The sequence below is a fragment of the Streptomyces sp. SCUT-3 genome (genome assembly GCF_014083985.1).
GTDB classification, from domain to species: Bacteria; Actinomycetota; Actinomycetes; order Streptomycetales; family Streptomycetaceae; genus Streptomyces_H; species Streptomyces_H thermolineatus.
Map to the genome: position 1 here is coordinate 956,790 of NZ_CP046907.1, position 56,786 is coordinate 1,013,575.

Sequence of the window (56,786 nt, forward strand, 5' to 3'; positions counted from 1 at the left end):
AACGACGTCTCCGCACGCCCCGGTGGCACGGACCGACCGCGGCCACCCGGCACAGGCCGGTCCACCCGCCGGACCGGAGTTCCCCACGGGCTCCGGTGACCTGGGTCAGTCGAAGAGGGCAACGAGGCCGTTCACCCAGACCGCGAGGAACGCAAGGACCGCCACCAGGCAGCCGGCCCCCGCCAGCACACCGCCGACCGTCCACGGTTCGGCGGGCGCCTCGTACTCCTTCCCCGGACCCTCCCGGTAGGAGGCGGGGTCGTCCCAGTCGACGGGGTGCCCCAACTCCTCGGTGCAGGCGGTCCGCACCGCGACCAGCTGCCCCTCCGCAAAAGCAGTGGCAGCCCTCATCTCGGGGCCGCGCCAGGCGAGGGCCCTCATCCGCCGCCCGGGGGACCCGTACCGCGCCTCGAAGGCGGCGGTCTCGTCGGCGTCCCGGTCCTCTTCGAGGTACATCCAGCGGCCGGCCTCGGCGGCATCGCCGTAGAGCCGGTACACCTCGGCCAGACGGCGGCGGAGCGTCAGGTCGTGCGGGAAGGACGAGACGAGGCCGCGCAGGCGCTGGCGCGCGACGGGGACCCGGCCGGCGGCCAGGTCTGCGTCGACTCGGGCAAGGGTTTCTCCCAGGGGCATGAACGCATGATCGAGTACCGCACCGACCTGCGTCGACCTGGTTTCGCCGCCCAGCACTCGCCCTCTCCCGACGGCACCGGCCGACGACGCACCGGGACGGGACGACGCCGGTCGCGGGACGGCCCTCAGCGCGACGCGCCCCGGCGGACCCGCCGTCGAGGTCCGCCCCGCAGCACCGCCTCCCGTTCCCGCGGCGCCCGCGGGCCGCGCACGACGCGGCGCCCCGCCGCCGGCCGGATGCCGGTGGCGGGGCGCCGTCGTCCGTCGCTCAGCCGGTGAGCGGCCGGGCGGCCGCGAAGCCGACGAAGGCGGCCCACGCCTCGGGCGTGAAGGCGAGCGAGCCGCCGTCCCGGTCCTTCGAGTCGCGCACGTGCACCGCTCCGGAACCGGCCGCGACCTCCACGCAGTTGCCGCCCTGATTGCCGCTGTAGCTGCTCTTGAACCAGGCCAGACCGGCGGCGTCGTCCATGATCTGCTCGGTGCTCATAGCTCTCCCGCAACCTGCTCGATGAGGTTCGCCGACTCTCCAGGACTGAGAGCCTGTGCGCGGAGTGTTCCATACCGCAGCGCGAGCGCGCCGACGTTATTCGGATCGGAGACGAGGAAACTACCGTTCTGTCCCTCCACGTAGGCCAGGGTGCGGCGCTCCGGCGTCTCCAGGAGAACCATCGGACCGTCCAGCCCCGTGTGCACTTCCTGCATCGTCGGCATGATCTGCACAGAGACATGGCGCATGTTCGCGCACTCGTGCAGCCTTCGAAGCTGTTCCCGCAGTACCGCCCGGCCGCCGAGGGGACGGCGCAGGACCACTTCCTCGATCACGAACCCGAGTACGGGGAGCGGCCTGCGTTCCAGGAGGCGCTGGCGGTCGAGCCGGGCGCTCACCTGCTGTTCGATCTCCTCCTCCTCCAGCGGCGGGCAGGCGGCCGAGATCACCGCTCTCGCGTACTCCTCGGTCTGCAGCAGCCCCGGCATCACATGGGCCTCGTACGAGCACAGGCTCACCGCGTCCGCCTCCAGCAGGGCGAATTCGTGGAACCAGGTCGGGTAGCGGCAGCGGACCAGGTACGGTCCGCCCGCCTTCAGCACCCCTCCCGCGTCCAGTGCCTCGTCCGCCCGGTCGATCAGCTCCTGTTGCGGAAAACGCCGGCCCTGCTCGATCGCGGCGACCATCGCCTCCGAGTAGCCGACCTGTGCGCCCAGTTGTTCGCGCGTCAGGCCGGCCCGCTGCCGGAACAGCTTCAGTTGGCTGCCGAAGTACTTGAGCGTCGCCGAGCCCAAGTCGCTGTTCTGCACCACCTGCTACCTCCCCGTTCGTAACCGTCTGCCCCGTCAACCGCTCACCGCCCGGCCGGTCACGTTCCACGGCACGTACACGCCGCCTTGTACGCGTGTCCGCGCGCCGTCCGCGCGCGGCGCGACGGCAGCGCCGGGGCCCGGCCGCTTCGCGTGGCCGGGCCCCGGCACGGGTGGGGTGGTGCGGTTGTTCAGTACTGGGCCGGGGGCTGCTGGCCGCCGGTGTAGCCCCGTCCGCCGCCGGTGTAGTCCTGCGGGTTGCCGGGCTGGGGGGTGGTGCCGGGGCTGTAGGCGCCTCCCGGCCGGCCGCCGGGCTGCTGGGCGGGGGCGGCGGCACCGATGTGCTGGGCGGGGGCGTGCTGGGTCCGGGTGGCGTCGAGGGCGTCCTGGCGGCCGCGCCGGTAGGCCTCCATCTGGCCGCGAGCCGTGCCGGTCTGCTGCTCGGCGCTGGTCAGCCAGCGGTCCCAGCGCTGCTGCATCGGCTTGACCATGCCGCCGCCGACGCCGACGACGAGGATGCCGCCGACGGTGGCCAGCACGGTGATCAGGACCGGCATGGTCACGCTCACGGCGATGCCGATCTGGTTCAGCGCGGCGATCACACCGAGGGCGACGATGAACACCGAGGCGATCGTGGCGAGCAGGTTGCCGTAGGACAGGCCGCCCAGCGCACCGCGGATCAGGTCCCTGACCCCGGCGGCGATCGCCGTGGCGACGACCACGATCACGATGGCCACCGCGACCTGCGGCAGCCAGGCCACCACGCCCCGGAGGAGGTCGCTGATCGGGTTGGGCCCGAACACGGAGAACGCGACCTGAAGGGTGATCAGCAGGACCGCGTAGTAGATCAGCTTGGCGATGATGTCCGAGGCGTCGTACTTGGTGCGCTCCATCGCTTTCGCGACGCCGCCGCGCTCGACCGCCTTGTCGAACCCGACCCGTTCGAGGATCGCGTTGACGGCCTTGGCCAGCAGCTTGGCGACCATCCAGCCGACGAGCAGGACGACCAGGAAGGCGGCGAACCTGGGCACGAACGTCGCCACCGACCGCCAGGCGTCCGACACTCCGCTGCCGAAGTCCACAGCGGCCAGTGACACCGATGATGTTGCCATTGCTTGATCTTCCGTTCCGTGAGGCCTTCAGTTGCACCCGCCCTCGTTCCGGGCGGTCTCTCGTCCCCTTGGGATCCGTTTGACCGCGATCGCACTGAACATGCCAACCAATTCGGTGTTTGGGGGCCGCCTCCCCGCACCGTGCCCCTCGGACGGTGCACAGCCGACCGTCGCCCTCCCCGGCGGAGGCGCCGAGGGGGCGGGACGGACGGGACGGGCTCAGGAGATGCGGGCGCAGAGGTCGTCGACGGTTCCGCGGACCATGGTGACGGTCTTGTGGCCGGTGGGGTCGATGTCCAGGGTGTACGCGCCGTCGACGACGTGCAGGCCGCGCGGCAGGTTGCCGCCGTTCTCGCCGACGCCGACGAGCACGGGACCGAGGACCGACCAGTGCTGGGATCCGTCGGTGCCGTACTCGACGACGGCCGACCCGCTCACGTCCGCGTCGTGGGAGGCGCCGGTGACGGTGTTCGTGACCCGTACGACCAGGTCCCCCGTGTAGGCGACCCGCTTCACCGACCCGTCCGGACGGGTCTCCAGCACCCGCCGCACCACCTCGTCGACGACGGGCTCGCCGTGCACGGGGAAGTCGCACCGGGCACCGGCCGCGGTGTCCCAGGGGGCGGAGGGGGCCGGCTCCCAGCCGCCTTCTCCGCCCCCTGCCTGCGCGTTCGAGGTTCCGGAAGCCGCCGGTGCGGCCGGGGGCACCGGAGCGGCCGAGGCGGTCCCGGCGGGCACGGCACCGATCAGCACGGCGGCAAGTACGGGCAGGGCAAGGTGGTTTCGTCGCACGTCCGTCTCTCCTTGCGAGGATGGTCACGAAGATGGTTCGTGCCGCCATGCTGTCCCGCTCCCCTGACCACGTTCTCACCGCCCGCGCCCGGGTGTCATCGCCGCCGACTACCCTGCCGCGTTCATGGAGTTCAAGCTGCTCGGTACGTTCGAGGCGCGCCGCGGGGGGCAGCGGGTCGCGGTGGGCAGCCGACGCCAGGAGCGGTGCCTGCTGTCGGTCCTGCTGCTGCACCCGGGCCGCACCGTGACGACCTCGCGCCTGGTCGACCTGCTGTGGGACGGCGCCGCCCCCGCCTCGGCCCGCGGCACCGTCCACACCTACGTCGGGAGGTTGCGGGCCGGCCTCAGGCCGTACGGGCTGCGCATCGAAACCCGGCACGACGGGTACGCCGTCGACCCCGGGGCCGCGGGGGTGTCGGTCGACGCGCAGGAGTTCGTCCGCCTCGCCCGCCGGGCGGAGGCCCGCGACGACCCCGCGGAACGGGTGGACCTGTACGACCGGGCACTCGGACTGTGGCGGGGCCCGCTGCTCGCCGACGTCGCCGGCGACCGGCTCCGCGACCGGCTCGGCGTCGAACTCGCCGACCTGCGCCTGTCCTGCCTGGAGCAGCGGGCCGAGGACCGGCTCGCCATGGGGCTGCACGGCAGGGTCGTGGAGGACCTGGCACGACCGGCCGGGGAGCACCCGGAGCGCGAGCGGCTCGTCGGCTGCCTGATGACCGCGCTGTACCGCGGCGGCCGCAAGGCGGACGCCCTCGGTCTGTACCGCAGCACCCGCAGGGCCCTGATCAAGGAGTTCGGCATCGAGCCCGGCGCAGGGCTGAGCGCGCTGCACGACCGCGTCCTGCGGGACGATCCCCGGCTGGAGCGGCCGGGCCGACCGGGCCGACCGGGCCGGCGGGAGGGACCGGACGGGCCGGACGGGCCGGGCGCGCCGGTCCAGGCGGTTCGGGTGCGCGGCGAGTGGCTGCCGTGGAACACGAGCGGCCACCCCGCCCTGGAGCTCTGCAACACCTACGCGGGCTGGGGCGGCCCGCGGCGGCCCGGGTCGGAGTGGCTGCGCGGCTACAACACGCTCGCCGTGTGGGCAGGCCACACGGACCTGCTGGAGGAGCACGACGTCACCCGGCTGATGGAGCTTGCGCGGCGGCGGCCGGGCGAGGCGGCCGCCGCACTGGAGGAGGCCCGGGCGTTCCGCGCGGACCTGTACGCCTGCCTGACCCGCCCGGACGACGTGTCCGCCTTCGAGGCGGTGGCCGCGGCCGCCGCGGAGGCGGCCGGGGCGTCGGTGTTCGTCCGGGGCGAGGACGGCCTGGGACGCTGGCGGCTCTCCCCCGCCGCCGGGCTGCGGCTGCCCGCCCTCGCGGTCGCCCGCAGCGCCGCGGAACTGCTCGCCGACCCGAGGCGCTTCACGGTCCGGCGTTGTCCCGGCGAGGACTGCGGGTGGCTGTTCCTCGACCGGATCGGGCAAGCAAGGTTTCGAAGCGTCAGGAGCCCATGAATCACGGTTGATTGACACCGGGTGGCCGGCATGGAAACCGAGGATCGGATCACGGGGGCTCCCGGGGGCGGGGCGGGCGGCACCGGCGGGAGGGCGGCGCGGTGAGCGGATCCGAGATCACGCCGCCCGCCCTGCGGAACGCGGCCGGGCACGGCACCGAGGCCCGGAACGGCACCCAGACGGCGACGAACCGCTTGGACCACAGCCACGAGCGCGTCAAGGAGGAGACGGACGGCTTCGGCTTCGGTGCCCACCAGGTCGAGCACGACCGCGAGTGGACCGCCGAGGACATGCAGAACGCCAAGCCCGCCCCCATGCCCGCTCCCGCGCCCAGCGCCCCCCTTCGGACGATGCCCCGTGGTCACGATGAGGCAGTTGGAGAAACCGAAGTTCGGCGCCCTGGGGGAGGCCGTGGAGAGCTGGCGGGAGTCCTCAGCCCGGCTCGACTACCACCGGGAGGAGGTCGACCGGTCCATGCGCGCCCCGCTGAAGGAGCAGCTGAGGCCCTGCCGAGGCCTGCGCCGGCGGAGCCGGAGGCGGCGGCCGGGGAGCCCGTCACGGGGCGCCCCGGCCGCCGGGGGCGGCGGTTCAGCCGCCCTCCCCCTTCTGCTTCTCGTCGTCGACGATCTCGGCGTCGACGACGTCCTGCTCCCCCGCCGCGCCGTGCGTGCCTTCGCCCGCCCCCGGCGCGGCCCCCGCGCCCGCGGTGCCGGCCGCGGCCCCCTCCGCGCGGGCCCGGTCGTACATGGCCGTGCCGATCTTCTGGGCGGCGACGGCCGCCCTGTCGACCGCGGCGCGCAGCCCCGCGGTGTCCTCGCCCTTGAGCTTCTCCTTGACCTCGGCGAGGGCGGCCTCGGTCTCGGCCTTCGCGTCGGCCGGGACCTTGTCCCCGTTGTCCCTGATCAGCTTCTCGGTCGAGTAGACGAGCTGCTCGGCCTGGTTGCGGGTCTCGGCGGCCTCGCGGCGCTTGTGGTCCTCCTCCGCGTGCTGCTCCGCCTCGCGCATCATGCGGTCGATGTCGTCCTTGGGGAGCGCGGAGCCGCCGGTGACGGTCATCCTCTGCTCCTTGCCGGTGCCGAGGTCCTTCGCGGACACGTGCATGATGCCGTTGGCGTCGATGTCGAAGGTGACCTCGATCTGCGGCACGCCGCGCGGGGCCGGCGGCAGGCCGGTCAGCTCGAACATGCCGAGCTTCTTGTTGTACGCCGCGATCTCGCGCTCGCCCTGGTAGACCTGGATCTGCACCGACGGCTGGTTGTCCTCGGCCGTGGTGAAGGTCTCCGAGCGCCTGGTGGGGATCGTGGTGTTGCGCTCGATCAGCTTGGTCATGATGCCGCCCTTGGTCTCGATGCCCAGGGACAGCGGGGTGACGTCGAGCAGCAGGACGTCCTTGACCTCGCCGCGCAGCACGCCGGCCTGCAGGGCGGCGCCGACGGCGACGACCTCGTCCGGGTTGACGCCCTTGTGCGGGTCCTTCCCGGTCAGCTCCCTGACCAGGTCGGTCACGGCGGGCATGCGGGTCGAGCCGCCGACCATGACGACGTGGTCGATGTCGGAGACCTTGATCCCCGCGTCCTTGACCGCCTGGTGGAAGGGCTCCTTGCAGCGTTCGAGCAGGTCGGCGGTGAGCTGCTGGAACTGCGCCCGGGTGAGCTTCTCGTCCAGGTGCAGCGGGCCCTCGGCGGAGGCCGTGATGTAGGGCAGGTTGATCGTGGTCTCGGTCGCGGCGGACAGTTCGATCTTGGCCCGTTCCGCGGCCTCGCGCAGGCGCTGCGTGGCCATCTTGTCCTTGGACAGGTCCACGCCGTAGTTGTTCTTGAACTGCTTGACCAGGTGGTCGACGACGCGCTGGTCCCAGTCGTCGCCGCCGAGGTGCGTGTCGCCGTTGGTGGACTTGACCTCCACCACGCCCTCGCCGATGTCCAGCAGGGAGACGTCGAAGGTGCCGCCGCCGAGGTCGAAGACGAGGATCGTCTGGTCGTTCTCCCGGTCCAGTCCGTAGGCGAGGGCGGCCGCGGTGGGCTCGTTGACGATGCGCAGGACGTTCAGGCCCGCGATCTCGCCGGCCTCCTTGGTGGCGGTGCGCTGCGCGTCGTTGAAGTAGGCGGGCACGGTGATGACGGCGTCCGAGACGTCCTCGCCGAGGTACGCCTCCGCGTCGTGCTTGAGCTTCTGCAGGACCCGTGCGGAGATCTCCTGCGCGGTGTACCGCTTGCCGTCGATGCTGCCGCTCTCCGGGAAGCGCCAGTTCGCGTCGCCCATGTGGCGCTTGACCGAGCGGGCGGTGCGTTCGATGTTGGTCACCGCCTGCCGCTTGGCCACCTCGCCCACCAGCACGTCGCCGTTCTTGGCGAAGCCGACCACGGACGGCGTGGTCCTGGCGCCCTCGGTGTTGGTGATGACGGTGGGCTCGCCGCCCTCCAGGACGCTGACGACCGAGTTGGTCGTGCCGAGGTCGATGCCGACCGAGCGTGCCATGTCACTCCTCCTTGACTCCGCCCCTCCCGATTCCTGCGCCGGTCCGCCCGTCGCGGCCCGCACCGGACACGTACCCCCTTCCTGCCCGGTCGGCCGGAGGACGGGCGAAGAATTTCCACAAACTCCGCAATAAAACTTGAGCCTCCTCTTGTCAAGGCGGCGCCGGAGGAATATATGTATGAGTATCGGGAGGTTTGGGAAGCCACCCCGGTGGAGTCGGACAGAAGTGGAGAACCCGTCGTCGAAGAGGGGAGTGACCACAGATGCTGATGCGCACCGATCCCTTCCGCGAGCTGGACCGCCTCACCCAGCAGTTCCTGGGGACGGTGGCCCGTCCGGCGACCATGCCGATCGACGCCTACGAGCACGAGGGCGCCTTCCTGGTGCACTTCGACCTGCCCGGGGTCGACCCTGACTCGATCGACCTCAACGTCGAGAAGAACGTCCTGACGGTCAGGGCCGAGCGCCGCGCCCCCGACACGGCGGGCGCCGAGCTGCTCGTCGCCGAACGGCCCTACGGGGTCTTCAGCAGGCAGCTGTTCCTCGGCGAGACCCTCGACCTCGAGCGGATCGAGGCCGGGTACGACGCGGGCGTCCTCACCGTGAGGATCCCCGTCGCCGAGCAGGCGAAGCCGCGCAGGATCGAGATACACCACGGCAACGGCGGCGCCAAGCGGATCGCCGGCTGAACCCGCCCGGCCCCCGCGGCCGCCGTGCCCGCCCGCAGGCGGTGCCCTCCTCCGGATTCCGCACAGGTACCGGAAGGAGGACACCGCCGCACCCGCACGCCGCACCCGCACGCCGCGACACCCTCCCCGACGGCCCCGCGACCCCGACAGGAGGCACTCGCCCGATGATCACCGAACTGGCCGTGGAACGCGTCGAGTTCACCTGCGGTCACTGCTGGACCCGCTGGAGCGCCGACTACGACGTGCAGCACTACCAGGACGACCGCGGCGCCGACTGGGAGTACTTCTCCCGCGACGGCGTTCCCGTCGCGTCCCCGTACACGCCCGAAGGGGCGCCCGCCTGCCCCCTGTGCGGACGGCACTGGGTGGGCCGGCTGCGGGCCCGCAGGCCCGTGCCGGTCCCCGGCGGGGACGGCCGGGCGCCCCGCAGCCCGGTCACCGACACCGCCGGGCACCGCCCCGAACGCCGCACCGCGCCCCTCCTAGGGGCCGCGGCCCACGAGCAGCCCGGGAGCACGGCCGCGCCGGCCGCCGGGCCCTCCCCCGCACGTCCCTGAACGGGGCCCGGCCCCGGAACGGCGCACGGCCCCGGGGACCCGGCGTTCGGGTCCCCGGGGCCGTGCCGCCCGGCGCCCCGGTGTCCGGGGCGCCGGGGTGTCACAGGCGCTTCGCGCTGCGCAGCGTGGAGGCGTAGTAGCCGTTGCCGTCGAGCCGGGACGTGCCGCCCTTGTCCCCGATGGTCGGGCCGTTGACCTCCTCCCGGCTGGAGACGAAGATCTTGTGGCCGTCGGTGTCGTGGCCCATGTAGATGCCGACGTGGTCGAGCCGCTGCTTGGTGCGCGCGTCGAGCTTGAAGAAGACCAGGTCCCCGGGCTGCAGGACGTCGATCGTCTTCGGCCGGTCCTGCGGGGAGACACCCTTCAGCGGGATGACGTCCGTGCCGAGGCCGGAGCGGGCCATGCCGTTGGCGGTGCGGGGCAGGCCGTCCCCGACGCCGTCCTTGGCCATCAGCGGGTAGCGGGCCCGGTAGCCGAAGACGGTGCGGATGAACCCGGAGCAGTCCATGGCGCGGTACCGCTGCGTCTCCGGCTGCATGACGGTGCCGTCCCGGAAGGCGTAGGGAATGCCCAGGTAGTCGTAGAAGTCGGACTCCTCCAGGCGGAGGTCCGCGCCCTCCTTCCCGTCCGGGTTGAGCGGGCCGAAGTCGGCGTCGCCCGCGTAGGAGATCCCCTCGTCGTCCTGCTTCACCGGAGCCTGGTCGACGTACTGGAACGCCATCGCGAAGATGTCGTCCTCCTCGCTGCCGAAGTACTCCTTGAACCAGTCCTTGAACCACTTCTCCTTCTCCGCGCCGTCCCGCCACGGCTCCGGCATCAGCCGCACCCAGTTCTCGGTGACGACCCGGGACTTGGTGTTGGCGGCCTCGGTGAAGGTCCGGCTCGGGCCGGTGAGGGTGGCGGTGCGGGAACCGTCGGTGAAGGTCGCCAGCACCTGCCCCGACTCGTCCCGCAGGACCGAGCGGTCCGGGTTCCGCAGCCGCTCCCACGCCTGCGCGCCGGTGCGCTGCCCGGCGTTGGAGGACTTCAGGTCGGGCGTGTCGGTGACCGTCTGGACGGCGGCGGCCTTGGCCTGCTCGTCCTTGCGCAGCTCCACCGTGAAGTAGGCGCTGCCGGCGAGCAGGGCGAGCACGGTGGCGGCGTGCAGGGCGGAACGGGGACCGAACTTCTTCTTGCTGCTCATGGGATCAGCTCCGGTCGGACGGGTCAGGCGGACGGCATGACGCCGAGCAGGATCCCGGCGGTGAGGACGACGTAGTTCATGAGCGTCACCGAACCGGTGGCCAGGAGGGTGGCGCCCTTGGGCTGGCGGACCAGCTGGTAGGCGATCAGGCCGGGAACGATGAAGCCGAGCGTCTGGTTGGTGTACATCAGCGGGAACTGCTGCTGCAGGACGATCATCACCGTCGCCTGCAGGACCACTCCGGTCAGCACGACGGCCGCGAAGAGCCGCTTGCCGTACAGGATCACCATGCGCTGCAGCAGCAGGGTGGTGACGTAGGTCAGGACGGTGACGCCCACGACCATCGCGGCGCGCTGGAGGTCCTCGGCCAGGGTCAGGGCCAGCCAGCCGGGAGTGATCATCCCGCCCGGGGAGAGGTTGGTCGTCAGGTAGCAGACCAGGGAGAACAGCAGGCCCAGGGCGATGCCGACAGCTGCGATCTCAGGGGTGAGGACGGCGGGGATCAACGGGATTCTCCTGGGCTGTGCCACTGGTCGGGGTGCTGGAGGTTCTGGCGGAGCGCGCGGCGGCGGGCCTCGCGGGGGTTCGGCGGGTACGGCTCTTCCGCCGGGCCGTCGCCGGGCTCGTGAGCGGGCGACTCGTGAGCAGGCGGCTCGTGGCCCACCGACTCGTGGCCCACCGGCTCGTGGACCGGCTCGTGGACCGGCTCGTGGACCGGCTCGTCGATCGGGCCGCGGGGGTCGGCCGGCTGCTGCCGGTCGTACTCGCCGTGCCGGCCGGAGTCGTCGTACTGCTCGTACTGCGTGTACTGCTCGTACTGCTCGGGCACGTTGTGCTGCTCGTACTGCTCGGGGCCGTCGTACTGCGTGTACTGCTCGGGCCCGTCGTACTGCGCGTACTGCTCGGATCCGTCGTACTGCTCGTACGGCTCGCGCTCGGCGTACGGCCCGGGCGCGTCGGGTTCGGCGTACTGGTGGTGCGGCTGCTGGTATCGGGCCTCGTACGCCTCCGAGTAGGACTCGAACGGGTCGAGGTGGGGTGCGTACTGCTCGGGGCCGGGCGTTCCCGGGTCCTGCCGGGGGTCGTCCGGCTCGTCGTCGGCAGGCAGTTCCGCCAGGTGCTCCAGGAGCAGCTCGCCCTGGCCGTGGATGTTGCCGATGGCCACCATGGACGAATCCGGGCCGAGCCGGCCGAGCAGTTCGGCCGTCAGTGCCCCGGGGTCGCGGCGGTCGCCGCCGAGGTCGACGACGCGGGCGCGCCACTCGGCGGGTATCGCGTCCAGGGCGCTCTTGGTGGGGTGGCCGATGAGGAAGACCGTCTCGGGTGCCAGCTCGGGGACGATCTCGCCCATCTGCCCGTTGCGCTCGACCCGGTCGGGGCGGCAGTTGATGACGACGTTCAGCGGCCGGTGGATCGCGCCCAGGTCGAGCAGCTGGTTGATGTTCATCAGGGTGGACTCGGGGTCGTTGGCCGCGAAGACGTTGGCGAAGCGCAGCCGCTTGCCGTCCGGGGTGCGGTACCGCTCGACGGAGAGCACGCCCGGGTCCGGCGGGGCGTCGTACATGCCCTGCAGTGCGGTCCCGCGGTCCACGCCGAGGAGTTCGGCCACCGCCAGCGCGATGGCCACGTTCTCCTTGAAGGTGAACCAGCTGAAGCCGCGCAGCTCCTCGTCCGTGACGGTCTCCGGGTCGACGGCGATCAGCCGGCAGTCCCTGCGGTCGGCCTCCTCCTGGAGGATGTGCAGCCGGTCCTTCTCGGCGGTCACGCAGATGCCGCCCTCGGGCATGGAGCGGGAGAGCGAGCGCGCCACGTCGTCCAGGGTGGGGCCCATCTCGGCCAGGTGGTCCTCGCGGACGTTGCACAGCACGCCGATGGTGGAGCGGATCAGCTTGCTCTGGTTGATCTCCTGCAGGGCCGGCATGACGGCCATGCACTCGATCACCAGGGCGTCCGGGTGGTAGGTGGCGGCCCGCCGGACGATGCCGATCTGCTCGACCACGTTGGCGATGCCGAACTTGCGGTAGACCGGCTCCTCAGTGGCGTCGGGGTGGATGAACCGGGCGGCGGTGCCGGTGGTCTTGGCGACCGTGGTCAGTCCGCCGCCGCGCAGGGCGCCCGCGCACAGCCGGGTGATGGAGCTCTTGCCGCGGATGCCGTTGACCAGCACCCGGGTGGGGATGTGGTCGAGGTTGGCGAAGTGCCGCCGCTGCTCGAGGATGCCGGCGACCAGCAGGACGGCGCAGCACACCACGAGAACGGTGTAGAGGAATAGCACGGCCGATCAGTTCCTTCCGACCTGGTTCGCCCCGTCCCGCCGCTGCTGCTCCTGCAGCGCCTGCCGGATCAGTTCCAGGCTGCGGGTGACGGCGCCGACCTCGTCGTGGTGGCGCGGGTAGAGGACGGTGCGGCGGTCGCCGTCGGCGAGCGCCTCGGCCTGGCGGGCCAGCTCGCGCAGCGGGCGGACCACCACGATGTGCAGCCAGCCCAGGCAGGCCGCGGCCGCGGTCAGGCCGAGGATCCCGGCCAGGGTGGTGCGGTTCTGCATGCGGTACTCGGGGATGGCCAGGCCGTTGACCGGCTGCCAGCTGACCACCGTCCACCCGAGGGGCTTGGCCGCGCCTCCGCCCACGAAGGGCGCGGCGGCCGCCATCTGGACCTGTCCCCCGTCGCGGTAGAGGACGCCGCCGGGCCGCGGGCTCATGCCGACCTTGACGTTGGAGGCGTCCACGAGGACGTCGAGCCGCTCGGACGGCAGCTTCTCGAAGGCCAGGTATCCGGTGTTGCCCGCGATCACCCGCTTCTTGTCGTCGACCACCCGCACCTGGCCCAGGCCGGGCCGCCTGAGCAGCGAGTTGAGGAAGTCGATGCGGAACTCGCCGACCAGGGCGGCGCCCCGGCGGCCCGGGACCTCGGCGTACCCGACGACGGTGGGCTCCTTGGCCTCGTCGTCGAGGACGGTGATCGCATCGTCGCCGGGGCCGCGGCCCGCCGGGTGCTGCGGTTCCTCGCCCGCGCGGGCGAGGACCTCGCCGTCCGGGGAGAGGACGTACAGCGAGCGGTAGCGCAGGTGCTCGGCCGCGGTGCGTTCCAGGACGGTGGTCATGTCCTCGGCGGTGGTGCGGTCGCCGATGAGGGAGGCCACCGACACCAGGTCGGCGTGGCCCTCGTTGAGCGCCCGCCGCACCCGGTCGGTCAGGGTGTCGGTGCGCTCCCGCTGGTCGTTGACGAGCTGCTGGGGCACCACCGCGGTGGCGTCGGCCCGGTTGAGGACCAGGCCCAGCGGGACGGACCAGGCGGCCAGGAGGACCGCGCACACGATCAGCAGGCCGCGGATGCCGATCCTGCGGAGGCGCCCGCCGGCCGGGGGCGGCCCCCCGGGGGCGGCGCCGTCCCCGGCGGGGGCTCCGAGCATCTGCTGCCGCAGCCGTTCCAGGGCGTGCCCGATCCGTGCGGCCTCCCCGAACCTCGGCACGGTCACCGGCCGGCGCAGGTCGCCGCGGTTGAGGCGGCGGCTCTCCAGGAACAGCCGGAGCAGCGGGCGCTGCACGACGCCCAGCAGCAGGGTCACCGCGAGGGCCCCGATGACGAGCAGGGCGCCCGCGGCGGCGATCCCGAAGATCGGGTCGGTGGCGTGCGTGGCGCCCTCGGCGACGTTGACCATGGCCACGACGGTCAGGCCGAGGGAGGTGGCGTAGGTCGTCCCCCCGGGCTCGGGCGCGGTGAGGGTGGCGTAGCCGGCGGCGGCGAGGTCGCCCTGGAACTCGTCGCCGATCATGCTGCCGCTCACTCCGCGGAAGCCGCCGGAGCCGAACTCCTTGGTCTTCAGCGGATGGGTGGCGGCCTTCGCGGCGGCGGTCTCGGCGAACGCCTTCAGCTGCTTGTTGGACCGCGCGACCTCCTCCCGCTGCAGGTCGGTGAGGACCTGCTCCGGCTCGGGGATGCCGTCGCTGCTGAGGATCGTCCCCGTGGACTCGACGACGGCGATGGCGCGGAAGTCGCCGAGGCTGATGCCGGGGAAGCGCAGACTGGAGGAGGCGACCAGCAGCTGCTGGGGCTTCCCCTCCCAGGAGAGCAGCGCGAAGGACAGCAGGCGGGTCTCGCCGTTCTGCAGCCGGACCATCCGGGGGGCGAGCCCCCCTTCCTCGGACAGTTTGGTGCGGTCGATCGCGGTGAGGGGGAGGTTCTCGCCGCGGGCGGCGAGGAGCTTGCCGGAAGCGATCTCGACGACGGCGGTGCCGCGCCACTTCTGGTAGACGCTGCTGATCTTGTCGAGGACCGTGTCGGCCGAGACGGGGGCGGCCGCGTTGAACAGGCCGGCGGCCCGTTCGAGGTCGGTGACGCTCTCGTCCAGGGACGCGCGCAGGGCGATGGCGCCGTCCTCGGCGAAGTGCTGCTGCGAGGTCAGCACCGCCTCGGGGAGTCTTTCGTCGTTCGTTCCGCCGAGGCCGATGGCGGTGATGCCCGCCAGGGCGAGCAGCAGCGCAGACAGGACCGCGATGGGCGGGCGTATGCCGCCCAGCAGGGACATGTCCGCCCTTCGCCGGGTTTTGTGGCGCCGATTCGCGCGTGACGCGGTCAACGGGCGCTCCTTTTGCTGGGAGTGGTGTCGTACGGGTGGTGCCGCCGGTCGCACGGCGCGTGCGCGCGCACGCGCAAGCTCCCCCGCGGGTCACCGACCAGGGGTGACCCGCGGGCGCGGGAAATGGTTGTGCGATGTACGGGGAGTGTGAATTTTCACTCAGTGGGGCTGCTCAGCGGCTCGAGGCCGTCTTCGGCCGCGCCGCGGTTGAGCATGGTCCCCCGGGTGCGTTCGAAGGCGAGGCGATAGCGGGAGCGCTGCTCCTCGGAGAGCCCCTTGCCGTCGCGCAGTGCCGCGGCGACGTCCAGCAGCCGGTGGTCGCCCACCGCGGCCGGCTCCTTGTCGTCGGCGGTGTCGGCGGTGTCGGCGAGCGCGGCGTTCTCCTCGTCCGGGGGGATGTCCACGAACGTGGGGACGTAGCGGGCCTGCACGTCCCACTCGCCGCCCCGCTCGGTGAACTCGAACCAGCCGATGACGCCCTCCTCGGTCAGGCCGGTGGGGACGTCGTGCCGGGCCAGCTGGTTCCCCAGGCCGTAGGCGATCCAGGTGCCGTCGACCTTCTCCATGGGCTGCACCACGTGGGCGTGGTGCCCGATGATCAGGTCGATCCCGGTCTCCCGGGCGAGCCGGCGACCCAGCTCCAGCTGGGAGGTGCTCGGTTCGGGCCGGTGCTCGCGTCCCCAGTGGATGCTGAGGATCACGACCTCGGCGCCGGCCTTGCGCGCCGCCCGCTCGGCGGCGGCGATCCGGTCGAAGGAGATCTCGTTCGCCAGCCACGGCTTGTCCTCGGGCACCTCGCGGCCGTTGAAGCCGAAGGCGAAGGACAGCTGGGCGACCTTGACGCCCTTGACGTCCAGGACGAGCGGGGTCTCGGCCTCCTTGCGGCTGCGGGCCGAGCCGGTGTGCTTCAGGCCCGCCTTGTCGAGGGTGTCCAGCGTCCGCTTCACGCCGGCCTCGCCGTGGTCGAGGGTGTGGTTGGAGGCGGTGGAGCAGGTGTCGTAGCCGATGTTCTTGATCGTCGTGGCGATCTGCGGCGGCACGAGGAAGTCCGGGTAGCTCTGGAAGGGGCCCTCGGGCTCTCCCAGGACCGGCTCCATGTGGCACACGGCCAGGTCGGCCCGGCTGATGACGGGCCGCACCCCCTCCATGATCGCGTCGAAGTCGTAGCCCCCGCCGCCCTCGGCCGCGGCGTCCTTGGCCGCCTGCTCCGTGAGCTGCGGGTGAATGAGGATGTCCCCGGCGGCGGCGACGGTGAACGACGGCCCGCCCGGCGCGGCGGCTCCGCCCTCTTCCGAGGGGCCGCACCCCGCCACGGCCCCCACGACGATCGCAAGGGCGGCGACGCACGCCCTGCCTGAACGGCCAGACTCTCTCTTCACCGCAGTATTGTCATACGATCATGGGTTCGGTTTTCGCCAAGAGGATAACGATTGCGGTATCAATAACGGTCGCAATCGTACTTTTGGTGTTTGCAACAGGCCTGTGGCGGGAACACGGCGGCGGCCGATCGGCCGGTCTGCCGACAGGGCGGTACCCCGGCGTCGACCTCGAGGAGCGGATCACCGCGTTCACCTCCGGCCTCGACCGGCACGGCAGGTACCGGCAGCCCGACCGCGAGGAGCGGCGGGCCGCCGCCGAAGGACTCGGCCTCCTCCTCGACGGCCGTCCCCGGGAGGCCGGGAAGCGGCTGGCCGGGGCCGGCCTGCACCTGACCGGCCTCACCGACCGGGCCACCGGCCGCAGGTACGCCGAGATCTCCGAAGCAGCCGACACCGGCGACAGCGACAGCGGCGGGGGGTCCGTACGCGGCTGGGGCCGCGCCTACGTCGACCTGAGCGCCCCGGCACGGTGGTCGGTGCAGGTGCCGCACCCCGTGGCCGACACCGACAGCGAACGGCTCGGCGTCGGCGTGCTGCGGGGAGCGTCCGGCGGCGTCCTGGTCCTGGCCGGCGCGCACCGGGAGGCGGGCGAGGACGGCGCGGCGGACGTGGCGCACCGCCGCGACACGGTCTTCCACGCACTCTGCGACGAACTCGTCGACCGGCGGATGCCGGGCATCCAGGTGCACGGGTTCGCCGACGACTCCGTGCCGGGCACCGACGCGGTGGTCTCCACCGGGCGCGGCCGGCACGGACTGCCGCAGGCCCGCGGCCTGGCGCGCGCACTGCGCGCGCAGGGGCTGGAGGTGTGCCGGGCCTGGGCGCGCTCGTGCGAACTGGAGGGACGGACCAACGTGCAGGGACGCCGGGCCGCCGCCGAGGAAGTGCCCTTCCTGCACCTGGAGTTCAGCCGCAGCGTGCGGACGGACCGCGAGCGGACCGAGCAGGTTGCCGCCGCGACGGCAGCCGTGGCGGCCGACTGGTCGTGACGGCCGCCGTGACCGGCCGGTGGAGGACCGCCGTGCGGCGGTGTCCGGGGGCCGGGGGCCGGCGCCCACTGCAGTGGAGCCCCGGAGGACAGGCCGTGGTGCCGCCCCCGGCCGGGGGGGCGGCCCCCGTCAGAACGGGGCGGGGCCGCCGCCGGTGACCTTCAGGAATCCCGTGGGGTCCACGTCGGAGACGACCACCCGTCCCTCCCGTCCGTCGGGCATCCGCAGGCGCAACTCCTCGCCCCGGTACGCCTTCCAGAAGACGTCGGGCGAGGCCTCGATCCATCCCGACCAGCTCTTCCCGTCCCCGGAGGCACGGGCCTGGAGTTCGGCCTCGGTCGCGTTCCCGACGCCGTCGACGAGGAACGTCGCCGGGCCCTGATAGGTGCTCATGCGACGATTCTGCACGGCGGCACTGACAATGCCCCCGCCCGCGCTCCGGGCACCGTCGCCGAAGCCCCTCGCCGCCCGACCGGCGGCTGCGCCGCCCGGCCTCACCGCCCGGCCGTGCCCGGTCACCACGGGTAGGGGGCCAGGGGGTGGCGGAAGGGGCGCCGGGGGTCCTCGGGCGGCTCACGCTCCAGCGCCCGGGGTCCCGTTTCGGTGACGGGCAGGAAGGGGCCCAGGCGGGCGTACGCCTCGGCCGCCGTGGCGGGGCGGTCGGCGCGGTCCTTGGCGAGCAGGTCCAGGATCAGTTTCTGCAGGTCGTCGTCGACGTCGACGCCCAGGTCGTACAGCAGCGGCGGCGGCTCGCGCAGGTGGTGCCGGAGCAGGCGGACGGGCCCGTCGGGCGGGAAGGGCGGGGAGCCGGCGAGCATGTGGTGCAGCAGGCAGCCGACCGCGTACAGGTCGCTGCGGCCGTCGAGGTCGGGCGCGCCGACCAGGAGTTCCGGGGAGGCGTACAGGGGGTTGCCGAGGTTCTCGCCCGCGGTGGTGAGGGTGGCGGCGGTGTCACCGCCTATCAGCTTGGCCAGGCCGAAGTCGAGGATCTTCACCAGCCCGTCGCGGCGCACCATGATGTTGGCCGGCTTGAGGTCGCGGTGGACCAGACCGACCTCGTGCGCGCAGGCCAGGCCCGCGAACAGTTGGGCGGCTGTCGCGGCCGCCGCCTGCACGGGGAACGCCCCGCGCTCGTCCAGCAGGTGGTCCAGGCTTCCGCCGGTGACCAGCTGGACGACCATCCAGCAGGTGCCGTCGGTGGCGCCCGCGTCGTGGACGGCGGCGATGTTGGGATGGTCCAGACGGGCGACGGCGCGGGCCTCGCGCCGCAGCTGGCGCATCAGGGGCTCCGTGTCGGCGCCCGACACCAGCAGGGCGGTGCGCACCGTCTTGACCGCGACCGGGCGCTCGAGGACGAGGTCACGTCCCTGCCAGACCTCCGTCGTCGTCCCGCGCCCCAGGGGGACGTCCAGCCGGTAGCGGTTCCCGAGCACGGCGCCCGGTTCCATGCGCACCTCCTACGTCTCCTGCGTCGCGGCAGCCGCCCGCTCTCCTGCCCCGCCCGCCGGGGCGAATACCGACGGTCACCGGTCCTTCACGTTCGGACTCCCGCCGCGGGGATCCGGGACCGGGGCCGGGACCGGCACCGGGGCCGGGGCAGCACGCGGGAAACACCCCGTCGGCGGGTTCCGCAACGGGCCTCCAGGTCCTACCGTTGAGCGCCATGACCGGGCGAGGGGCCTGCGGCGGCCGTCCCCTCGTCCCGGTCCGCCTCTGCGCTCCGCGCCGCCGCGCCCGACCGGCACCTCCCGCACTTCCTGCTCCTCCTGCACTTCCTGCTCCTCCCGCACTTCCTGCTCCTCCTGCACTCCCGCACTCCCTGCTCCTCCTGCACCCCGCACCTCCCGAACGCGCTCTCCCGCAGGTCACGCCGACGAACGGAGACAACGATGCGGAACACGACGCTCAGACGCCTGGTGACGGGGCCGGCCGTCGCGGGGTTACTGCTGGCACCCGCCGTACTGCCCGCGGGCGGCGCGAACGCCGCCCCGGTCGACGCCGGGGCCGTGGCCTCCGCCGTACCCGCCCCCGGCCGCTCCGACGACGCGCGCACGCGCGGAGCGGTGATGCGCACGCTGCAGCGCATGACGCTGGAGGAGAAGGTGGGCCAACTGCTGGTCACCTACGCCTACGGCGACCGGGCGGACACCGCGGACCCGGCCGCCGTCGCCGCCAACCGGCGCATCCACGGCGTGGACAATGCCGAACAGCTGATCGAGAAGTACCACGTGGGCGGGATCGTCTACTTCGCCTGGTCCGGCAACGTGAAGGACCCACGGCAGATCGCCGGACTGTCCAACGGCCTGCAGCGCGCCGCCGCCGGGCAGCGCGTGCCCGTGCCGCTGACCGTCGCCACCGACCAGGAGTACGGGGTGGTCTACCGGGTCGGCCCGCCGGCCACCCAGTTCCCCGGCGCCATGGCGCTGGGCGCGGGACGCAGCACGGCCGACGCCCGCCGGGCGGCGGCCGTCGGAGGCGCCGAGCTGCGCGCGCTCGGCGTCAACCAGGACTACGCCCCCGTGGCCGACGTCAACGTCGACCCGGCCAACCCGGTGATCGGGGTGCGCTCCTTCGGCGAGGACCCGGGCCTGGTGGCCACCATGGTCGCCGCGCAGGTGGACGGCTACCAGGACTCGGGCGTCTCGGCGACCGCCAAGCACTTCCCCGGGCACGGCGACACCTCGGTGGACAGCCACACCGGGCTGCCGGTGATCGACCACACCCGCGAGGAGTGGGAGCGCATCGACGCGCCGCCGTTCCGGGCGGCGGTGCGGGCCGGCGCGGACTCGATCATGACGGCGCACATCGTCGTGCCGCACCTGGACCCGTCGGGCGACCCGGCCACCCTGTCCGAACCGGTGCTCACCGGCCTGCTGCGCGAGGAGCTCGGCTACGACGGGGTGATCGTCACCGACTCCCTGGAGATGGCCGGGGTGCGGCAGAAGTACGGCGACGACCGGGTGCCGGTGCTGGCCCTGAAGGCCGGCGCCGACCAGCTGCTCATGCCCCCGGACACCGCCGTGGCCCGCGACGCGGTGCTGGAGGCGGTCCGCAGCGGCGAGCTGACGGAGCGGCGGATCGACGAGTCGGTGTACCGGGTGCTGCGGATGAAGTACCGCAACGGCCTGTTCGGCGAACGCTACGTGGACCCGGACGCGATCGGTTCGGTGGTGGGCACCGGCGAGCACCTCGCGACCGCGCAGCGGATCGCCGACCGCACCACCACGCTGCTGCGCAACGACGACGGCCTGCTGCCGCTGGCCCCGGGCCGCCGCTCCGTCCTGGTCACCGGCTGGGGGGCGGCCACCACCTCCCACCTGGCCTCCGCCCTCGAACGGCGCGGCGCGGACACCGAGGTGGCGGAGACCGGCACCTCCCCCACGCAGGCCAAGATCGACGCGGTCGCCGACGAGGCGGCCGGCCACGACCTCGTGGTGGTGGCCACCAACAAGGCGGCCGGCAGCGCCGCCCAGCAGCGGCTCGTCGCGGCCCTGGAGGCCTCCGGCACACCGGTGGCCGTCCTCGCCGTCCGCGACCCGTACGACGTCGCGCACCTGCCGGACTCCGGCACCTACCTGGCGACCTACTCCTACGCGCAGGTGTCGCTGGAGTCGGCGGTCAAGGTCCTCTTCGGCGAGGTGCAGCCGCACGGGAAGCTGCCGGTCACCGTGCCGAAGGCCGACCCGTCGCAGGGCGCGTTGTACCCGTACGGCTTCGGCCTCGGCCTGCCGGGCTGAGACCGGGCGGCGGCGGCCCGGCCGGAGTCCGGCCGGGCCGCCGCCGCCCGCCGCTGCTCCCGCCCGCCCCACCGTCACGGAGGTACGCATTGAGCCTGTCCAGAAGGAGCCTTCTCGCCGGAGCCGGAGCCGCTGCGGGTGCCGCAGTCGCCACCGCGGCCGGCACGCCGTCCGCCTCCGCCGCGGCGGCCGGCACCGCGGACGCGACCGGCACCGCGGACGCGACCGGCACCGCGGACGCGACCGGTACCGCACACGCAGCCGGCCGGCCGGCGGGCGGCCGCCGGGTGCGCACCGGCTTCGAGGTCCTGGCCGCCGACGGCTACGCCCTCCTGGCGGGGCAGCGCGTCGGCATCGTCACCAACCCCACCGGCGTCACCGCCGGCCTGCGCCACGTCGTGGACGTGATGCACGCCGACGAACGCGTCAACCTGATCGCGGTGTTCGGCCCCGAGCACGGCTTCCGCGGCACCGCGCAGGCCGGCGGGTCGGAGGGCCGTTACGACGACCCGGCGACCGGCCTGCCGGTGTACGACACCTACCTCAAGAGCGGCCGGGCCCTCGCCGACGTCTTCACCGCCTCCGGCGTGGACACCGTCGCCTTCGACATCCAGGACGCCGGGGCCCGCTTCTACACCTACATCTGGACCCTCTTCGACTGCATGGTCGCCGCCGCCACGGCCGGCAAGCGCTTCGTCGTCCTGGACCGCCCCAATCCGATCACCGGCCGCGACGCCTCAGGCCCCGTGCTCGACCCGGCGTACGCCACCTTCGTCGGCCGCCGGCCGATCGCCCAGGCGCACGGCATGACCGTGGCCGAGCTCGCCCTGCTGTTCAACGCCGCCTTCGTGCCCGAGGCCGCCGGGCGGGCGGTGGACCTGGAGGTCGTGCGCACGGCGGGCTGGCGGCGCGGCGACTTCTTCGACGACACCGGGCTGCCCTGGGTGCCTCCCAGCCCCAACATGCCCACCCCCGACACCGCCCTGCTCTACCCGGGCACCTGCCTGTTCGAGGGCACCAGCCTCTCCGAGGGCCGCGGAACCACCCGGCCGTTCGAGCTGATCGGCGCGGAGGGCGCCGACGGCCGCTGGGCGGCCGCGCTCAACGAGGCCGGGCTGCCCGGCGTGCGCTTCCGCGAGGCGTACTTCACCCCCACCTTCTCCAAGTTCGCCGGGAAGACGGTCGGCGGGGTCCAGGTCCACCCGACCGACCGGGACGCCCTCGACGCGGTGCGCACCGGCATCGCGATGCTCGTCACCGCCAAGCGGCACGTCCCCGGTTTCGCCTGGCGCTCCGACAACTGGATCGACAAGCTCACCGGCTCCGACCGGGTGCGCCGGCAGATCGACGCGGGCGCGGGCACGGACGAGGTGGTCGGCGCCTGGCAGGAGGAACTGGACCGCTTCCGGGCCCTGCGCCGCGAGCACCTGCTCTACCCCGCCCCACGCCCCTGAACCCGCCCGTCCCCTGCCCCTTGCCCGCACCACCGGACACGCCCCTCCCCCGGAAGGGGCGGCCCGACGATGGAGGTTTCCGCATGGGAGTCCCTGGAGTCCCGCGCCGCTCCGCCCGGCTGCTCCTACCGGTGATCGCCGTAGCGCTGCTCGCCGCCGGCCCGTGGGGCTCCCCCGCGGGCGCCGCACCCGCCGGTGACGGCCCCGCGCCCGCCGCGCCCACCGCCGCCGCCGCGACTTCCCCGGCCCTGTCCGGTGTCCCGGACGGCCCCGGCGGCCCGCCCGTCGTCGACGGCGGGGACCTGCGCTTCCCCCGCACCGCCCGCGTGCTGCGCACGGGCAGCCCCGCCGAGGCCGGGCTGCTGGCCGGCCCGGTCTCCCGGATCGGCCCCGACGTCGCCGCCGGCCTCGCGCCCTCCTCCGGGCGGCCGCTGTACGCGGGCGCGGTGGTGCTGGCCGCCCGGGACGGGGTGATCGTCGAGGAGAGCGCCGTCGGGCACGCCCTGCGCTACGCGGACTCCGCCCCCACCGAACTGCCGGCGGACCAGCAGGTGGCCATGCGCACCGACAGCGTCTTCGACCTCGCCTCGGTCTCCAAGCTGTTCACCTCACTGGTCGCGGTGCGGCTGGCGCAGGACGGGCGGCTGGACCTGGACGCGCCGGTGGCCTCCCGCCTCCCCGCCTTCGCCGCGCAGGGCAAGGAGGACGTCACCGCCCGGCAGCTGCTCACCCACACCTCCGGGCTGCCTGCCTGGCTGCCCCTGTGGCGGGACTGGCCCACGCCGCGGGAGCGCGTCGCCGCCGTGTACGCGGTGAAGCCGGTCGCCGCCCCCGGCGAGCGGTACCTCTACTCCGACCTGAACATGATCACCCTGGGCGAGCTCGCCGAGGAGGTGGCCGGGAAGCCGCTGGACACCCTGGTGGCCGACCTGGTCACCGGCCCGCTGGGCATGGAGGACACCGGATACAACCCTCCCGCCGCGAAGCTGCACCGGACCGTCGCCACCGAGTACCAGTCGGCGGCGACGACCGGCCGGGGCATGGTCCGCGGCAGCGTGCACGACGAGAACGCCTGGTCCCTGGGCGGGGTCGCGGGGCACGCCGGGGTGTTCTCCACCGCCCGCGACCTGGCGGTGCTGTGCCAGGCGCTGCTCAACGGCGGCGAGTACGGCGGGCGGCGCATCCTGTCCGAGGACTCGGTGCGGCTGCTGTTCACCGACTTCAACGGCGCGTTCCCGGCCGACGGGCACGGGCTGGGCTTCGAGCTCGAGCAGTGGTGGTACATGGACGCGATGTCCTCGCCCGTGACCGCCGGGCACACCGGCTACACCGGCACCTCGCTGGTGATCGACCCGCTCTCGCGCACCTTCGCGATCCTGCTGACCAACCGGGTGCACCCCAGCCGCGACTGGGGCGGCATCAACCCCGTGCGCCGGGCGGTCGCCCGAGACCTGGCTCTGGCCGTGCCCGTGCGGCCCGAACGCGGCCCCACCTCCTGGTACTCGGGCACCGGCCCGGACCGCGACGCCGTCCTCACCCTGCCCCTGGACGGCGGCGACGGCGGAACACCCGCCGGGCAGGGATCCGCCCTCGCCTTCTCCCTCTGGTACGACACGGCCCTGGACCGCGTGCCCGACACCGCCTCGGTGGAGTCGTCCGCCGACGGCGGGCGGACCTGGTCGCCGCTGCCGCTGTCCCTGCGCGCGGGCGGACACCGCTGGACGGACGACGACGGCACACTGTCCGGCCCGGGCGGCCGCCGCTGGCTCGACGCACGGGCCGACCTGCCGGCCGGCACCACCCACGTCCGCTGGCGGTACGCCACCGACGGCCTCTACGAGGGCCGCGGGGTGTACGTCGACGCGGTGCGCGTGCACGGCGGAGGGCTGCACCTCGACGGGGAACGCCCGGCCGGCGCGGCCGCGTTCCGGCCCGACGGCTGGGCGCCGAGCACCGGCTGAGGCCGGCCCGCCACCGGGCACACCCGGCCGGGCCCGGGACCTCCGGGGCCCCGCGGCCCTCGGGGCCCCGCGGCTCTCGAGGCCCCGCAGCTCCCGGGGTCCTGCGGCTCCCGGGGCGGCACGACGACCGCCCCGGGAGCCGCAGGACCCGGCAGGCCGCGCGGGGCTCAGCCGGCCAGCTTCGCCCTGACGGCCTTGACCAGCGCCGTCTCCTGCTCGGTGTTCAGGAAGGCGTCGCCGGTGGTGGAGGTGGCCACCAGGCTGATCCGATCGCCGTCGCGGACGGCGAGGACGTCCTCGGCGCGCACGCGGGCGCCGCCGGCCCGGTCGGCCAGGCCGACGTGGTGCACGGTGGCGCCGTCGGCGGTGCTGGTGGTGCGGTACTCCACCACCAGGGTGCCGCCGCGGGCGTCCAGCGCCTCGGCGCAGCCGGTGAGCCAGCCGGCGATCTCCCGCTCGGCGCGGGCGGCGGAAGCCGCGTCCGGGTACTGCAGGGCGGCCTGGGCCGCCCGGGCGTCCAGGCCACGGAAGGCCCGCTGCTGCTGCTCAATGGCGCCGGTGGACGCCAGGCTGTTCTGCTGGCAGGCGAAGAGCGCCTGCTCCTCGCCGGGGTAGGTGGCCTCGGTCCGCCACTGGCCGAAGGCACCTTCGCCCTCCGGCAGTTCGGCGGCCTCGAGCAGCGTTCCGGCGAGAGGAGCGCCGGCAGTGGGGGTGCCGACGGTGTGGGGCGCGGTGGCGGGCGGGGCGGTGACGGCCTGCCCGCCGGTGGTGCGGTCGGCCGCCGCGGCGGGTGCCGCGACCGCGACGGCCGCGGCCAGGAGCGCGGCGCCGACGGCCGCGACGGCGGCCGTTCGGCGCATGGGGGGACGCATGAAGGAGGATCTCCGTTCTCTTCGGGACGGGTGCGGCGGGGCGGGTGCGCACACGCCTGCGCGCGGCGCCCCGCCCTGCCGCATGCTCCCTCCTACAAGATCACAGAACGGCCCCCGCCCGTCGGGCCGTCCGCGTTCCGGTCCTCCCGACCGCCCGGAGAACGCCATCAGGAAGGAACGACAACTCCCTTTTCCGGAGGACTTGTTCGCACGGCGCCGCGTACGCGTTCCCGCATCCGCCGGGCCGCGTCCGTGCAGCGGTCCCCCAGCAGGAGCAGGAAGGCGGTGGGCAGGAACACCGCGTCGCACACGATCGCGGCCAGCGACAGGAAGGGAATGCCGAGAACGACCGCGATCCCCAGGTGCTCGAGCATCATCACGGGGATGAGGACGTTCTTGACCTTCCGGTTGAGCACCACGAACGGGAACGCCACCTGCAGGATCACCGTGCCGTAGGTCAGGGCGAGGACGACCACCATGTTCGCCGCGAGGAGCCCTGCCAGCCAGGGCCAGGGGGAGAACTCCGGCAGGTGCAGCGGGTAGTGCAGTGCGGTGCCGTCCTGCCAGCGAGAGCCCTGGATCTTGTACCAGCCGGCCGTGGCGTAGATGAGGCAGACCTGGACGGCGATCACCAGCATCGCGCAGTTGTGGAGCATCGCGGCGGTGTCGTCCAGCAGGGCGCGGGCCCGGTGGCGGGGGAAGCGGCGGCAGGCCAGCCACCACAGCCCGTGGACGGCCCACAACCCCCACAGCACGGCGTTCCAGCCCGTCGCGCTGAAGCCGAGCACCCACAGGAGCGCCAGGCCGACGGCCTGCCACATCAGGAAGCCCGCCCGGTCCCGTCCGGGGTCGTCCCCGAGACGCCGGCTGCGGCGTGCGTCCAGCGACCAGACCCGGGCGCAGCGGGTGAACACCAGGTAGATCACCATCACCTGCAGGATGTTGTCCCCGCCGTCGGTCACCTGGGTGTTGCGGTTGACCAGGGACAGCACCCCGACCATGAGGAGGACCGAGGTGGCCCTGGTGCGCCAGCCGAGCATCAGCAGCACGGCCACGGCGACGGTCCCGTGGTAGACCAGTTCGAACCACCACCGCCCGCTCCACCAGGTGAGGACGGTGAAGCCGCCCGTCTCCGCGAGCAGGCGGCCGGCCATGTCCAGCGCCCACGGACTGCGGTCCCCGTACAGCACGCGGCGGTGGGGCCACTCGCGCACCAGGAAGGCCGCGACGACGAACCCGATCCCGATGCGGAAGGCAGCGGCCTGGTACGGGGCGTGGGTGCGGGAGGCGAAGGCCGCGAGGCGCGCCGCCCTGCCGGCGAGGCCCCTGGAGCCCCGCGCGGAGGAGGCGTGCTCCGCGGCGGGCGGTTCCCCGGGGCCGGGGACGGAGGCGGGGGAAGTCCCCGCAGGGGCCGAGGGTGCGGGTACGGCGGGTGTCGCCGCGGCACGTCCGATGTTCACTTCACAGTCCTCTGCAGTCCGCTTCGTCCACCTGCCACCAGGGCAGCGTCGCCCGGCGCGTCTTCTCCTCGGGGCCCTCCTTGCTCCAGGCGGGGTCCGGCACCGGGACAGCCCGCACGCGGAACTGGATGCCTGCGGGCCGGACACCACCCGTTCCGGCGCCGAGGCGCTGGAGCCCGATCCGCTTGAGGTACTCGGCGGAGAGCTCGCCGTTCGTCCCGACCGGTCTGCCGCTCTTCCCGTCGTGCGACTGGTAGTAGAAGTCCCAGGCGCGCCGGAGCATGTTCTGGTGAGCATGGCTGGGCAGCGGGTTGTGGTGGACGGCCGCGTCGTCCCGGGCCGTGAGGTTCACCCACGGTCCGATCCGCGGTTCGCCGCCGCTCCCGGCGGTGAGCAGCCGGGCTTCGATCACGTTCTTCTGCTGGAGCGGGTTCGGCGCGAACAGCTGCCAGTACTGGCCGAACTCGGGGTGGACGTAGCCGTTGATCTGCTTCTGGTACCTCGTCGTGAGCGCGTTGGCGGGTGCGATGCTCAGGAAGAGCATCGCGAAGTGCCACAGCGCGACTGCCAGCAGCACGGCGGCGATCGCGATCGACACGGCGAGGGAGCGGGGGGACCGTGCGGGTGCGACCACGCCGGTCCGGCTCTCGGTGGACTGTTCCAATGATGCTCCTGGTGCTCCGCGGCCATGGTGCCCGCCGCACGGAAGGGCGTGGGGCAGCGGCTGCATACTCGGCGCTTTTGATACCGTGACGCCGATTCATTTCTTCAGTTCTTCAATTCTTTGGCCCGCAGACTCTTCCGGCGGTCGACGCTCGCGTGCGAGCGTCGACCGCCGGAAAAGGTCTGACCATCAGTCCCCGACGCCCGGGAGAGGCGTCAGTGCAACATCGACCGCTGCGGGTGTTCCGTCTCCTCAGAGGAGCCCGAGCAGACCACCGTTCCCGTTGCCGTTGTTGCCGTTGTTGCCGTTGTTGCCGTTGTTGCCGTTGTTGGCATTGTTGCCGTTGTTGGCATTGTTTCCGTTGTTGGCGTTGTTGCCGTTGTTGGCGTTGTTGCCGTTGTTCCCGTTCCCGTTCCCGTTGCCGCCGTTGCCGCCGTTGCCGCCGTTGCCGCTGCCCATCAGGTGGAGGTTCAGCGACGGGTTGTAGGACTCGTCCTTCGGGGAGTTACAGGGGCCCATCATGGCCGTGCAGTTGTTGTTGAAGTCGAACAGCTGGAAGTGGTGGCCCGGGTCCTTGTCGTCCCTCCTGTCCCTGCCCTTGTGGTCCCTGTGGCCCTTGTGGCCCTTGCCGTACTTGTCCTTGCCGTACTTGTCCCTGGAGTCCTTGTCCCGGTCGTGGCGGTCGTAGCCGTGGTCCCGGTCGTAGCCGTGGTCGCGGTCGTACCCGCGGTCGTCGTCGTAGCCGTACCAGTCGTTCGTGTCGGCCGTGGCCATGCCGCCGAAGAGCATGGCGCCCGCGACCGAGGCACCGACCACTGTTACGAGCTCGTAACACGATCATGAGTTGGCCTTCTTGAGGCGTCTCCAGCAGATGAGGCTGCAGGCGAGGGAGACGAAGGCGTCGTGGAGCTCGGTGCGGCGTTCCCAGCGGACGGCGAGGCGCTTGAACTGGTGGAGGAGGGCGAAGGTCTGCTCGACGACGTAGCGGAGCTTGCCCAGGCCCTTGATGTTAGGCCTGCCCTTGCGGGAGATGACCGGCAGGATCCGGCGTTTGCGCAGTTCGCGGCGGTTGGGGTTGGAGTCGTAGCCCTTGTCTCCGAGGAGGGCCTCGGGGCGCCGGCGGGGTCGGCCCGGGCGGCCGGCGACGGGTGGGACTCCGTCGACCAGGGCGAGGGTCTGGGTGACGTCGTTGACGTTGGCCGCGGTGGTGATGACCTTGAGCGGGGTGCCGCGTCCGTCGCAGATCAGGTGGTGTTTGCTGCCCGTCTTCCGCCGGTCGACCGGCGACGGACCGGTGTCGGCTCCCCCTTTTTGGCGCGGACGTGGGAACCGTCGACGCATGCTCTGGACCAGTCCAGCTCGCCGGCCGCGTGCAGCCTGGCGAGCAGGACGCGGTGCAGTTGGTCGAAGACTCCGGCCTGTTGCCAGCGCTCGAGGCGCCGCCAGCAGGTCTGACCAGAGCCGAACCCCAGCTCAAGGGGGAGCAGTTGCCAGGCGATGTCGTTGTACAGGACGTAGAGGATGCCCTGCAGGCACAGCCGGTCCGGCACGGGCCGTGGACCGGGAGCCTTCTCGGGCCAGGGTGGCAGGAGCGGCTCGATCAGCGCCCACAGGTCATCGTCCACGATCCACGGCCGGGTAGTCACACCCTCTCGAACGGCCGAATCGTCACACCGGGCACGGCCTACCAGGGCAGTTCAACAAGATCGTGTTACGAGCTCTACGCGAAGAGCCCGAAGCATCGGACTGCCTCCTTGATGCACAGGGCCGACCGCGTGAACACCCGTGCTCGCGATCGGCGGATTTGGAAGATCTTGGCGATTTGCCGTGTGTCATCTTCCCGAGCGGGCGTTCCCGCACCGTGGCTCCGAGAGCCGGTCTCCTTCGTTCAGCCGCACGATCTCATCCGGACGACGGAAGGAGCCTCCTCCGAAAGGGACGGTGTCCCGGTCGGCGCGAATCCCGTGAGGGCCAAATCTTTCGAAGGGCCGTCACCGTGCTCACGGATCAGGCGAACTGGTCGTAGCCGAGGCGCACGACCATGACCGCGACCACCACCAGCAGCACCACCCGCACGAAGCCGCTGCCGCGGGCCATCGTCATCCGAGCCCCGACGAGCGCTCCGGCCACGTTGAACAAGGACATGCCCAGGCCGAGCATCCACAGCACGTGCCCCTGCGCGGCGAAGACCAGAAGGGCGCCGAGGTTGGTGCCGACGTTGATCATCTTGACGGTGGACAGGGCCCGTATGAACTCCAGTCCCAGCAGGGTGGTGAAGGTGACGATCAGAAAGGTGCCGGTGCCCGGTCCGACGAGCCCGTCGTAGAAGCCGATGCCGGTGCCCGCCCCCAGGGTCAGCCACGCGGCACGGCGCCGCTGCGGGGCTCCGCGGTGGGCGTCCTCGCCCTCCTCGGCCGTGCGCGTCGTCCCGAACCCGGGTCGCAGCAGCACGAAGCAGGCCACCGCGACCAGGAGCACCAGGATCACCGGGCGCAGGAAGTCGGAGGACACGGCGGAGGCGACCAGCGCTCCGACGGCGGAGCCGGCCACGGCCGCGCCGCCGCCCACCACGACCACCTCGGGCACGAGCGGGTGCTTGCGCCGGTAGGCCAGGGCCGCGGCCAGCGTGCCGAGAGTGGCGGCGAGTTTGTTGGTGCCGAGCACCGAGGCCACCGGCAGCGAGGAGCCGCCTATGAGCAGCGCGGGCAGCTGGAGCAGGCCTCCCCCTCCGACCACGGCGTCGATCCAGCCCGCCAGAGCGGCGACGGCCAGCAGCGCCAGGACAACTTCCCATTCCATGGATGCGGTCATTCCCTCTGGGCTGGAGCGGCTGCTGCCGCCGGGGCCGTGCCGACAGCACGGCCGGACACGCGCACAGCCGCCGGTCGAAGAACGGCGGACGCACCGTGGGGCACGTCCGCCCTCATTCTTCCGGCCCTCCAGCGCCCCTCAACGTCCTCGGCCGTGCGGCTTTGCGCCTGGCGGAAAGACGCCGGGGTCCCGTCGGGGGAGGAAACGCGCCGTCAGGTCACGGCGCGGCCGAGGAGCAGGACGCCGCCGGGACACGGGACCGGGCCGACGGCTTCGTCCCGTCCCCGGCCGGTTCCGTCTCCCCGGTGAGACGCGCTTCCCCGGCCGGCCGTACGCCTCCGACCGGGTCGCCGGCCCCGGCCGGGTGGAAGTCCCCCACCAAACCGTAGCGGTGGATGAGATAACCCGCCTGGAGCCGGTTGGCGGCGCCGAGCCGCTCCACGATCCGGGAGACCCGGCGCTGCAGGGTGCGCAGGGAGATGCCGAGCCGACGGGCGATCAACCGGTCGGCCTCACCGCTGACGAGCAGCCGCAACAATGCCTGGTCGACCTCCTCGGAGACCGACCGCAACTGGTCGCGGCAGCGGTCGACCGGGAACGGTTCGGCGGCGAGCCAGACGTGCTCGAAGGCGCTGACGACGAAGTCGACGATGTTGGGCTCGCGGACCACCACGGCCCCGGACGTGCCGTCGGTGAGGGGGAGGACGGCCACTTTCCGGTCGAAGACGATCAGCCGCATCAGGCTGGCGCCGGTGGTGCGCACTTCGCCCCCGAGGCCGGACAGGCGCTCGACGTAGGCAGTGGTGGGCAGGTGGAAACGTGCCGGGTGCTGGTAGACGGTGCGCATCCGCACACCCCGGCGCAGCATGTCCTCGTCCCGGTCGGCCGCTTCCGTCAGGACTTCGACGCTGCGGCCGCCTCCCGGCTGGGCGGTCAGGACTTCCTCGCCGCACCGCGCGGCCTGCAGGGCAAGCATGTCCCTGACGTCGTCGAGATCGGCGACGACCTGCAGGCCGTCGCGTTCGCGGTCCCGTCCGCGGCTGCGTGCGTAGACCGGCAGCAGTCCCTGGATCTCGTGGCGCAGGTGGTCGATCTCCTCCATGCGCCGTCGCAGTTCGTTCTCCGCGGGGGTGACGGCGAGCGCCGCGGCCGAGTCGGGGCTGACCACGGCATACTGCTCCCCTGCCTCGTCCAGGGTGCGCAGCAGGCGCATCTCCAACAGGCGGCGCACGGAGGCCGCGGCGTGATCGCGGGGCACTCCCAGTGCCGCCACCAGGGTGTCGAGGTCCCACGTCTCGCAGTTCGCGGCGTATTCGTAGACACGGAAGTCCATGTCACGGAGAAGGACATTCCTCGGACGTAAGGTTTTGAGTTCAAGCATTTTCCGTCAGCGCCCCCAGGTCTTTTCCTACGGAACGCATCGTGGCATGCACCGACGGTGGCGACGGGACGGTTTCTCCCGCTCGTAGACTGCTCATATTCTCGCGTTCACCAACCCCCTTCCTGCACCGGGCGGCGCCCTGCCCGCCGCGCACCGGAGCGGTCGCCCCGCGGCGATGGCGTCCACGGCGATCCGGCGGCCGCCGGCGAGCGCGACCACCACCGCCGAGCGGGCCGGCGCGGGACCGGGGGCGGCGGAGTGGGTGCGATCCACGGACACAGGGCATCGTCTCCTCGGATCAGCAGGTCTCCGCGGCCAGGACCGCCCGCAGATCCTCGGGGTGGATGTTGCCTCCGCTGACGACGGCCACGTAGGTGTCGGCGGGGGGCAGTTCGGCACGGTGGAAGAGATACGCCGCCGTGGCGACGGCGCCCGAGGGCTCGGCGACCATGCGGGCGCGGGCTGCCAGGAAGGCCGTCGCCCGCCGGATCTCCTCCTCGGTGACGGTGATGATCCCGTCCGCGTACGCGCGCACGTGGCGCCAGGTCAGCGCGCCCAGGGCGGGTGCGCGCAGTCCGTCGGCGGCGGTGCGCGCCGTCTCGGCCGCCGTCCAGGCCACGAGACGGCCGGTGCGGAAGCTCACGGCCGCGTCGCCGGCCAGGGCCGGCTCCGCCCCGACCACCCGGCAGGCCGGGCGCAGCAGTTTCACCGCCGCGGCGACGCCGGACAGCAGGCCGCCACCTCCGACCGGGACGATCACCGTGGCGTCGGCCGGCAGGTCCTCCACGATCTCCAGCCCGACGGTCCCCTGGCCCGCGATGACGTGGAGGTCGTCGTACGGGGGCACCAGGACGCGTCCGAGTCCGGCGGCCAGCGACTCCGCGGTGGAGCGGTACTCCCCGGCCGGCACCAGGATCACTTCCGCCCCGAGTGCGCGCACGGCCGCCGTCTTCACCCGCGCCGCGGTGTCGGGCATCACCACCGTGCAGGGCACGCCGAAGACGCGAGCCGCGTGGGCCACCGCCTGCGCGTGGTTGCCGCTGGAGTGGGCCACGACGCCCGCCGCCCGCACCGCCCCGTCCAGGGAGGCGACGTGGTGGAAGGCACCCCGGAGCTTGAAGGAGCCGGTGGGCTGAAGGTTCTCCGGCTTGAGCAGCAGGGGGTGCTCCCGGTCCGCGAGCCGCAGGAGCGGGAGGCGGACGGCGACGCCGTCGAGGACGGCGCGGGCACGCTGCAGGTCGGCACGGGTGACGAGTGCGCTCATGGGCTCTCCCGGTTGTCGGAACCACTGGTCGTGGACGAGTTCGGCGAGCGTCCCGGGGCGGAGGGGGCAGCGGCCGGCCTCAGGCGGCTCCGGGTTCCCCGGGCAGCACCCGCACGGGCTCCCCGGCGAGGAATGCCGAGACGCACTCGACCGCGTCGGAGTAGCACAGTTCGAACGTGCCGTGCGTGGCGTAGCCCAGGTGCGGGGTCAAAAGCGTGTTGGGGGCCCGCAGGACCGGGTGGTCCGGCGGGAGCGGCTCCTGGTGGTGCACGTCCAGCCCGGCGCCTGCGATCCATCCCTCGTGCAGCGCGGTCAGCAACGCTGCCTCCTCCACGAGCGGGGCGCGCGAGGTGTTGACGAGGTACGCAGTGGGCTTCATCAGCCGCAGGTCCGGTCCGGAGAGCACCGAGCGGGTGCGCCCGCTCAGCCTGAGGTGGAGTGTGACCACGTCCGAGCGGCGCAGCAACTCCTCCTTGGACACGGCCCGTGCGCCTTCCCGGGCCGCCCGCTCCGGCGTCAGGTTCTGGCTCCAGGCCAGGACCTCCATGCCGAAGGCCCGGCCCACGGCGGCCACCCTGCTGCCCAGTTTCCCGAGACCGACGACGCCCAGGACCGCGCCGTCCAGATCACGCCCGAGGCCGGTCTGCCACACCCCGGAGCGCAGCGCGGCGTCCTCGGCGCAGGTCCGCTTCACCAGCCCCAGAATCAGGGACCATGTCATCTCGGCGGCCGGGTAGGGCCTGAGGCGGGTGCCGCAGACCGTGACGCCGAGGGCCCGGGCCGCTTCGATGTCCACGGCCGCGTTGTGCATCCCGGTGGTGACCAGCAGGCGCAGCGCGGGAAGCCGTTCCAGGAGGGCCGCGGGGAAGGGGGTGCGCTCGCGCATCGCGATCACGGCCTCGAAGGGGCCCAGCCGTTCGACGAGTTCGTCCGGGTCGGTGACGTGGTCGTCGAAGAACACGGCCTCCACCCCGTCCGGCAGGTCCGCCCAGCAGTCCAGCGCGGCCGCTGCTCCTGCGTAGTCGTCGATCACGGCGACACGTACCACGTCTCGGGTTCCCTTCTCGCTGCGCACGCTCCTCGTGCGCGGTCCGACGGTGCGGGTCCCGCCGCCCGCGTACGGCGGCGGGACCCGCACCGTCGAGCACCGTACCGGCGGCCGGCGCGGGGGAGGGCCGGTTACGCGACGACCGGTGCGGCGATCTGCACCCGCTTGAGGTGACGGGTGGGGTCGTCGAAGGCGTTGCGGGAATGCATCATGCGCCAGTTGTCCCACACGATCATGTCCCGCGCGCGGTAGCGCACGGCGACGTGGCTCTCGTCGTAGATCTCCTTGCCCCGCCTCAGGAGCCTGGCCGCGAGCTCGTCGCCCTCCGGGACGACCAGGTTGTTGAAGGAGAACCGGAAGACCGTCTCGTCCCCGCGGTCCTCCAGGACCGGGTGCTCGGCGTCGAGGGCGACACCGCGGCGGGCCAGGCCCTCCGTGGACTTCCAGTGGTAGACGGTCTCGCGGAAGTGGCGCTGCTCCTCCTCGGTGAACTCCTCGAGGACGCGCCGGCCGTCCAGCATCGTCGTCTCTCCCCCGGCCCCCGAGGCGGGCTTGACGCACCACAGGGAGAGGTAGCGGGGCGGCAGGCCGCGGAACTCGTACCCCTCGGTGTGCGGCACCAGCGGCCTGCGGTTCTGCGCGTGGTAGATGTCGTCCATGTCGGACTCCGGCTTGAGGTCGCCGACCACGGTCCCCGTGGGCGTGGGCTGGAAGTCGCCCAGTTCCTTCAGGAACGCGACGTGGTCGAAACTCTCGGGGACGTCCACCACCTGCACGTAGCCGTTGTTCGACAGGAGCTGGTGAAAGGCGTACTTCAGGACGTCTTCGGGCAGGAGGTCCCCGTTGACGTCGAAGCAGGAGAGGACGCTGTCCGGTAACTTCGGCATCTTTCTCTCTCTCGGTCGTTTCCCCCGGGCCGCTTTTCGCACGCCCTGCCCTCATGCTCGTCACCCGCCGGAAAGAAAGTCCAGCCGATGCCCTGGCGCGCTTTCGACTGGCTCTCTGCCGCCACTGCAACAAGAGGGACATGCGCGCCATTCACACCGAAACCCCGTGGAAAAATCGCGCAAAACCGACTTGTCCCACATCCTTTGCTGTCGTTCCGCGCCTGGCGCAACCCCGCCCGGAAATCCACCCCGGATCACTTCGGGAACGACAAGAATGGCGACGGAAGAAGAGGGTCCGGCGAAGGCCGGGCAGAGAGGGAAGGACTCCGGGGGAAACGCCACGATGTCATCTTCAGTTGTCCGAGCAATAACCGTTCTCTCATTGTCCGTGTGCTTGGCCGTCTTTTCCTCGCCCACCTTCCCCCAGGACACCGGTTGGGAGTCCCCGAGAGCCGCGCAGCACGGTGCGGGCCTCGTCCCGGCCGCGGGGACCCACGACGACACCGGCCGAGGCCGCTGACGAACGACGCCCGCACCAGGACCCCGGGCACTCCGCGCGACACCGCGCCCCGGGACCGGCGGCCTCAGGGGCCGGCGGTCCCGGACCCCGGCGCCCAGGGCACCTGGGGCGAGCGGTGGTAGTCGATGCCGAGGACCTCCCATCGCGGGGCCTGGGCCGCCAGGCGCCCGCGGAACGCCTCCCAGTCGTGGGAGGACGCCGGGGACCAGCCGATCTCGGCGACCGCTGCGAGCCGGGGGAAGGCCATGTACTCGATCTCGTCACCGGTGCGGATCGTCTCCGACCACAGCGGGGCCTCGACGCCCGTCACGGAGGAGGCGGGGGCGCCCGGCAGCAGCTTCGCCGGGTCCCAGTCGTAGGCCCGGCGCACCTCGACGTTCCCCATCCACGTCACTCCCGGCTCTGTGCCCGGTTCGTACTTGGCGTCCAGGTAGGCGTGGTCGGCCGGGGAGAGGATCAGCCGCGTCCCGGCCCGGGCCGCGGCCGCGGTCTGCTCCGCGTCGCGGCCGGCGGGGCCCCAGTACTGCACCACCGCCCCCTCTGCGGGGTCGGCGGCGGCGAGCTGGTGCCACGCGACGACCGTCTTGCCGTGGTCGCGGACGATCCGCTGCGCCCGTTCCATGAAGGCCGCGTAGTCGGCCGGGGTGGTCGCGTCCGCCTCGTCGCCGCCGATGTGCAGGTACCTGCCCGGGGTCAGCTCCGCGACCTCGCGCACCACGTCCTCGACGAAGTCGTAGGTGCTGCTGCGGCCGACGCACAGCGAGCTGAAGCCCACCTGGGTGCCGGTGTAGACGGGCGGGGCGGTGCCGTCGCAGTTCAGCTCGGGGTACGAGGCCAGGGCGGCCGTGGTGTGGCCCGGCATGTCGATCTCGGGGACCACGGTGATGTGACGGTCGGCCGCGTACCGCACCAGGGCGCGGTACTGGGCCTTGGTGTAGTACCCGCCCTTCCCGCCGCCCACCGCGGTGGAGGCGCCCTTGGCGGTCAGCTCGGGGCGGCTGTCGACGGCGATCCGCCAGCCCTGGTCGTCGGTGAGGTGCAGGTGCAGGTGGTTGACCTTGTACAGGGCCAGCTGGTCGATGTAGCGCCTGACTTGGGCGGGGGTGAAGAAGTGCCGGGCGACGTCCAGCATCGCCCCGCGGTAGCCGTAGCGGGGCCGGTCGACGACCTCGCCGCCCGGCACGGTCCACGGGCCCGGCACGCGCCGGTCCTCCTCCACGGCCGGCGGGAGGAGCTGGCGCAGCGTCTGCACGCCGTGGAACAGACCGGCGGCGCGTGCGGCGCGGACAGTCACCGCCCGTCCGGTGACGGTGAGCCGGTAGCCCTCGGCGCCGAGTCCGGCCGTTGCCCCGTCACGGCCCTCCTCGAGGGAGAGCACGATGCCGTCCGGGGCCGGGGAGCGGTCCAGGGGCAGGCGGTAACCGGTCGAGGGGCGCAGCACGTCCGCGAGGCGGTCGCCGACGCGCGCGGCCCGGTCCGCCTCCGCCTTCCCGGTTCCCTCTGCCGCGCGGACGTGGATCCGGGTGTCGGGGCCGATCCGGAAGGCCGCCGCCGCGGCCCGGGCGGAGACCGGCACGGGGAGGATGCGCCGGTACGCGGCGGTGTCGGGCTCGGGGGCGGGGGGGGGTGCCGGACGCGGAGGCGGAGGGCTGCGGACGCGAGCCGTCCTGGCCGGCGGGAACGGGCGGGACGGAGCTGCACGCGGCGGCCCCGGTGCACAGCAGCAGCGCCGCGAGGGACCGGGGCAGCGGCCTCCTCGGAGCGCGGGGCGCGGAGCGGGGGCGGCGTCGTCTCACGGTGGCTCCTCCGGCACGGTTGCGTCCCTGCGGCAAGGCCCGGGCGGGCGGGCACGGACGACCCCCGGAACCGGACGGCACGGTTCCGGGTACCCGGCGTGCGGGCGGACAGTCGTCTTTTGCTCCGCCCGGCCGCACCCGCCGCCCTCCTCCCTCCCTCCTCGCCCCTTCGCCGCCGGGAGCGGGCGTCCGCGGACCCTTTGGAGGGCCGGGTCGGGGTGAGCGATGCTGGGCCCATGCTGATCAGGGAAGCGACCTCGACCGACTGGTCTTCCGTCTGGCCGTTCCTCCGCGAGATCGCGGCCGCGGGCGACACCTACACCTGGCCCCGCGACATCGACGAGGAGACGGCACGGGCGTTGTGGTTCCCGAACCCGGGACGCACCGTCGTCGCCGTGGACGACGACGGGACCGTCCTCGGCACGGCCAAGACCAACCCGAACCTGGCGGGTCCCGGCTCGCACGTCGCCAACGCCAGTTTCCTGGTCGACCCCCGGCGGTCCGGGCGCGGCGTGGGCAGGGCGCTGGGCGAGCACGTGCTGGAACTGGCAAGGGCGGACGGTTACCGAGCGATGCAGTTCAACGCGGTGGTGGAGTCCAACACCCGGGCGGTGGCCCTGTGGCGCTCCCTCGGTTTCGAGGTCCTGGCCACCGTCCCGGAGGCCTTCGCCCACCCGGAGAAGGGCTGCGTCGGCCTGCACATCATGTACCGCCGGCTCTGAGGCGGTGCCGCGCCGCGACCGGCGCGGCGCCCTGCCGGTACGCGGGCGGGCGGCCCGGCGGGCACGGGCCTCAGCGGGGGCGTGCGGGAAGGGCGACGGGGCTGCGCAGCCCGTTGCGGCCGACCGCCCGCACGCCGAAGAAGACGTCGTCGCCGGACAGTCCCACGGTGTGCTGCACGGTGTCCCCCGCCTGGACCACGTGCGTCCACTCCGGCTCGGCGGCCCCGCGCCACACCACCTCGTAGCCGGCCAGGCCGGACTCGGTGCCCCGCCGCCACCGCAGTTCGGCGGAGGCGCCCAGTTCGTCGGTGCGGACCTGCACTCCGGCCGGGGCACCGGGCGCCTGGGCCAGGGTCCACAGGGCCGCGGCGGTCACCCGGGCCACCCGCGCGGTGTGGTCGACGTCGCACGGGCGCCGCGCGTCCCCGCCGGGCTCCGCGAAGCGGACGGCCGGCCAGCCGCGCTCCAGGAACGGGACGTGGTCCCCGGCCCACCGGTCGCGGTCGTCCCCGTGGACCACCCGCACGTCCACCTCGGCGGTGTCGCCCGCCGCGTCGCGGACGGAACGGGCCAGCCGGCACGAGGGGGAGTCGTCCTTCCCGCCGGCCGGCGCGCCCTGGGCGTACAGCCGCACGGCGCGCGGGGCGCGGGCGCCGTCCTCCGCGGCACCGCCGTCCTCCGCAGCACCGGCCTCCCCCGCGGCACCGCCGCCGACGGCGTCGACGGCGAACACCCCCTGCACGTCCATGCCCGCGGCCTTCAGCTCACCGGCCAGGTGCGACGCCCCGTACAGTCCGTGCGCCTCCCCCGCGACCGCGGCGAGGACGACGGTCGCGGCGGTGCGGCGCGCGGCCAGCACCCGGGCCAGCTCCATGACCACCGCCACCCCGGACGCGTCGTCGTCCGCGCGGGGGCCGTCGCCGTCGGCGGCCGCCGCACCGCAGGCGCGGGAGTCGTAGTGGCCGGAGACCACGTACACCCGGTTCGGCGCGGAGGTCCCCCGCAGGGTGGTCAGCACGTTGGTGATGCGGGTGGGGGTGGGGACCAGGGAGTCCGGCTCCTGGATCCAGGACTGCAGCCGGACGCTCATCCGGCCCCCGGAGACCCTCGCGCACTCCTTCATCCGTGCGTGGACCCAGTCACGGGCGGCACCGATGCCGTGCTCGGGGTCGGTCTGGCTGGAGAGGGTGTGGCGGGCGCCGAAGGCCGCCAGGCGGCGCACCGTGTCCTCGATGCGGCCGGGATCGACCTCCTCCAGCAGTTCGCGCAGTTCCCGATCTGCGTGCGGGGCCGCTTCGGTGCCGTCCGCGGGCCGCGCCGGGGCGCCACCGGGTGCGGGCGGTACCGGCGGGGTGCCGCCGGGCACCGGGGCGTCCGCAGCCGTCGTCTCCGCCGCCGCGGTGGCGGTGAGGAAGGCCCTGCGGTCGGAAGAGGCCAGATCCGACACGGTACGCCCCACCCTTCGTCCGTTCGTCCGTCCTGTACGACCCACCATCGTGATGGCCGGGCGGGTCCGGGACAAGTACCCCGGTACGACCGGCGCGGACGCGTTGTGCGGGAACGGGGAGCACGGCCCCGCACCGGCCCGCACCGGCGCGCCCGGAAGAGGACGGGGCGGAACGGCGCAGCCGGGGGCAGGGACGGAGGCTGCGCACCTTGCACATGCCCATGCAGGGGCCGGCCCACCGCCCCTGCCGGGGAGGCTTCCGGAGGTCTTCCGGCGGATTCTCATTCGTTCGGAATTCCCCTCCCGCCCGAAGAGCCCGCAAAAAGGAATCGACAAGGAATCCGATTCGGCAGCAAGCCCGTCGGCGCCCTTGCCGGAGCCGGGAGCAGGGCCCGGATCAGCCTTGAGGGGAATTTTAAAGAGGATGCGTATTTCTGGTATTCTTTTGCCGTCCCAAGCAGGAGGAGGAAGCCGAATGGCAAAGCGGTTCATCATCGAGTCCGACCTTTCCGGAGAGCCGGACGCCGAGTCCGTGTCCTTTGCCTTCGACGGCAAGCGGTACACCGTCGACCTCACGGAGAGCGAGAAGGAGGAGTTCGCCCGGCTTCTCGCGAGGTACATCGACGTCGCCGAGGAGGAGGCCGGCGCGGGGCAGGCGGGCATCCCGAACCGCAATTCCGAGCCCGACCCTTCCGTCGTTCGCAAGTGGGCGCTCGAGAACGGCATCGAGGTGAACACGAAGGGCCGAATTCCGCATTCGGTCGTCGCCCGGTACAAGAACTCCATGACGGAGACGGCGGACACCTGAGGGCCCCAGGAACGCCGGTGGCCCCGAGGAATTCCTCGGGGCCACCGGCGTTCCCCCGTAATTCCGGAAGGACTGGGAATTCATCCGCCGGAGGAGACACCGCCCGGCCTCCGGGGCACCGGGGGCGGTGCCGGGGGCGAGCGCCGCGGTGTAGCTTGGCGCTCCGAAATCGCAACACGCGCAGGGGGACGTCGTGGCAGTGATGCTCTACCACCCGCTGGTCAACCCTCCTGCGGAGGTCGTGCACCAAGCGCTTCTGTACTGGGACGGGATCTCCTCGGTCGTGCCCCGCGCCCTTCCCGCGCCCGGCCGGCGGCCACCGTCCCGCACCCCCGAACCGGCCCTCGACCTCCTCCGCCCCGACCTGCAAGAACTCCGGGACCGGGGCCTGTACTCCCCGCTCGTGGTGGACCCCGACCTGCTGTACCCGCTGCACCACAGGCCCGAGGCGTGCCCGCCGGACGAGCCGGACCCCACCTGGGTGATCCTGGAGGACGGGCTGCGGCGGATGGCCGGGAGCGGGAGGCCGCCCCGGCCCCCGGCCTCCCCCGGTCACTTCATCATCCCGATGAAGACCCACTGGCGGCTGGAGGAGCTGCTGTGCGAGCTGGGCCTGGCCGAGGAGGTGCAGCGCCCCGACCTCCCGGAGGGCTACGCGTTGTCGGTCGCGGAGGAGGTGCAGCAGTTCGTCGTCGGGACCGTGGTGCGCGGCATCGCCGACGACGCATCCCGGTCCGGTACGGCCCACTTCCCGTACACGGACCGGGAGGAGGCGCACCGGTGGGCCCTGCGGCCCTCCCCCGCGGGGCGCCCCGTCCTCTCCTGGGAGATGGAGCTCGGCCGGCTCCTCCCCCTCCCCGCCCCGGGCACGCCCACCGCCGAGGTGCTGGCGTTCCGCGAACGCCACCGGGACGAGCGCCTGCGCCTGATGCGCGCCCTGCACCGCATGCTCGGTGACCTGCGCCGCGACTACGAGCACCCGGCGGACGTCCTCGCCCGGCTGCGCCGCGAGATCGACCAGGCGGTCGGCGACTACCGGGCCGCGGTGCGCGCCTCGCGCACCGCCTGGGTCAGCCGCTCGGTGACCGTCGCCGTCGCCCTCGGGGCCGCGGGCGCCGGCGCGCACCTGGCGCCCGGCCTGGAATGGGTCCTGGGAACGGTCGGCGGCTACACCCTGAACGTGGCGACCCGGGAGGTCCGGCCCGCGGCGAAGGAGGCCCGCGAGCACGACTTCAGCTACCTGCACCGGGTGGGCGCCTCCCTGGGCGAGCCGCCTCCTGCCCGCCACGGCCTGCTGCACCGCGCGGTCCGGGCCCTGCCCTTTCCCCGTCCGCGCCGGTGACCGGCACCGACGAGGGCGCGGACGGGCCGGGCCGGGCAAACGGACGGACGGACGGGCGGGCTGGGGGTGCCGGCTCGACGGGGCGCTCGTGGTGCGGCCCCGACGGGCCTGCGGTCACCCGCCGGGGCGGGTACGGATCTGCATTCCGGGGCGGCGCCGGTGGACGGTCAGGTACGCCAGGCCGCGTTCGCCCGCGGTGAGGGCGCGCGTGGAGCCGTGGGGCAGCCAGACCAGGGAGCCGGGGGCCAGGGGGACCGGGCCGTCCGGGGTGTCGAGGACACCGCTTCCGTCCACGCCGAGGAGGAGGACGTCGAGGTCGGGTTCGGCGTGGGTGTCGACGCGACGGCCGGGCGGGAGGTGGACGAGGTTGGAGTCCAGTTGACGGCCGGGCTCGTCCAACCGCCAGACCGCGCCTCCGCGTTCGGCGGGGGTCTCGGCGGCGAGGGCCCGCACGTCGCACAGGAGGCGCGCCCGGTCCGCGGGCCCGGAGGCCCCGGCGGACCCGGCAGGCTCGGCGGGCTCGTCGGACCGGCCGGGTTCGTCGGGGCCGTGCGGGGTGTCGGTCGGCATCGTCTTCTCCTCGTGGCGCGGCGGGTACGGCGGGTACGGCGGGCGGGGGCCGGCCGGGGTCCGGCCCGGTCCTGTCCCGCCCCCGGGCGCCGAGTCGGAGCCGGCACCCGGGGGCGGGACCATGATCAGGCCAGGCCCAGGTCCGGGCCGAACACCTCGTAGTGCACGTCGCGGGCCGCGACTCCGCCACGCAGCAGGTCCTCCCGGGTGGCCTTCAGGAAGGGCACCGGGCCGCACAGGTAGGCGGTCGTGCCGGCGGGCAGGTCCAGGACGGAGAGGTCGCACAGACCGGTCCTGGCTTCACCGTCGCGGGCGCCCTGCTCGTACCACAGGTGGAGTTCGGCGCCGGGGAGCGCGTCGACGAGGGCGGCCTGCTCGGCGCGCATCGCGTGGTCGTCCTCGCTGCGGTCGGCGTGCACGACGACGACGCGGCGTCGGGAACCGGTGTCCGACAGGTGCCTGAGCATGCCGATCATGGGGGTGATGCCGATGCCTGCCGAGGCGAGCAGGAGGGGGCCGTCGCCGTCCTCCAGGGCGATGTCGCCGAAGGGCGCGGAGAGCTGGAGGAGGTCGCCCTCGCGGGTGTGGCGGTGCAGGTGGTCGGAGACCTCGCCGGCGGGCCGGCCGCCGCCGTGGACGCGCTTGACGGTGAGGCGGCGCTGCTCGGCGAGCGGGCCGCTGGAGAGGCTGTACTGGCGCAGCTGCCGGCTGCCGTCGGGCAGGTCGACCGCGACGCTGACGTACTGGCCGGGGCGGAAGCCGGGGACGGGGGCGTCGTCGGCCGGGGAGAGGAGGAAGGAGACGACGTCGGCGGTCTCCTCCGTGCGGGCGTCGACGCGCCAGGGGCGCCACTGGCCGTACCGGTCGCTCCCCGCCTGCGCCATCAGCGTCTTCTCGGCGGCGATGAGGGACTTGGCCATCAGCCAGTAGACCTCGTCCCAGGCGGCGGCGACCTCGGGGGTCACGATGTCCCCGAGGACCTCGACGATGGCGGCGAACAGGTAGTGGTGCACCAGCGGGTACTGGTCCTCGGTGACGCCGACCGACACGTGCTTGTGCGCGATGCGGGCGAGCATGGCGTCCGGCCTGTCGTCGGGGCGCTCCAGCAGCAGGGTGGCGAACGTGGCGATGGAGCCGGCCAGTGCCTTCTGCTGCTCGCCGTTGACCTGGTTGCCGCGGTTGAACAGGTTGTCGAGCAGTTCGGGGTGGTCGGCGAACATCTTCCCGTAGAAGACGGGGGTGATGTCGCCGATGGCGGCGCCGACGACGGGCAGCGTCTCGCGGACGACGGCTGCGGAGGAGGCGGACAGCATGGACTCTCCCTAATGCGAATCTTGAATGCCGATTTACGGCGATGGTGCGGCGCCGCGGGTCGCGGCGCGCCGTCAGGGGGACACGGGGGGCGGGCTTGTCACGGTGGGGCCGAGTCCGAGGAGCACCGGCCCGGTGGGGGCCGCGGTCAGGTCGGCGACGGTCAGCGGGTCCAGGCTGGCGAAGAACGCCTCCTGGGCGGTGCGCAAGGCGGAGCGCAGGCGGCAGGCGCGGCGCAGCGGGCAGGGCGGCTCGTCGTCGCACCCGACGACGTCGCCCTCCCCCTCGAGTTCGCGGACCAGCCGCCCGACGGAGACGTCGGCGCCGCTCCCGGCGAGGGCCAGTCCCCCGCCCCGGCCCCGCCGGGCCTCGACGACCCCGAGGTGCTGCAGGCGGCTGACCACCTTCGCGGCGTGCGAGTACGGCACCGCCAGCGCCTCGGCCACGTCCCGGGTGCGGAGGAGCTCCGCCTCCTCGGTACGGGCGGCGAGGAGCATGGCCACACGCAGGGCCAGGTCGGTGAACTTCGTCAGGCGCACACCCAGAAATTATCAAATAAGCATCTGGAATGAATATTTGGGAGGGGGTGACATCGAACACGTTCGAACCGGCCACACAGGGTGCACCCCGGCCGCGACGCCGGGCGACCGACCGCATCGACCACCGGGCGACAGGGCCGCACCTCACGCCGGGGATACGAACCGCCGATAAGACTTTTCATGGCCATATGTCCCTGTTCTGTAACGTGACGCGTCCATCGGCGAATGAACGTTTCTTGCGTGCAAATCTGTGGATCCCGGCGCGATGCCGGGTTTGCACCATCGGAACGTCACGGGCCGCTCACCGGCCCGTTGCTGTACGGAAAGTGAGGGACCGCCATGTCCCGTACCAGACGTCTGGCCGCTGCCGCCCTGGCAACCGGAGCGCTGCTGGGAGCCGCCGCGCTCCCGGCCTCCGCCTCCGACGGCGGCCGCGACCGCGACCACCGCCACGAGCACCGCCACGACCGGGACCACGACGGCCGCGACCGCGACCGGGACCGTCACGACCGGGACCGGGACTGGGACCGGGACTGGGACCGGGACTGGGATGACCGCGACCGCGACCGCGACCGGGACCGGGACCGCGGCCGCCACCGCGGCCACGGACTCGTCCTGCGGGCGGTCCAGTACGACAGCCCCGGCCCCGACCTGCGCACCGACCGCAGCCTGAACGGCGAGTGGGTGCTGGTGAAGAACACCTCGCGCGAACGGGTCCGGCTCGGGGGCTACACCCTCGACTGGGACGGCCGCTCCTACCGCTTCGGCCGCATGACCCTGCGCGGCGGTGAGGAGGTGAAGGTCCACACCGGCCACGGCCGCGACAACCGCGATCACGTCTACCAGGACCGCGACCGCCACCAGTTCGACAACCGCAGCGGCCGGATCACCCTGCGCGACGACGACCGCTTCGTCGACCGGTGCAGCTGGGACCGCTGGGACGACGGCCGCGTGTCCTGCTGACCTCCTCGGCCACCGGCCTTCCCGTCTGATCTCCCCGCCCGGCGCTGCCCCCACCCCGTGAAGGGGGCAGCGCCGTCGGCGTGCCCGCCCGCCCGGCCGGAGCGGGACCGGCACGGGACGGGCCCTGACACGGGGCCCGGCACGCGGGGCGGCGGGGTCATCCGCCGTGGCGGCGGACCATGGGGGCGGCCATGGGGGCGTCGGCGAAGTCGCCGGCGGCGATCCGTGCGGCGACGGTGCGGCGCACCAGGCGGTCGGCCAGGCGCGGCGCGTGCCGGGCCAGCGCCGTCTCGACGCGCCCGCGGGCGGTGGTCGCCAGGTCCCTGGGGGCGCGGCGCGCGGTGGCCGCGGCGACGACCGCCGCGACCACGCCCTCGACCGGCTCCGGCCGGGAGACGGCGTCCAGGGAGAGGCCGGCCCGCCGGGTGCTGTCGTGGATCGGGCTGCGCACCATGCTCGGGTACACCGTCGTCACCCCGATGTGGGTGCCGACCTCGAGCCGGAGCGCGTCGGCGTAGGCGGCCAGGGCGCGTTTGGAGACGCCGTACGCGGCTGCCAATGGCAGGGGCAGGAGTGCCATCCGCGAGGCGATGAAGACCACCCGCCCGCGGGAGCGTTCCAGGTGCGGCACGGCGGCGGCCGTCGTGTGCCAGGCGCCGAGCAGGTTCAGCTCCAGTTGTGCCCGCACCTCCTCCCCCGGCGGGAGTTCGGCCGGGGCCGGTCCGCCGCGGCCGGCGTTGTTGACCAGCAGGTCGATGCCGCCGAGCAGGGCCGCCGCCTCGGCGACCGCCGCGTCGACGGCCTCCGGGGAGGTGAGGTCGCAGGGGACGAACCGGATGCCGGCGTCGTCGGGGCGCACCAGGTCCAGTCCGACCACGTGCGCGCCCAGTTCGGTGAAGCGCGCGCTCATGGCGCGGCCGAAGGTTCCGGCCGCCCCGGTGAGCACGATCCGGCGGCCGGACAGGGCGTGGGGGCCCGGCGTGGGGCCCGGCGTCCGGGGCGGGCGCAGTTCGCGCCGGACGGTGCGCAGGTACTGGTCGACGTCGATGCGCATGTGCGGGCGGCGGTCGCCCCAGCGGGCGCGGGCCGCCCCCAGCTCCTCGACGGCGGCCGCGCGCATGGCGTCGCGGCCGGGCAGCCGGTGGGCGCCGGAGCGCACGGCCGCCACGAGCCGTGCCTGCGCCTCGACGACGGGCAGCGCGGACCCGGTGGACTGCATCAGCCCGACGTAGGAGAGCGCGTCGTCGTCGAGGGGGAAGACGTGGCGGTGGAGCAGCAGGCGCGACGGGTCGTCCGCCTCCCCGCCCTCCCCGCCCTCCAGGAACGGCACGGCGGCCCGGTACCCGGTGCACCAGACGACGTGGTCGACCTCGTCGGCCGTGCCGTCGGTGAAGTGCACCCGCCCCTCCTCGAAGCGGGAGATGCCCGGCCGGACGAGGATCCGGCCCTGCGCGACCAGGGCGGGGACGGTGTCGCTCAGGGTCGGGTGGTCCTGGAGGACGCCCCGGCGGGGGGCGGGCAGGCGCGGGCCGGCCGGCAGCCGGGGGCCTGCCAGCCGCAGCACCGCCTGGGAGACCGCCTGTCGCACCCGCCACGGGAGGACGGCGGCCAGGGCGCCGTTGAGCTGGTCGGAGGGGCGGCCGAGGAGCCGCTTGGGCAGCACCCACACCCCGCGGCGGGCCGACAGCAGCACGGTGTCCGCGTGGCCGGCGAGTTCGGTGGCGATGTCCATCGCGGAGTTCCCGGTGCCGACGACGAGCACCCGCCGGCCGGCGAACTCCTCCGGGGTGCGGTAGGTGTGCGCGTGCGACTCGGTGCCGGTGAAGCTGCCCGGGTAGGGCGGGTCGGGGTGGCGGGGGATGTGGTTGTGGCCGTTGGCCACCACCAGGTGCCCGGCGGTCTCGCGGCTGCGCCCGCCGGGGCCGTCGAGTTCGAGTTCCCACCCGTCGCCGGTGCGGCGGGCGGAGACCAGGGTGGTGCCCAGCCGGAACCTCTCCGTGACGCCGAAGCGGTCGGCGTAGCCCTGCAGGTACTCCAGCATCCGGGCACGGTCGGGGTAGTCCGGCCACTCCGGAGGCATGGGGTGGTCGGAGAACCGGGTGCGCGGCTTGCTGGTGTTGAGCCGCAGCCCTTCGTAGGCGGCGGTGTCGTCGTCCAGCCGCCACAGTCCGCCGAGGGCGGGCGCGCGCTCGACGCCGACGACGGGGACGCCCGCCTCGACCAGGGCCTTGACCGCGGCTATGCCCGCGGCGCCGCCGCCGACGACGACCGTCGTCCCCGGGCCGAAGCCTCCCGGACCCGCCGGGGCGGGGTCGACGGGGCCCGTCGGCGCGGGGCCCGACGGCCCCGTCGGTTGCGGCCCTGGCGCACCGGGCCCTGCCGTACCGGACTCCGCCGCACCGGACTCCGCCGCACCGGGCTCCGCAGTGCCCTGCCCGGTGGTTTCCGGCCCGGTCGTTTCCGGCTCCGGGTTGCTCGCGCTCGTCCCCATCACACCGTCACACAGCCTCTCATAATCCATCGGGTGATGGATTATGAGTCACGCTCGGCGTCCGCACCAGGGGGTGCGTAGAGGCGGCCGATCAAGCGGTGGGCGTAGGCGCGGAACTCGCGCTTCTCCCGGGCCGCTGCCACCGCGTCGCCGCCGGCCGCCGTCAGGGCGGCCACGTGGCCGTGCGCCGCCCACACCAGGCTGCGGACGGTGACGTGCGGCGTCGGCTCCACGACGGCGCCGCGGCCGGCCGCGTCCAGCAGGGCCTGCTCGATCTCGTGGTAGATCGGCAGTGCGTACGCCTCGTCCAGGGGCGAGTGACGGGTGGGGTCCAGCCAGCGCCGCAGCCACAGGAACGTGGTGTGGGGGTGGTCGTCGAGGAAGTCCACGAACGCGTCGACCAGGTCGCGCAGCGCCTCCACCACGCCGCTGCCGTCGGGGCCCGAGCGCACCGCCTCGGTCAGGCCCCGGACCGCGGGGGCCAGACCGGCCCGTTCGGCCTCGAAGACCCTGGCGAAGCAGGCGTCGTACAGCGACTCCTTGGTCGCGAAGTGGTGGTGGATGCTGGATACGTCGATCCCGACCCGGCCCGCGATGTCGCGCATGGACACCCCCTCCATGCCGTGCCGGGCGAACAGGGCGGTGGCCTCGGACAGGATCCGCTCGGAGGTGGGAGGCCCCGACCGGTCCCGGGGAGGCCGACCGCGCCGCCGGGCCCGCGGCGCGGCCTCCGCCCCGGCGGCCTCCCCCGCCCCGCCGGCGGCCGCGACCCGTTCCGTTCCCGCGTTCTTCCCGGTCTTCTCCGTGCTCTTCCTCATTCCGCACAGTCTGGCTACGATCCCCCCACCCCGCAATCAAGCAGTGAGTGGATTTATGAGCGCGCTCCCCCGCCCGAACCGCGGCACCGCACGGCCGACCGCCGCCGTTCCCCGGGCGGGCCTGGTGCAGTACGCCCTCGGCTCGGCCGGCATGGGCATCTACGTCACGGTCCCGGGGCTGCTGCTGCTCTACTTCCTCACCGACACCCTCGGGGTCCCGCCGTGGCTGGCGGGCCTGGCGCTCCTGGTGCCGAAGGTCGTCGACGTGGTGCTGCACCCGTTCGTCGGATCCGTCTCCGACCGCGACCGGGCCCGCAACGGCAACCGCGTGCGGGTGCTGGCCGCCGGGTGCCTGCTGGCGGTCGCGTTCACGGCGACCTTCGCCGTCCCCGGGTCCGCCGCGGCGGACCCGTACCTGGCGGCCGGGTGGGTGGCGGTGTGGTTCGTCGTGGGCAACACGCTGTTCGCGGCCTACCAGGTGCCGTACCTGGCCACCCCCACCGATGTCGACGTGGGGTACGACGAGCGTACCCGGATCATGTCGTTCCGCATGGTGGTGCTGACCCTGGGCATCCTGGTCGGCGGCGCCCTCGCCCCGCTGCTGGTGGGGGACGGCTCAGGGGTTTCCGGATACGTCGTCATGGCGCTGTGCCTGGGGGCGTTCATGCTGGTCTTCCAGGCCGTGGGGGTCGGCGGTGTCCGCAGTCTGGCGCGCGCCGGAACGGCCCCGGGCGGGGCCGCGGAAGGCAGGGCGGCGGAAGGCAGGGCGGCGGAAGACGGGGCGGCGGCCGGCGCAGTGCCGCCCGCGCGCGCGGCGCTCGCACAGGCGTGGAGCGTGCTGCGGGCGAACCGGTCGTTCCGGGTGCTGGCCGGCTCCTACCTGCTGGTGTCGACCACCACGCACCTGGTCCTGGCGGGACTGCCCTACTTCGCGGAGTACGCGCTCGGCCGGCCCGGCCTCACCACGGTCCTCGTCGGGTCCTTCGTCGCCCCCGCCCTGGTCGCCACGCCCGTGTGGTTCAGGATCTCGCGGACCCTGGGCAAGCAGCGCTGCCTGCTGGCCGCGCAGTGGGCCTTCGTCCTCGGTTCCCTGGGCATGCTGGCGGGGGCGAGGACCGGCCTGGCCGTGGTCGTCCTCGCGACGCTGGTGCTGGGGGTGTCGTTCGCCGGGCTTCAGCTGTTCCCGTTCTCGATGGTCCCCGACACCGTGCGCGCGGCCGGCGCGGGCGAGGTGGACCGCGCCGGCGCCTACACCGGGGTGTGGACCGCGACGGAGGCCGTGGGGTCGGCCGCCGGGCCGTACCTGTACTCCGCGGCACTGGCCGCCGGCGGCTTCGCCGCCACCCGCGCCGGCGAGCAGGTCGCCCAGACCGCGGGCGCGCACACCGCGGTCCTGCTCGGCTTCACCGTGCTGCCGGCCGCGCTGATGGTCCTGTCCGTGCTCGCCCAGCGCCGCTATCTCCTCGACTCCGACGCCCGCGGCCGCCCGGAGCACCCGGCGACCGACCCGGGAGCGGCACCGGGAACACCTCGGGAGGCATGACCTGCCCTCAGTCGTGTCGCACCGGGCGCGGACCGCGGGGCGGACTGCCGGGCGCGGTCCGTCACGGACCCGCGGGCCCGGCCACGTCGACGGCCTCGAAGCCCTCGCGACGCATCCGCTCGGCCCCCCAGAGACCGAGCGGCCCCAGCGCCTGATTGAGCGTACGCCCGTGCTCCGTCAGGGAGTACTCCACCCGCGGCGGCACCTCGGCGTAGACCTCCCGGTGCACGAGACCGTCCTGCTCCATCTCGCGCAGGTGCTGCGTCAGCATCTTCTCGCTCACTCCCGGCAGACCGCGGCGGAGTTCGGCGAAGCGACGCACGCGATGGGCGTCGAGTTCCCAGAGGATCAGCCCCTTCCACTTGCCGCTCACCACGTCGAGCGCGGCGTCGATGCCGCAGATGTAAGGCCCGCGTCTCGGCGCCCCGGCCATCACTGATCCCCCTTACCGAAAGGTGAGTACCGCAGAAAATAGTAGGTACTTCCGGGAATGGTGACGCTCTCCGAGCATGGAGGGGTGAACGAACAGCAGAACCACACCAGCAGCCAGAACAGCCCTGTCACCGTGATCGGGCTCGGCCCGATGGGCCGGGCGATGACACGCATCCTCCTCGCCGCCGGCCACCCGGTCACCGTATGGAACCGCACCGTCGGCCGGACCAACGGCGTCGTCGCCGACGGAGCGACGCTCGCGGCCACACCTGGCGAAGCGGTCGAAGCGAGTGACCTCGTGATCCTCAGCCTCACCGACTACCGGGCGATGTACGACATCCTCGGCAGCGCCGCCGAATCGCTCGCCGGCCGGACGCTGGCCAACCTGAGCTCCGACACTCCGGACCGCTCACGCGAGGCGGCGGCCTGGGCGGCGGGCCACGGCGCGACCTTCCTCACCGGAGGTGTCATGGTCCCCGCGCCGATGGTCGGCACGGAGGCGGCCCACGTCTACTACAGCGGCCCCGACGAGGCGATGCGCAGCCACCTGACGACGTTGAAACTTCTCGGGGCACCCAAGTACCTGGGTGAGGACCCGGGGCTCGCCCAGATGATGTACCAAGCCCAACTCGCACTGTTCCTCACCACCTTGTCCGGGCTGATGCACGCCACCGCGATGCTGGAGACCGCAGGCCTGAAGGCGAGGGAGGCGCTGCCGGAGCTGCTCTCCTCCGCCGACTCGCTCGGCGACATCCTGAGGGCCGGTGAGGAGATCCCCGGCACCGCGCTCGATGCCGGAGAGCATCCCGGCGACCTCAGCACGGTCACCATGATGGGCGCGACGTCCGACCACATCGTGGAGACCAGCACGTCGCTCGGCCTCGACCTCGCACTCCCGCTGGCCGTGCAGGCCCACTACCGGCGCGCGATCGAGAACGGACACGGCGGCGACAACTGGACCCGCATCATCGACAGCATCCGGGGACCGCGCTGACCGGACACAGGACCGGTGAACACGCTCCCGGCCGGCCCGTACCGAGGACGTACCGAGGAGTTCGCCTCCGGACTGCCGTTACGGCCCGTCACGGACCGGCGGTCCCGGCCCGGTCGGCAAGCTCGGCGAGCGCCTCGGCGAGCCACTCGCGCTCCGCGCGGCTCGTCGCGCGTGCGACCCGGAGCATGCCCCGGCGGAACAGGTCCTCGGTGTCCTTCGCCCGCACCGGCCTGCCCTTGTCGTAGAAGAAGCTCGCAGGGGCTTCCAGGAAGTCCAGCCGACGGCGGAGCACGGCTGCCTGGGCCACCGGGTCGTACAGGTGCCGCAGGAACGCCAGGAGCGTGAAGAACCGGGTGCTGTCGGTGATCTCGACCGGCTTCGGGTCGCGCAGCCGGCCCAGCAGCGCGGCCCGCCCGGCCGGGGTCAACGACAGGATGCGGCGGGGCGCGGCACCCGCCCCGGGCTCGGTGTGCTGCTCCAGCAGGCCCGTTTTGACCAGGCGGGTGATGGCCGGGTACAGCGCGCCGTCACTGACGGGGCGCACGTGCCCGCTCAGGGCCGTGATGCGCTCCTTCAACTCGTAGCCGTGCAGGGGCTCGTCGTGCAGGAATCCCAGGATCGCCAGCTCCAGCACCGTCCGGCCCTCCGTCCTGCCCTTGCCCGCTGGGCCGACTCTATGCTACCTCTGATCGAGGTACCTCTAAACGAGGTATTGGTTCGCGAAGGGGGAAGGCGTGGGCGGAACGACGGCTGCCGGGTCCGAGGGGGCACCGCCCGGACCGCGGCCGGGACCACGCCCGGGACCAGGCTCGAAATTACGGCCGGTACCGCCGTCGGAGGCGTCGGAGGCGTCGGAGGCGTCGGAGGCGTCGGAGGCGTCGGAGGCGTCGGAGGCGTCGGAGGCAGGAGGATGTCCGAAGACCCGGCCGAGGGCCCACCGGCGCCGGATCGCGGCCCTCGCCGGGCCCGTCTACCTCGAACTGCTCGCCGGGGTGGTCACCGGGATCGTCGACATGCTGTGGGTGGCCCGCCTGGGCGGGGCCGCGGTCGCCGCGGTGACCGTCGCCACCAATGTCGAGAACGTGCTGCTGGGCGTGGTCCTCATGGCTTCGTCCGGCACCACCGTCCTGGTGGCGCGGGCCGCCGGGGCGGGCAGCCCCGGCGGGGTGCGCGCGGCCGTCCGCGGCGGCTGGGCGCTGTTCGCACTGGTCACCCCGGTCGTCGCGGTCGGCGGCTGGTGCGTCCGCGAACCGCTCGCCCGTCTCCTCCTGGGCGGTGCCGACGGGGGCGCGGCGGTGGAGTCCACCGCCGGGTTCCTCGCGGTCTCCCTGCCGGGCATCACGTTCCTGTACGCCCAGACCGTCCTCAACGGAATCCTCAAGGGCACGGGCGACACCCGCACTCCCATGCGTCTCGCGCTCCTCGCCAACGGCCTGAACCTCGCCCTGGACCCGCTGCTGATCCACGGGCTGCTCGGGATGCCGGAACTCGGGGTCCGGGGTGCGGCCCTGGCCACCGTGGCCGGACGGTCCGCGGCACTCGCCGTCGGATTCGCGGTGCTCCGCGGCAACGGGCCGGTGCGCGAGGCGGCCCGGGCGCCGGGCACCGTGCCCGTCACGGCCGCGCTGCGCCGCACCGCCGCCGTCGGGCTGCCCCTGTCCGGCGACTTCCTGGTCCGGATGGCCGGCTCCCTCGCCCTGGTCGCGGTCGTCGCCCGGCTCGGCGTGACGCCGGTCGCCGCGTACGGCATCGCGACCAAGGCGATGTACGTGGTCACGATGGCCTTCTACGCGGTGCGCCAGGCCACCGCGATCCACACCGCCCACCTGCTCGGGGCCGGCCACGACGAACGCTCCGCGATCGGCCGGCAGGCCGTGCTGACCGGAGGCGCGGTCGCGGTGCTCGCCTCGGTGCTCCTGCTCCCCACCGCGCCGTGGGCGATGCGGCTGTTCGGCGCGGAACCGGACGCGGCCGCCGCCGGCGCCCTCTTCCTGCAGTGCATCGGCCCGTACCTGGTCCTGCTCGGCTGCTTCATCCCCCTGGGCGGGGTGTTCGAGGGCAGCGGGGAGGGCTCACTGCTCCTGCGCGTGACCGCGCTGGGGACGGTGGCCCAACTGGCCCTGGCCCATGGCCTGTCGGGGCTCGGCCTGCCGGGCGTCTGCCTGGCGATGGCACTGAGCGCCGCCCTGCAGTGGGCCGCCGTCGCAGCCCTGTTCCGCCGCCTCGGGGCCGGCGCGGCACGCTGAGTGCGGTCCCGGCTGCCCCTCCCCCGGAACCGCAGGCGCCCGACGGCTCCTGCCGGTGTTCCGGCAGGAGCCGGCCGGCCCGCTCCCACCGGCCTGCGGCGCGCCCGCAGGACGAACGCCGGACCGGCTCCGGACGCGCCCGGGCGAATCACAGGGAGTACAGGGCAGAGTGGCGATGGCGGGTCGGCGGGACGTCGATGCCGAGGTCGGTCTCCCACCACGGCCCGTCCGTGGCCGCCGCGCCCGCTCCGTACCGCGCTCGGATCGCGGCAAGGTCGTCACGGACGCCGCGGCGGGCCCGGCCCTCCTGCACGGCGGCGTCCCCGGAGACGCAGCCGCAGCGCATCAGATACACGGCCAGGCCCGTGAGCCGCCTGCGGTGCGTCAGCCGGGCCGGGCGCGGGCGCCGCCCCTCGGCCTCCGCCGCACGCAGTTCGGCCGCCGAGTACCGCAGGTCGGCGAGGACGTAGGGCGCGCAGCGGCCGAGGTGGGGACGCGCCTCGTACCAGCCGGCCAGGAAACCGTGCCGTCGGACGTGGTGAACGGTGCGGGACACCGGTAACTCCCGGATGCGATCGGGTGCGTTCGGCACGGGCGGAACCCCGCACCGCCGGAAGTGCGGGCGCGGCCGAGGGCGCCCCGGGCCGAGATCGGGAGGCCGGGGCCACCGGGGCCGGGACAGGCTCTACGAGTCGACCGGAACGTCGGCGGGGCCCTGCCGGTCCGCCACGAAGGCGGTGAACGCCGCCCAGGCGTCGGGCGCGAAGGTAAGCGACGGGCCACCCCGGTCCTTGGAGTCCCGCACGTGCACGGCGCCCGGAGCAGCCGCCACCTCGACGCAGTTGCCGCCCTCGTTGTCGCTGTAACTGCTCTTGAACCAGGCGAATCCGGAGTTCACAGCTCCCCCACCAACCGCTTGACCAGGGCCACAGACTCCCACGGAGTGAGCGCCTGAGAGCGCAGAATGCCATACCTCCGGCTCAAGACGCTCACCGATTCCGGCTTCGAAATCAAGGTGCTCTGCCCCTGCCCCTCCACATAGGCCAGGCTGCGGTGCTCTCCCGTCTCGATCAGGACCAGGGGGCCGGCCATACCCGCGTGCTCCTCACGCCGGGTCGGCATGACCTGGATCTTGACGTTGCGGAGTTCGGCGCACTCGACCAGCCGCTCCAACTGCCCCTTGAGAACCGCTGTTCCGCCCAAGGGACGACGGAGCACCGACTCCTCGATCACGAAGTTCAGCAACACCAGCGGTTCGCGCGTCAAGACCTCCCGCCGTTCGATCCGGGCCGCCACGAACCGCTCGATCGCCTCGTCCCCCAGTGGAGGGACGCGGACCCGGAACAGTGCTCTTGCGTACTCCTCGGTCTGCAGCAGGCCGGGGAACGTCTGGTTCTCGTACGAATAGAGGCTGACCGCGTCGGCCTCCAGCCTCGCGAAGTTCCGGAAGTGCGGCGGGTAGCGGGCCAGTTCAAGGAACTCCTTCCCGGCCCGGAGGACGCCTTCGGCGCGCAGCAGGTCGTCCACGCGGTCCACGAAGTCCGGCTGCGGGATGCGCCGGGCGTGCTCGAACGCCGCCACCGACGACTCCGAGTACCCGGTCATCCGACCCAGTTCCGTCTGCGTCAGTCCCGCCTTTGTACGGAACAGCGCCAGTTGACGGCCGAAATAGCGCAACACCTCCGAAGCGGAACCGTCCTCCCCGTCCTGCACGCCCCGGGCGTCCGTCTCCCCCGCCTTACGCATTACCTGCCCCCTGTTTCCGTTTCTGCCCCATCGGGCCGCATCGGCCTCCGCCGGCCTGCACGGTGGCCGACGACTGCTCACAGTCCCTCACCGTGAGGGTGTTTCCGCTGGTCAGGCTATGCGCGGAACGCAAAAGTCGGGGGCGTGAAAACCGAAATTACCTCTTCCGTGTTGTGCCGCCGGTTCCCCGCGACCGACTACGGGGCGCACCTCGCCCGCCGTCGGGCGGTGTTCCACCTGACCGGTTGCGGGCACCCGCCGAAGAGCGACACCTCCACCGCCGTGGCGCTGATCGTCAGCGAACTCGCGGCCAACGCCGTGCGCCACGGCAGCGCGTCCGGGGAGGCGGCCGACGGTGGCTTCCGCCTGCGCGTCACGGCGGGCCCCGCGCCCTGCACCGTCCGTGTCGAGGTCTCCGACGCCCTCGGCGGCGTACTGCCGTGGCTCACCCGGTGCGACGACGGCGAAGCGGAGTCCGGGCGCGGGCTGCTGCTGGTCGACTCGGTCGCCGCCCGATGGGGCGTCACCCCGCACGGCCCGGCCGGGAAGACCGTGTGGGCCGAGTACGACGCACCGCCGCCGTGAAGCGCCGGGCCGCGGCGAGCCGGGCCGTGGTGAGCCGGGCCGTGAAGTGCGGTTCCCCCGAAGGGTTTTCCCTCCCCCGCGCGGGCGGGGTGTGCCAGGGTGGGCGGGTGACGCGCGACGAACTGCTGCACGCCCTGGCCAACCTGCGCCGCGCCCGGATCGGGGAAGTGCGGGCTCCGCACAAGCCCCTCCTGCTGCTGTGGCTGCTGGGCCGGTTCGCGGCCACCGGCAGCAGCGAGGTCGCCTACGGCGAGGCCGAGGGGCCCGTCAGCCGGATGATCAACGCGTACGGGCCGCCGGTGAAGAACGCGTCCGACGCGCGACGGCGGGCCGCCATGCCGTTCGTCCACCTGGAGCGCGAGCTGTGGGAGCTGCGCGACGCGCACGGCCGGCCGGTCGCGCACACCGTCGCCGAGAGCGGCCCGCGACTGCGCGAGCAGGGCGCGACGGGCCGCCTGGCCCCGGACGTCGAACGGCTGCTGGCCGATCCGGGAACGCTGGCCGCCGCGACCCGCCTCCTCGTCGACCTGCACTTCACCCCCGCCCTGGAGCCCCTGATACTCGCCGACGCCCGCCTGGACCCGGCGGTGCTGGAGGAGACCGGGTACGTGCGGACGACGGTGCGGCGCCGCCCGCGCCGGGCCGGCTTCTCCGAGCAGGTGCTGGACGCGTACGGACGGGCGTGCGCGATGTGCGGCTACGACGGCGCGCTGGGCGGCCGGTCCGTCGGGCTGGAGGCCGCCCACGTGCGCTGGCACAGCCAGAACGGCCCGGACGAGCTCGGCAACGCACTGGCACTGTGCGAACTGCACCACGCCCTGTTCGACCTCGGCGCCCTCGGCCTCACCGACGACCTTCGCGTGCGCGTCTCCCGCCACTACACCGCGCGCAGCACGGCGGGCCGGGCCGTGACGGACCTCGATGGCCGCCCGCTGGCCGCGCCCCGGGACGGCGGCCCTTCGCCCGCCCCCGCCTTCGTCGCCTGGCACGGCCGGCAGGTCTTCAAGGACGGGCAGGTCCTGGCCGCGTAGCGCCGGACGGCCGTGGGCCGTCCGTGCCCGCGAGCGTGGGTGCGGGCGCCGGAGCGCGGCCTCTCCCTCCGGGATCGCCGGGGCCGCGGAGTAAAAAGGCAGGATTGACTCGCCCTGCGAGGCCCCCGATGATCGCTCCGGACCAAGGACGGCAA

52 protein-coding genes are annotated in these 56,786 nt (G+C 73.3%); 16 read left to right on the forward strand and 36 right to left on the reverse strand.

Features of this window, described 5'->3' with window-relative positions; genetic code table 11:
• Positions 1-105 precede the first annotated feature (105 nt).
• The 5 genes from GQS52_RS04225 to GQS52_RS04245 form a co-directional block, all read right to left on the reverse strand.
• Positions 106-633 (reverse strand): DUF6584 family protein, encoded by a 528-nt coding sequence (locus GQS52_RS04225; protein ID WP_182311720.1) that lies wholly within the window; start codon positions 631-633, stop codon positions 106-108.
• Between the two features lie 268 nt (positions 634-901).
• Positions 902-1,120 carry a DUF397 domain-containing protein gene (locus GQS52_RS04230; protein ID WP_182311721.1) on the reverse strand — a complete coding sequence of 73 codons (219 nt, stop codon included), beginning with the start codon at positions 1,118-1,120 and terminating at the stop codon, positions 902-904.
• A complete protein-coding gene (locus GQS52_RS04235; RefSeq protein WP_259370569.1) occupies positions 1,117-1,932 on the reverse strand; it encodes a helix-turn-helix transcriptional regulator in 816 nt (271 codons plus the stop codon). The genes GQS52_RS04230 and GQS52_RS04235 overlap by 4 nt, the downstream gene beginning before the upstream one ends.
• Before the next feature lie 188 nt (positions 1,933-2,120).
• Positions 2,121-3,041: a hypothetical protein gene (locus GQS52_RS04240; RefSeq protein ID WP_182311722.1), complete on the reverse strand. Its 921-nt coding sequence runs from the start codon at positions 3,039-3,041 to the stop codon at positions 2,121-2,123.
• Positions 3,042-3,260: 219 nt separating this feature from the next.
• On the reverse strand, positions 3,261-3,833 hold the full coding sequence (locus tag GQS52_RS04245; protein ID WP_182311723.1) for a hypothetical protein: 573 nt from the start codon (positions 3,831-3,833) through the stop codon (positions 3,261-3,263).
• Positions 3,834-3,957: 124 nt separating this feature from the next.
• Between GQS52_RS04245 and GQS52_RS04250 the strand changes: the two genes are divergently transcribed.
• Positions 3,958-5,334, forward strand: coding sequence for a BTAD domain-containing putative transcriptional regulator (locus tag GQS52_RS04250; protein WP_182311724.1), 1,377 nt, complete (start codon positions 3,958-3,960; stop codon positions 5,332-5,334).
• A gap of 49 nt (positions 5,335-5,383) precedes the next feature.
• Here the strand turns inward: GQS52_RS04250 and GQS52_RS04255 are convergent, their stop codons facing one another.
• Both GQS52_RS04255 and dnaK read right to left on the reverse strand, forming a co-directional pair.
• On the reverse strand, positions 5,384-5,650 hold the full coding sequence (locus GQS52_RS04255; RefSeq protein ID WP_182311725.1) for a hypothetical protein: 267 nt from the start codon (positions 5,648-5,650) through the stop codon (positions 5,384-5,386).
• 272 nt (positions 5,651-5,922) lie between these two features.
• The gene (gene dnaK / locus GQS52_RS04260; RefSeq protein ID WP_182311726.1) at positions 5,923-7,812 is read right to left on the reverse strand and encodes a molecular chaperone DnaK; all 1,890 of its coding nucleotides are present in this window, start codon (positions 7,810-7,812) and stop codon (positions 5,923-5,925) included.
• Between the two features lie 263 nt (positions 7,813-8,075).
• On the opposite strand from dnaK, the gene GQS52_RS04265 reads away from it, so the two are divergent.
• Both GQS52_RS04265 and GQS52_RS04270 read left to right on the forward strand, forming a co-directional pair.
• Positions 8,076-8,501: an Hsp20/alpha crystallin family protein gene (locus GQS52_RS04265; RefSeq protein ID WP_182311727.1), complete on the forward strand. Its 426-nt coding sequence runs from the start codon at positions 8,076-8,078 to the stop codon at positions 8,499-8,501.
• Positions 8,502-8,665: 164 nt separating this feature from the next.
• On the forward strand, positions 8,666-9,058 hold the full coding sequence (locus GQS52_RS04270; RefSeq protein WP_182311728.1) for a hypothetical protein: 393 nt from the start codon (positions 8,666-8,668) through the stop codon (positions 9,056-9,058).
• Between the two features lie 100 nt (positions 9,059-9,158).
• Here GQS52_RS04270 and GQS52_RS04275 read toward each other — a convergent pair whose 3' ends face one another.
• The 5 genes from GQS52_RS04275 to GQS52_RS04295 form a co-directional block, all read right to left on the reverse strand.
• A complete protein-coding gene (locus GQS52_RS04275; RefSeq protein WP_182311729.1) occupies positions 9,159-10,241 on the reverse strand; it encodes an NlpC/P60 family protein in 1,083 nt (360 codons plus the stop codon).
• A gap of 23 nt (positions 10,242-10,264) precedes the next feature.
• A complete protein-coding gene (locus tag GQS52_RS04280; RefSeq protein WP_182311730.1) occupies positions 10,265-10,747 on the reverse strand; it encodes a poly-gamma-glutamate biosynthesis protein PgsC/CapC in 483 nt (160 codons plus the stop codon).
• Complete coding sequence (gene pgsB / locus GQS52_RS04285) at positions 10,744-12,516, reverse strand: poly-gamma-glutamate synthase PgsB (RefSeq protein ID WP_182311731.1); 1,773 nt, start codon at positions 12,514-12,516, stop codon at positions 10,744-10,746. Before pgsB ends, GQS52_RS04280 begins: the two co-directional genes overlap by 4 nt.
• Before the next feature lie 6 nt (positions 12,517-12,522).
• Positions 12,523-14,769 carry a HAMP domain-containing protein gene (locus tag GQS52_RS04290; RefSeq protein ID WP_182311732.1) on the reverse strand — a complete coding sequence of 749 codons (2,247 nt, stop codon included), beginning with the start codon at positions 14,767-14,769 and terminating at the stop codon, positions 12,523-12,525.
• A gap of 206 nt (positions 14,770-14,975) precedes the next feature.
• Positions 14,976-16,142 (reverse strand): CapA family protein, encoded by a 1,167-nt coding sequence (locus tag GQS52_RS04295; protein WP_259371034.1) that lies wholly within the window; start codon positions 16,140-16,142, stop codon positions 14,976-14,978.
• 143 nt (positions 16,143-16,285) lie between these two features.
• Between GQS52_RS04295 and GQS52_RS04300 the strand changes: the two genes are divergently transcribed.
• On the forward strand, positions 16,286-17,188 hold the full coding sequence (locus tag GQS52_RS04300; RefSeq protein ID WP_182311733.1) for a hypothetical protein: 903 nt from the start codon (positions 16,286-16,288) through the stop codon (positions 17,186-17,188).
• Between the two features lie 129 nt (positions 17,189-17,317).
• Here GQS52_RS04300 and GQS52_RS04305 read toward each other — a convergent pair whose 3' ends face one another.
• Both GQS52_RS04305 and GQS52_RS04310 read right to left on the reverse strand, forming a co-directional pair.
• The gene (locus tag GQS52_RS04305) at positions 17,318-17,581 is read right to left on the reverse strand and encodes a DUF4873 domain-containing protein (protein WP_182311734.1); all 264 of its coding nucleotides are present in this window, start codon (positions 17,579-17,581) and stop codon (positions 17,318-17,320) included.
• 122 nt (positions 17,582-17,703) lie between these two features.
• Positions 17,704-18,636 carry a serine/threonine-protein kinase gene (locus GQS52_RS04310; protein ID WP_182311735.1) on the reverse strand — a complete coding sequence of 311 codons (933 nt, stop codon included), beginning with the start codon at positions 18,634-18,636 and terminating at the stop codon, positions 17,704-17,706.
• 441 nt (positions 18,637-19,077) lie between these two features.
• On the opposite strand from GQS52_RS04310, the gene GQS52_RS04315 reads away from it, so the two are divergent.
• The 3 genes from GQS52_RS04315 to GQS52_RS04325 all read left to right on the forward strand — a co-directional run bounded on the left by GQS52_RS04315 (position 19,078) and on the right by GQS52_RS04325 (position 24,340).
• On the forward strand, positions 19,078-20,925 hold the full coding sequence (locus GQS52_RS04315) for a glycoside hydrolase family 3 protein (RefSeq protein ID WP_182311736.1): 1,848 nt from the start codon (positions 19,078-19,080) through the stop codon (positions 20,923-20,925).
• A gap of 89 nt (positions 20,926-21,014) precedes the next feature.
• Positions 21,015-22,379: a DUF1343 domain-containing protein gene (locus tag GQS52_RS04320; protein ID WP_182311737.1), complete on the forward strand. Its 1,365-nt coding sequence runs from the start codon at positions 21,015-21,017 to the stop codon at positions 22,377-22,379.
• An 83-nt stretch (positions 22,380-22,462) separates the two neighbouring features.
• A complete protein-coding gene (locus GQS52_RS04325; protein WP_182311738.1) occupies positions 22,463-24,340 on the forward strand; it encodes a serine hydrolase domain-containing protein in 1,878 nt (625 codons plus the stop codon).
• A 167-nt stretch (positions 24,341-24,507) separates the two neighbouring features.
• On the opposite strand, the gene GQS52_RS04330 is transcribed toward GQS52_RS04325, so the two are convergent.
• The 11 genes from GQS52_RS04330 to GQS52_RS04380 form a co-directional block, all read right to left on the reverse strand.
• Positions 24,508-25,212, reverse strand: coding sequence for a hypothetical protein (locus tag GQS52_RS04330; protein WP_182311739.1), 705 nt, complete (start codon positions 25,210-25,212; stop codon positions 24,508-24,510).
• A 167-nt stretch (positions 25,213-25,379) separates the two neighbouring features.
• The gene (locus GQS52_RS04335; RefSeq protein ID WP_182311740.1) at positions 25,380-26,672 is read right to left on the reverse strand and encodes an HTTM domain-containing protein; all 1,293 of its coding nucleotides are present in this window, start codon (positions 26,670-26,672) and stop codon (positions 25,380-25,382) included.
• A 1-nt stretch (position 26,673) separates the two neighbouring features.
• Positions 26,674-27,336 (reverse strand): DUF5819 family protein, encoded by a 663-nt coding sequence (locus GQS52_RS04340; protein ID WP_182311741.1) that lies wholly within the window; start codon positions 27,334-27,336, stop codon positions 26,674-26,676.
• A 252-nt stretch (positions 27,337-27,588) separates the two neighbouring features.
• Complete coding sequence (locus GQS52_RS04345; RefSeq protein WP_182311742.1) at positions 27,589-28,152, reverse strand: hypothetical protein; 564 nt, start codon at positions 28,150-28,152, stop codon at positions 27,589-27,591.
• A gap of 21 nt (positions 28,153-28,173) precedes the next feature.
• Positions 28,174-28,982, reverse strand: a protein-coding gene (locus GQS52_RS04350; protein ID WP_182311743.1) for an IS5 family transposase whose coding sequence is annotated in 2 segments (ribosomal slippage) — positions 28,174-28,634 and positions 28,634-28,982 — 810 coding nt in all. Because the reading frame shifts where the segments join, the coding sequence is not laid out codon by codon here.
• Between the two features lie 361 nt (positions 28,983-29,343).
• Positions 29,344-30,135 carry a TSUP family transporter gene (locus tag GQS52_RS04355; RefSeq protein ID WP_182311744.1) on the reverse strand — a complete coding sequence of 264 codons (792 nt, stop codon included), beginning with the start codon at positions 30,133-30,135 and terminating at the stop codon, positions 29,344-29,346.
• A gap of 229 nt (positions 30,136-30,364) precedes the next feature.
• Entirely contained in the window at positions 30,365-31,480 is a 1,116-nt protein-coding gene (locus GQS52_RS04360) for a LuxR C-terminal-related transcriptional regulator (RefSeq protein ID WP_182311745.1), read from the reverse strand.
• 346 nt (positions 31,481-31,826) lie between these two features.
• Entirely contained in the window at positions 31,827-32,792 is a 966-nt protein-coding gene (locus tag GQS52_RS04365; RefSeq protein WP_182311746.1) for a threonine/serine dehydratase, read from the reverse strand.
• A 79-nt stretch (positions 32,793-32,871) separates the two neighbouring features.
• Complete coding sequence (locus GQS52_RS04370) at positions 32,872-33,840, reverse strand: D-2-hydroxyacid dehydrogenase family protein (protein ID WP_182311747.1); 969 nt, start codon at positions 33,838-33,840, stop codon at positions 32,872-32,874.
• Positions 33,841-33,971: 131 nt separating this feature from the next.
• Entirely contained in the window at positions 33,972-34,727 is a 756-nt protein-coding gene (locus GQS52_RS04375; RefSeq protein WP_182311748.1) for a TauD/TfdA family dioxygenase, read from the reverse strand.
• Between the two features lie 584 nt (positions 34,728-35,311).
• Entirely contained in the window at positions 35,312-36,823 is a 1,512-nt protein-coding gene (locus GQS52_RS04380; protein ID WP_275946451.1) for a beta-N-acetylhexosaminidase, read from the reverse strand.
• Between the two features lie 456 nt (positions 36,824-37,279).
• Between GQS52_RS04380 and GQS52_RS04385 the strand changes: the two genes are divergently transcribed.
• Positions 37,280-37,765, forward strand: a complete 486-nt coding sequence (locus tag GQS52_RS04385) for a GNAT family N-acetyltransferase (RefSeq protein WP_182311749.1) — start codon at positions 37,280-37,282, stop codon at positions 37,763-37,765.
• 70 nt (positions 37,766-37,835) lie between these two features.
• On the opposite strand, the gene GQS52_RS04390 is transcribed toward GQS52_RS04385, so the two are convergent.
• Positions 37,836-39,212 (reverse strand): M28 family metallopeptidase, encoded by a 1,377-nt coding sequence (locus tag GQS52_RS04390; protein WP_259370570.1) that lies wholly within the window; start codon positions 39,210-39,212, stop codon positions 37,836-37,838.
• Between the two features lie 475 nt (positions 39,213-39,687).
• On the opposite strand from GQS52_RS04390, the gene GQS52_RS04395 reads away from it, so the two are divergent.
• On the forward strand, positions 39,688-40,020 hold the full coding sequence (locus tag GQS52_RS04395; RefSeq protein WP_182311751.1) for an Lsr2 family protein: 333 nt from the start codon (positions 39,688-39,690) through the stop codon (positions 40,018-40,020).
• 202 nt (positions 40,021-40,222) lie between these two features.
• Entirely contained in the window at positions 40,223-41,362 is a 1,140-nt protein-coding gene (locus GQS52_RS04400) for a DUF6236 family protein (RefSeq protein WP_259371035.1), read from the forward strand.
• 114 nt (positions 41,363-41,476) lie between these two features.
• Here the strand turns inward: GQS52_RS04400 and GQS52_RS04405 are convergent, their stop codons facing one another.
• The 3 genes from GQS52_RS04405 to GQS52_RS04415 all read right to left on the reverse strand — a co-directional run bounded on the left by GQS52_RS04405 (position 41,477) and on the right by GQS52_RS04415 (position 43,782).
• Positions 41,477-41,932, reverse strand: a complete 456-nt coding sequence (locus GQS52_RS04405; protein WP_259370571.1) for a hypothetical protein — start codon at positions 41,930-41,932, stop codon at positions 41,477-41,479.
• Between the two features lie 125 nt (positions 41,933-42,057).
• Positions 42,058-43,245: a globin domain-containing protein gene (locus GQS52_RS04410; RefSeq protein ID WP_182311753.1), complete on the reverse strand. Its 1,188-nt coding sequence runs from the start codon at positions 43,243-43,245 to the stop codon at positions 42,058-42,060.
• Between the two features lie 72 nt (positions 43,246-43,317).
• Entirely contained in the window at positions 43,318-43,782 is a 465-nt protein-coding gene (locus GQS52_RS04415; protein ID WP_182311754.1) for an Rrf2 family transcriptional regulator, read from the reverse strand.
• A gap of 339 nt (positions 43,783-44,121) precedes the next feature.
• On the opposite strand from GQS52_RS04415, the gene GQS52_RS04420 reads away from it, so the two are divergent.
• Entirely contained in the window at positions 44,122-44,745 is a 624-nt protein-coding gene (locus GQS52_RS04420) for a lamin tail domain-containing protein (protein WP_182311755.1), read from the forward strand.
• A 157-nt stretch (positions 44,746-44,902) separates the two neighbouring features.
• Here GQS52_RS04420 and GQS52_RS04425 read toward each other — a convergent pair whose 3' ends face one another.
• Positions 44,903-47,266, reverse strand: coding sequence for an SDR family NAD(P)-dependent oxidoreductase (locus tag GQS52_RS04425; RefSeq protein WP_259370572.1), 2,364 nt, complete (start codon positions 47,264-47,266; stop codon positions 44,903-44,905).
• A gap of 11 nt (positions 47,267-47,277) precedes the next feature.
• Positions 47,278-48,054: a TetR/AcrR family transcriptional regulator gene (locus tag GQS52_RS04430; protein WP_182311756.1), complete on the reverse strand. Its 777-nt coding sequence runs from the start codon at positions 48,052-48,054 to the stop codon at positions 47,278-47,280.
• 55 nt (positions 48,055-48,109) lie between these two features.
• On the opposite strand from GQS52_RS04430, the gene GQS52_RS04435 reads away from it, so the two are divergent.
• On the forward strand, positions 48,110-49,597 hold the full coding sequence (locus GQS52_RS04435) for an MFS transporter (protein WP_182311757.1): 1,488 nt from the start codon (positions 48,110-48,112) through the stop codon (positions 49,595-49,597).
• A gap of 61 nt (positions 49,598-49,658) precedes the next feature.
• Here GQS52_RS04435 and GQS52_RS04440 read toward each other — a convergent pair whose 3' ends face one another.
• On the reverse strand, positions 49,659-50,030 hold the full coding sequence (locus tag GQS52_RS04440) for a helix-turn-helix domain-containing protein (RefSeq protein WP_182311758.1): 372 nt from the start codon (positions 50,028-50,030) through the stop codon (positions 49,659-49,661).
• An 84-nt stretch (positions 50,031-50,114) separates the two neighbouring features.
• Here GQS52_RS04440 and GQS52_RS04445 point away from each other — a divergent pair, with 84 nt between their 5' ends.
• Positions 50,115-51,023, forward strand: coding sequence for an NAD(P)-binding domain-containing protein (locus GQS52_RS04445; RefSeq protein ID WP_259370573.1), 909 nt, complete (start codon positions 50,115-50,117; stop codon positions 51,021-51,023).
• 88 nt (positions 51,024-51,111) lie between these two features.
• On the opposite strand, the gene GQS52_RS04450 is transcribed toward GQS52_RS04445, so the two are convergent.
• Positions 51,112-51,657, reverse strand: a complete 546-nt coding sequence (locus GQS52_RS04450) for a PadR family transcriptional regulator (protein WP_182311760.1) — start codon at positions 51,655-51,657, stop codon at positions 51,112-51,114.
• A gap of 313 nt (positions 51,658-51,970) precedes the next feature.
• Between GQS52_RS04450 and GQS52_RS04455 the strand changes: the two genes are divergently transcribed.
• Positions 51,971-53,269, forward strand: a complete 1,299-nt coding sequence (locus GQS52_RS04455; RefSeq protein WP_182316200.1) for an MATE family efflux transporter — start codon at positions 51,971-51,973, stop codon at positions 53,267-53,269.
• Positions 53,270-53,417: 148 nt separating this feature from the next.
• On the opposite strand, the gene GQS52_RS04460 is transcribed toward GQS52_RS04455, so the two are convergent.
• From GQS52_RS04460 to GQS52_RS04470, 3 genes are all read right to left on the reverse strand, one after another.
• Positions 53,418-53,825 (reverse strand): hypothetical protein, encoded by a 408-nt coding sequence (locus tag GQS52_RS04460; protein WP_182311761.1) that lies wholly within the window; start codon positions 53,823-53,825, stop codon positions 53,418-53,420.
• A gap of 129 nt (positions 53,826-53,954) precedes the next feature.
• The gene (locus GQS52_RS04465) at positions 53,955-54,167 is read right to left on the reverse strand and encodes a DUF397 domain-containing protein (RefSeq protein ID WP_182311762.1); all 213 of its coding nucleotides are present in this window, start codon (positions 54,165-54,167) and stop codon (positions 53,955-53,957) included.
• Positions 54,164-54,982 carry a helix-turn-helix transcriptional regulator gene (locus GQS52_RS04470; protein ID WP_259370574.1) on the reverse strand — a complete coding sequence of 273 codons (819 nt, stop codon included), beginning with the start codon at positions 54,980-54,982 and terminating at the stop codon, positions 54,164-54,166. Before GQS52_RS04470 ends, GQS52_RS04465 begins: the two co-directional genes overlap by 4 nt.
• A gap of 177 nt (positions 54,983-55,159) precedes the next feature.
• Here GQS52_RS04470 and GQS52_RS04475 point away from each other — a divergent pair, with 177 nt between their 5' ends.
• Together GQS52_RS04475 and GQS52_RS04480 are read left to right on the forward strand one after the other, a co-directional pair.
• Entirely contained in the window at positions 55,160-55,600 is a 441-nt protein-coding gene (locus tag GQS52_RS04475) for an ATP-binding protein (protein WP_182311764.1), read from the forward strand.
• A 107-nt stretch (positions 55,601-55,707) separates the two neighbouring features.
• Positions 55,708-56,631 (forward strand): phosphorothioated DNA-binding restriction endonuclease, encoded by a 924-nt coding sequence (locus GQS52_RS04480; RefSeq protein WP_182311765.1) that lies wholly within the window; start codon positions 55,708-55,710, stop codon positions 56,629-56,631.
• Positions 56,632-56,786: the final 155 nt, after the last annotated feature.

Bases quoted from the DNA above. Each gene is read 5' to 3' on its own strand.
- GQS52_RS04225 (WP_182311720.1), bottom strand. From the start codon at position 633: ATGCCCCTGGGAGAAACCCTTGCCCGAGTCGACGCAGACCTGGCCGCC.
- GQS52_RS04230 (WP_182311721.1), bottom strand. From the start codon at position 1,120: ATGAGCACCGAGCAGATCATGGACGACGCCGCCGGTCTGGCCTGGTTC.
- GQS52_RS04240 (WP_182311722.1), bottom strand. From the start codon at position 3,041: ATGGCAACATCATCGGTGTCACTGGCCGCTGTGGACTTCGGCAGCGGA.
- GQS52_RS04250 (WP_182311724.1), top strand. From the start codon at position 3,958: ATGGAGTTCAAGCTGCTCGGTACGTTCGAGGCGCGCCGCGGGGGGCAG.
- GQS52_RS04255 (WP_182311725.1), bottom strand. From the start codon at position 5,650: ATGGGGGCGGGCTTGGCGTTCTGCATGTCCTCGGCGGTCCACTCGCGG.
- dnaK (WP_182311726.1), bottom strand. From the start codon at position 7,812: ATGGCACGCTCGGTCGGCATCGACCTCGGCACGACCAACTCGGTCGTC.
- GQS52_RS04265 (WP_182311727.1), top strand. From the start codon at position 8,076: ATGCTGATGCGCACCGATCCCTTCCGCGAGCTGGACCGCCTCACCCAG.
- GQS52_RS04270 (WP_182311728.1), top strand. From the start codon at position 8,666: ATGATCACCGAACTGGCCGTGGAACGCGTCGAGTTCACCTGCGGTCAC.
- GQS52_RS04275 (WP_182311729.1), bottom strand. From the start codon at position 10,241: ATGAGCAGCAAGAAGAAGTTCGGTCCCCGTTCCGCCCTGCACGCCGCC.
- GQS52_RS04290 (WP_182311732.1), bottom strand. From the start codon at position 14,769: ATGTCCCTGCTGGGCGGCATACGCCCGCCCATCGCGGTCCTGTCTGCG.
- GQS52_RS04305 (WP_182311734.1), bottom strand. From the start codon at position 17,581: ATGAGCACCTATCAGGGCCCGGCGACGTTCCTCGTCGACGGCGTCGGG.
- GQS52_RS04310 (WP_182311735.1), bottom strand. From the start codon at position 18,636: ATGGAACCGGGCGCCGTGCTCGGGAACCGCTACCGGCTGGACGTCCCC.
- GQS52_RS04315 (WP_182311736.1), top strand. From the start codon at position 19,078: ATGCGGAACACGACGCTCAGACGCCTGGTGACGGGGCCGGCCGTCGCG.
- GQS52_RS04325 (WP_182311738.1), top strand. From the start codon at position 22,463: ATGGGAGTCCCTGGAGTCCCGCGCCGCTCCGCCCGGCTGCTCCTACCG.
- GQS52_RS04330 (WP_182311739.1), bottom strand. From the start codon at position 25,212: ATGCGTCCCCCCATGCGCCGAACGGCCGCCGTCGCGGCCGTCGGCGCC.
- GQS52_RS04355 (WP_182311744.1), bottom strand. From the start codon at position 30,135: ATGGAATGGGAAGTTGTCCTGGCGCTGCTGGCCGTCGCCGCTCTGGCG.
- GQS52_RS04360 (WP_182311745.1), bottom strand. From the start codon at position 31,480: ATGGACTTCCGTGTCTACGAATACGCCGCGAACTGCGAGACGTGGGAC.
- GQS52_RS04365 (WP_182311746.1), bottom strand. From the start codon at position 32,792: ATGAGCGCACTCGTCACCCGTGCCGACCTGCAGCGTGCCCGCGCCGTC.
- GQS52_RS04375 (WP_182311748.1), bottom strand. From the start codon at position 34,727: ATGCCGAAGTTACCGGACAGCGTCCTCTCCTGCTTCGACGTCAACGGG.
- GQS52_RS04385 (WP_182311749.1), top strand. From the start codon at position 37,280: ATGCTGATCAGGGAAGCGACCTCGACCGACTGGTCTTCCGTCTGGCCG.
- GQS52_RS04395 (WP_182311751.1), top strand. From the start codon at position 39,688: ATGGCAAAGCGGTTCATCATCGAGTCCGACCTTTCCGGAGAGCCGGAC.
- GQS52_RS04400 (WP_259371035.1), top strand. From the start codon at position 40,223: ATGCTCTACCACCCGCTGGTCAACCCTCCTGCGGAGGTCGTGCACCAA.
- GQS52_RS04405 (WP_259370571.1), bottom strand. From the start codon at position 41,932: ATGCCGACCGACACCCCGCACGGCCCCGACGAACCCGGCCGGTCCGAC.
- GQS52_RS04410 (WP_182311753.1), bottom strand. From the start codon at position 43,245: ATGCTGTCCGCCTCCTCCGCAGCCGTCGTCCGCGAGACGCTGCCCGTC.
- GQS52_RS04420 (WP_182311755.1), top strand. From the start codon at position 44,122: ATGTCCCGTACCAGACGTCTGGCCGCTGCCGCCCTGGCAACCGGAGCG.
- GQS52_RS04425 (WP_259370572.1), bottom strand. From the start codon at position 47,266: ATGGATTATGAGAGGCTGTGTGACGGTGTGATGGGGACGAGCGCGAGC.
- GQS52_RS04430 (WP_182311756.1), bottom strand. From the start codon at position 48,054: ATGAGGAAGAGCACGGAGAAGACCGGGAAGAACGCGGGAACGGAACGG.
- GQS52_RS04435 (WP_182311757.1), top strand. From the start codon at position 48,110: ATGAGCGCGCTCCCCCGCCCGAACCGCGGCACCGCACGGCCGACCGCC.
- GQS52_RS04440 (WP_182311758.1), bottom strand. From the start codon at position 50,030: ATGGCCGGGGCGCCGAGACGCGGGCCTTACATCTGCGGCATCGACGCC.